This window comes from Nocardioides eburneus, assembly GCF_040838215.1.
In the GTDB taxonomy this organism is placed as follows: Bacteria; Actinomycetota; Actinomycetes; order Propionibacteriales; family Nocardioidaceae; genus Nocardioides; species Nocardioides eburneus.
Window position 1 is genome coordinate 1 of sequence record NZ_JBFPJR010000018.1, and the last position, 55776, is coordinate 55776.

Here is a 55776-nt window from a genome sequence, read left to right on the forward strand (position 1 = left end):
ACCCGTGGGCCGATGCCGTCGCGGTGCCGGACGTGCTCTTCCAGGGCGGCCCCGTGAGCCCCGAGGCCGCGCTGGCGGTGGCCCAGCTCGCCGACCCCGCGGACGTGCCGGTCGGCTTCCGTCCCGTGGTCGGCAGCGACCGGTTGGGGCTGCTCGATCTCGACACGCCGCCGGAGCTCGTCGAGGGCAGCCTGCGCGGCCTCCGGATCTTCGCCGGGTACGCCGGCTGGGGCGCCGGCCAGCTGGCCGGCGAGATCGGCGCGGGGGACTGGTACGTCGTCGAGGGCGAGAGCGCGGACGTGTTCCGTGGGCACGTGACCGACCTGTGGCGCGACGTCCTGCGCCGTCAGCCCGGCAATCTGGCGTGGCACTCCACACGTCCGGCCGACCCCGACCTGAACTAGGGCCGCGGGCGCGTAGGCTTGGTCCATGGCCTTCCTGGGATTCGGCACCAAGACCGCGGTCGAGGAGGACGTGCGCGAAGAAGAGCGCACCGTCCCGACCGACGAGGGCGACCACGACCGCTTCTCCCACTACGTGGAGAAGGACAAGCTGACCGAGGCGATGGTCATGGGGACTCCGGTCGTGGCGCTGTGCGGGAAGGTCTGGGTGCCGAGCCGCGACGGCACGAAGTTCCCCGTCTGCCCCGACTGCAAGGAGATCTGGGAGTCGCTTCGCGACGACTCCGGTGACGGGGACGACGCGTGACGGGGCGGCAGGAGGCCGCCACCACGCCCGCTCCGACGGAGGCTCTGACCCCCGCGTGGCCGAACCGCGCCGCGTGGGGGACGGCGACGAAGCTGCGTGCCTGGCAGCAGGCGGCGATGACGCAGTACTTCGCCGACCTCCCGCGTGACTTCCTCGCGGTCGCGACGCCCGGAGCCGGCAAGACGACGTTCGCGCTCTCGGTGGCCGCCGAGCTGCTGGGGCGGCGGATGGTCGACCGGGTGACGATCGTCGCCCCGACCGAACACCTCAAGCTGCAGTGGGCCGAGGCTGCCGCACGCGCCGGCATCCCGATCGACCCCACCTACTCCGCGGGCCAGGGCAAGACCTCGGGTGAGTTCCTCGGCGTCGCGGTGACCTACGCCGGCGTGGCGGTCAACCCGCTCGCCATGCGGATCCGAACCGAGCGGTTCAAGACGCTCGTGATCCTCGACGAGGTCCACCACGCGGGCGACGCGCTCTCGTGGGGCGACGGCATCCGGGAGGCGTTCGAGCCCGCGGCCCGTCGGCTCGCCCTGACCGGGACGCCGTTCCGCTCCGATGCCAACCCGATCCCGTTCGTCACCTACGCGCCCGGTGGGGACGGCATCCCGCGCTCGGTCGCGGACTACACCTACGGCTACGCCGAGGCGCTGCGCGACCACGTCGTCCGTCCGGTGCTCTTCATGGCCTACTCCGGCCAGATGACGTGGCGGACGCGCGCCGGGGACGAGATCGCCGCCCACCTGGGCGAGCCGCTCACCAAGGACCTCACCTCCCAGGCGCTGCGGACCGCCCTCGACCCCCAGGGGTCCTGGATCCCGTCGGTCCTGCAAGCCGCCGACAAGCGGCTCTCCGAGGTGCGCCGCCATGTCCCCGACGCCGGCGCGCTGGTGATCGCCACCGACCAGGACTCCGCACGCTCCTACGCCAAGACGCTGCGGTCCATCACGGGGGAGCCGGCCACCGTCGTCCTCTCCGACGAGAAGGCGGCGTCGAAGAAGATCCAGAAGTTCGCCGAGAGCGACAGCCGCTGGATGGTCGCGGTCCGGATGGTGTCCGAGGGTGTCGACGTGCCCAGGCTCGCGGTCGGCGTCTATGCCACCACGACCTCCACTCCGCTCTTCTTCGCCCAGGCGGTCGGCCGGTTCGTGCGCGCCAGGACGCGCGGTGAGACCGCGTCGGTGTTCCTGCCGTCGGTGCCGATGCTGCTCGGCTTCGCCTCCGAGCTCGAGGTCGCCCGCGACCACGTTCTCGGCAAGAAGGTGCAGGACGAGGACGACATCTTCGCTGCCGAGGATGCGCTGATGGCGCAGGCCAACCAGTCCGAGAGCGCCTCCGACCAGGAGGCGCTCGGCCCCTGGGAGGCGCTGGGCTCCGAGGCGCGCTTCGACCGCGTGCTGTTCGACGGCGGCGAGTTCGGGCACGCGGGGGAGGTCCACGTCGGCTCCGAGGAGGAGATGGACTTCCTCGGCATCCCGGGCCTGCTCGACCCCGACCAGATGCGCGACCTGCTCCAGCAGCGCCAGGCCGAGCGCGCCCAGAAGCAGCGGCAGCAGAAGGCCTCAGGCCCGGCGGCCGAGACGGTCGCCGAGGTGTCCACACACGAGCAGCTGGCGATCCTGCGGCGCGAGCTCAACGGTCTGGTGGCTGCGTGGCACCACCGCACCGGTCAGGCGCACGGCGTGACCCACAACCGGCTGCGCAAGGAGTGCGGTGGTCCGGCCGCCGCGGTCGCGACCGCCGACCAGCTGCGTGCCCGCATCGACGCCATCCGGGACTGGGCGGCGCGCCGGTCGGGGTGAACCGGGCGTCGGCCGCACCCGCGGGCGTTCGCCGGTCAGGCGGTGGCGGTCGGGCCGGCAGCGGGCGCTGCGCCCGGCTCCGTCTCGACGATCTCGCGCAGGATCGCCACGGCGGTGGCGAGGTCCTCGGGCGTGTGCTTGCTCGTCGCGAGCCGCTCGCTCACCGCGGTGGAGATCCGGTCGCGATGGGCGTCGAGCTCGGTCCGGCCCGCCTCGGTGAGCGTGATGACGCAGCCGCGAGCGTCGGTCGGGTTGGGCTCCTTGGTGACGAAACCCGACTCGACCAGCTGGGCGACCTGCGCCGACATCGTCGGCTGCGAGCAGTTGTCGGCCTGGGCCAGCTCGGTCACGCCCAACGGGCCGACCTGGTCGAGGATCGAGAGGACGCGCACCCCGGCGGGAAGGTCGATCGAGCGTCGCATGGTCCGCACCAGACGGGCGGCATACATCACCACGTCGCTCGTCATGGCGAGCGACGTCGCCGACAGGAGGAGATGCTGCATGGTCGTCCTCTGCAGGTCAGGGGTGCGGATGGGTGAGCAGTGACATTATCGGGTCGCGGCGACCGCGGCGTCACCACGTTCGTCCGGACCGTGGATCAGGGCCTCGGCGAGGAGGCCGCCGTCGTCACGCCGCCTGCGTGTGCGGCTCGGGCAGCGCCCGGCCCAGGCCACGGATCGAGGAGCTCAGCAGCAGGAGCAGCGAGACAGCGATGTACACGATCCCGGAGACGAGCAGCACGTTGCCGAGCCCGTACGCCGCGGCGAGCGGCCCCAGGCAGAGCTGGCCGATCGGAATGGCGGCGTAGGAGCCGAGCTGGTCGTACGACGAGGCGCGGGAGAGCAGGCTGCCCGGGATGTTCTCCTGCATCGCGAGCGTCCACCCCATGCTGAAGACCTGGATGCCGACGCCGGAGAGCAACGCGGCGAGCAGGAGCACCGCCAACTCGGTCGTCGTCCCGAGGACCACCATCGGAAGCCCGAAGAGCGCCATCCCGAGCATGCCGAGGAACAGGGGCCGGTGGAGACGCCAGCGCATGAGGGCGAGCGTGGCGAGCAGCACCCCGATGCCCTGGGCGGAGAGGGCGAGCCCCCACCCGTGGGCGCCCAGATCGGACCGCTCCGCGCGCACCGGGCCGAGGGTGTTGAACCCCCCTTCATAGAGCGCGTTGAGGAGGCACGTCGCCGCGACGCCCAGCCACAGCCAGGTGGTCTTGCGGAAGTATCCCCAGCCGGTCGCGAGGTCGCCGATGATCGAGCGGGTCGTGGGGACGGGCGAGGACGGGACGCGCACCCGGAGCATCAGCGCGGCCGCCACCAGCCAGGTCGCCGCGTCGATCAGCAGCGCCCAGCCGGGGCCGGCACCCACGACGAAGACAGCAGCGAGGCTCGGCCCCAGGATGGCGAGCACCGCCCGCGTCAGCGAGGTGAGGGCGTCGGCCTCCTGAAGCTGTGACGGGGGGACGAGCTGTGGCACGAGCCCGCTCAGCGCCGGGATGCCGGCCGCCGAGGCCGTGCCGTTGATGGCCGAGAGCAGCACGAGCTGCCAGAGCTCGGCGTGGCCGGTCAGCACGAGCACCGCGGCGACGGCCTGGCTGGCGCCGGAGGCGAGGTTGCTCGCCGCGATCACCGGCGCGCGACCCCAGCGGTCGGCGACCACGCCACCGAGCAGCATGAAGACGATGAGCGGGATCGTGCGCGCGGCCAACACCAGGCCGAGCGCGATCGGGGAGCGGCTCACCGCGATGACGGCGAACGCCAGCGCCACCGGCGCCATCATGCTGCCGATGAGGTTGATGGAACGCGAGGCGAAGTACCACCGGAAGAGTGGTGCGCGGAGTGGGGCCATCGCCGAGATCGAAGCCACCCGCCGAGGGTAGACCCATCCCGCGCTCATGTGGACAGTTGCTCGGCGAAGAGCCCCTTCGGAGGCCCTCTGTTCTGGACCACCCCGTGGCCCACGGCAATTCTTCCGGCGGTCAGCCGATCGCGACGCCCGCCGCGCGCAGCTCGTCGAGCGCGCGCTCGGTGGTGTCGGGAGCGACGCCGGCGCTCAGCGCGGTGAGCACGGTGGTCGCGAAGCCCTCGCGCGCCGCGTCGAGGGCCGTCGCTCGCACGCAGTGGTCGGTGGCGAGACCGCAGACGTCGACCTCGGTGACCTCGTGAGCGCGGAGCCAGCCGGCCAGCGTCGTCCCGTCCTGGGCGGCTCCCTCGAAGCCGGAGTACGCCGCCTGGTGCTCGCCCTTGCGGAAGATCTCGTCGAACGGCTCGGGGTCGAGGTTGGGATGGAACGCCTCCCCGTCGGTCCCCACTCGGCAGTGCACCGGCCAGGACTCGGCGAAGTCGGGCTCCTTGGCCCAGTGCTCACCCGGGTCGACGTGATGGTCCTTGGTCGCCACGACATGGTCGTACGCCGCCGCGCCGGGGTCCCGGTGGGCCCAGTGCTGCAGCAGCACCCCGATGTCGTGCGCCACCCGCGCCCCGCCCGGCACCGGCAGCGATCCGCCCTCGCAGAAGTCGTTCTGGACGTCGACCACGATCAGCGCACGTGTCATGGGAGCGAGCCTAGACTTCGCGGCCCCTCTTTCGCGTCGCTCTGGTCCCGCGCCGCAGCGGTCAGACGAAGATCGTCGGGATCGCGGGGTCGCCCTTCGCCATGGACTGGATGGTGAAGGGCAGCTCGGCGCGGGCCTTCGCGTGGCGGCGGCGGGCGTCGGCGAGGGGCTCGCGTCCGACGATCTCGCCGTCGCGCACCAGCGGGACCAGGAGTGGGCGGTCGTCCCCGTCGTCCGTGGGCGCGGCGCCGACCCCGATGACCTCGGCCTCCGCGACGCCGCGGGCGTTGCGCCGGCGAAGGGCGAACTTGCGGCCGCCGACGGACGCCTTGTCGGCGCTCTTCTTCGCGACCGGGACCAGCGTGCCGTCCTCGCCCTCGCGGGCGACCAGCTTGTAGACGAACCCGCAGGTGGGGTGGCCGCTCCCGGTCACGAGCTGGGTGCCGACGCCGTAGCCGTCGACGGGGGAGGCGGCGAGGGCGGCGATCGCATACTCGTCGAGGTCGCTCGTCACGATGATGTGGGTGTCGGTGGCGCCCAGCGCGTCGAGCTGCTCGCGTACGTCGACGGCCAGGACTCCCAGGTCGCCGGAGTCGATCCGCACCGCACCCAGCTCCGGGCCGGCGATCTCGACGCCGAGCCGCACCGCCTCGGCGATGTCGTAGGTGTCGACCAGCAGCGTGGTGTCCTTGCCGAGCGAGGAGACCTGGGCGCGGAACGCCTGCTCCTCGGTGTCGTGCAGCAGGGTGAAGCTGTGGGCGCTCGTGCCGGCGCTGGGCACGCCGTAGCGCGCCCGCGCGGCGAGGTTGGAGGTGGAGCCGAAGCCGGCGACGTACGCCGCCCGTGCGGCCGCGACGGCCGCCTCCTCGTGGGTGCGTCGCGAGCCCATCTCGATGCAGGGACGCTCACCCGCGGCGAGTGTCATCCGCGAGGCGGCGGAGGCGATCGCCGAGTCGTGGTTGTAGACCGAGAGCAGCACCGTCTCGAGGAGCACCGCCTCCGCGAACGTCGACTCGACGATCACCAGCGGCGACTGCGGGAAGTAGGCGTCGCCCTCGGCGTAGCCCCACACGTCACCCGAGAACCGGTAGTCCGCGAGCCAGCCGAGCGTCGCGTCGTCGACCACGCCCTCCAGGGCAGACAGCGTCTCCTGATCGAAGCGGAACGCCTCGATCGCGTCGAGCGCGCGGCCGACACCGGCGACGACGCCGTACCGCCGGCCCCCGGGGAGCCGGCGCGGGAAGAGCTCGAAGACCGAACGACGGCCCGCGGTGCCGGCCGCGAGCGCCGCCTGGAGCATGGTGAGCTCGTAGTGGTCGGTGAGGAGTGCGGTGCTCGTCGAGGACCCTGCCTGCGATTCAGTCACGGGCGCCATCGTGACACGATGGTCCCCATGAGCTCACCCCACGAGACCGCTCGCTGCGCTCGCGCTCACGCGGGGGCCCCGAGATGAGCGCGCCCAGCCCCGTGGAGCTCGACGAGCCCGAGATCGACGACCTCGCGCTGCCCAGCACGCCGTGGGTGACCATCGTGTGGAACGACCCGGTCAACCTGATGTCGTATGTCACCTACGTGTTCCAGAAGTACTTCGGCTACTCCAAGAAGAAGTCGGAGAAGCTGATGCTCGAGGTCCACAACGACGGCAAGTCGGCGGTGAGCGCGGGCACGCGCGAGGAGATGGAGCGCGACGTCCAGGCGATGCACGAGTACGGCTTGTGGGCGACCCTGGAGAAGCAGGAATGATGGGCGGGTTCAGCTACCACCGGCGTGGCAAGCAGGTCATCGCGACCTTCACCGGCTTCGAGGCCGACCTGCTGCGCTCGCTCGCCGGGCAGCTCGTGGAGCTGCTGCGCAACGAGGCCGCCGCGCCGAGCGAGTCCCAGGACCCGCTCGAGGCGATGTTCGACTTCTCCGGGCCCACGACCGAGCCCGACGACCCGGTCCTGGCGCGGCTCTTCCCGACCGCCTACCGCGAGGACGAGGAGGCGGCCGCGGAGTTCCGTCGCTTCACCGAGGGCGCGCTCCGCGACGGCAAGGCGAACGCGGCCGCGACGATCATCGACACCCTCGAGGAGGCGGGTCTACCGCCCGAGCTGACCGAGGACGGGCTCGTCATCGACGTCGAGCTCGACCACGACGAGGCCGAGACGTGGCTGCGCTCCTTCACCGACATCCGGCTCGCGCTGGCGACCCGGCTCGGCATCGAGGAGGGCGACGAGGACTACTGGGACTCGCTGCCCGAGGAGGAGCAGGTCGCCCAGGTCTACGGGATCTACCAGTGGATGGGTGTACTGCAGGAGACGCTGGTCGACGCCCTGTGGGGCGAGTAGTGCCGGTCCCCGAGTTCATCCTCGAGCTTCGCAAGCACGTCGGCCACGCCGAGCTGTGGCTGCCCGGCGTGACCGCCGTCGTACGCCGGGACGACGAGCTGCTCCTGGTCCGCCGGTCCGACAACGGGCAGTGGTCGCCGGTGACCGGCATCGTCGACCCCGGCGAGGACCCGGGCGTCACCGCCCGACGGGAGGCGCTGGAGGAGACCGGCGTGAGGGTCACGGTCGACCGGCTGGTCTCGATCTCCGCGGGGGAGCGGGTCACCCACGCCAACGGCGACCTCGCCGTCTACCTCGACCTCACCTTCGCCTGCACCTACGTCTCGGGCGAGGCGCACGTCGCCGACGACGAGTCCACCGAGGTCGGCTGGTTCCCGCTCGACGGGCTGCCGCCGATGAAGGACGCGCTGCACGAGCGGATCGCCGCCGCGCTCTCCGGCGAGGTCGCTACCCGATTCCGCGCGTGAGGTCCGCCACTGTCCGGTAGCCGGGCAGGGCGGGGTCGCGGACACCGACCACCTAGGCTGTGAGCGTGCTGACCATCGACCAGGCGACGTACGACGCGATCGTCGCCCACGCGAAGCGCGACCACCCCGACGAGGCGTGCGGGATCGTCGCGGGGCCCGAGGGCTCCGACCGTCCCGAGCGGTTCGTCGAGATGATCAACGCGGCGGGGAGCCCGACGTTCTACGAGTTCGACTCGACCGACCTGCTCCAGCTCTACAAGGAGATGGACGCGAACGACGAGGAGCCGGTGGTCGTCTACCACTCCCACACCGCGACCGAGGCCTACCCGAGCCGCACCGACATCGGGCTGGCCAGCGAGCCGAACGCCCACTACGTGCTGGTGAGCACACGCGAGCACGGGAATAACGACGGCCCGGTCGAGTTTCGTTCCTACCGGATCGTCGACGGCGAGGTGACCGAGGAAGAGGTCAACGTCGTCGCGTCCCTGGACTGACGTCCACCTGCTTTTCAACCCTGTTCGACAAGGAGAAGACATGGCCATCGAGGTCAAGATCCCGACCATCCTGCGCACCTACACGGGTGGCGAGAAGGCCGTCAGCGCCGACGGGACCAGCCTGAGCGCGCTCATCGACGACCTCGAGGCCAACCACCCCGGCATCAAGGACCGCCTCATCGACAACGGCGACCTGCGCCGCTTCGTCAACGTCTATGTCAACGACGAGGACGTCCGCTTCATCGGCGGCCTCGAGGCGCAGCTCAAGGACGGCGACCAGGTCGTCGTGCTGCCGGCCGTCGCCGGCGGCTCCTTCTGAGTCCGGCACCGGGAGGACGGCGTACGTCATGGCTCGCTTCGACAACCTGATCGCCTCGGTCGGCAGCACGCCGCTGGTGGGGCTGCCGCGGCTGTCGCCGAGCCAGGACGTCCGCCTCTGGGCGAAGCTCGAGGACCGCAACCCCACCGGCTCGATCAAGGACCGTCCGGCCCTGAAGATGATCGAGGAGGCGGAGAAGGACGGCACGCTCCGTCCCGGCTGCACCATCCTCGAGCCCACGTCGGGCAATACCGGCATCTCACTCGCGATGGCGGCCAAGCTCAAGGGCTACCGCATCGTCTGCGTGATGCCGGAGAACACCTCCGAGGAGCGCCGCCAGCTGCTGCGCATGTGGGGCGCCGAGATCGTCTCCAGCCCGGCGGCCGGCGGCTCCAACGAGGCGGTGCGGGTCGCCAAGCGGCTCGCCGCGGAGCACCCCGACTGGGTGATGCTCTACCAGTACGGCAACGCCGCCAACGCGCTCGCCCACGAGGAGGGCACCGGCCCGGAGCTCCTCGCCGACCTGCCGTCCATCACCCACTTCGTCGCCGGCCTCGGCACCACGGGGACGCTCATGGGCGTCTCGCGGTTCTTCCGGCGCGCGAAGTCGGAGGTCCGCATCATCGCCGCCGAGCCCCGCTACGGCGAGCTGGTCTACGGCCTGCGCAACCTCGACGAGGGCTTCGTCCCCGAGCTGTACGACGCCGACCTGATCGACGCGCGGTTCTCGGTCGGTCCGCGCGACGCCGTCCGGCGCGTGCGCGAGCTGCTCGAGCTCGAGGGCATCTTCGCCGGCATCTCCACCGGTGCGATCCTGCACGCCGCTCTGGGCCAAGCCGCCAAGTGCGTGCACGAGGGACAGAGCGCCGACATCGCGTTCGTCGTCGCCGACGGCGGCTGGAAGTACCTCTCCACCGGCGCCTACGAGGGCACCATCGACGAGGCCGAGGAGTCTCTCGAAGGCCAGCTCTGGGCGTGACCGGCGCCGCCCGGCGGAGCGTCCGCGGCGTTGTCGGTCCTCGACGCCCCGCTTCGCTTGACGGGCGCCTTCGGCCCTCCGCCTTGCGGCCGCACGCGCCGGACGACGCCGGTCCTCGACGCCCCGCTTCGCTTGACGGGCGCCTTCGGCCCTCCGCCTTGCGGCCGCACGCGCCGGACGACGCCTGACCTCAAGCGGTGCCCGGCGAGTCAGCGGACGCGGAGGTTCTGCTTGCGGTCGAGGATGCTCCCGGGAACGGGCCTCAGCCCGAGCAGGTCGAGGGCGAGGTCGGCGACGTCGCCGTTGCGGACCGGCTGGCGCGCAGGGGCGTACGTCGGCCGGCGGGTGCCGGGCCGCTGGTAGGCGGGGTTGAGCGCGTAGAGGTCGCGCCCCTTCGCCACGCCCTTGCCCCAGACGACGAAGGGCACCCGGTAGTCGGCGTACACGCGCGGTGTGTGGCTGTGACTGCCCTTGAGGAAGCCGTGGTCGGCGGTGAGGATCACGACCGTCCTCCGCTTGAGCGCCGGGTGGCGGTCGAGCGCGGTGAGCACCAGCCCGAGCTGCGCGTCGGTGCGGCGTACGGCGGTGAGGTAGCGCGCACTCATGCCGCCGTACGCGTGCCCGGCCTGGTCCGGCAGGGAGACGTGCAGGAACGTGAACGGACGCTGCTTGGTCACCAGGTCGCGGACGGCCGACCTCACCAGCGCCGTCTGCGCGGTGTCGACGTGGAACCGGGTGATCGCGACCGGCCACGACCGGTCGTAGAGCCGGAACTTCGGCTTGGTCGAGAAGAGCGCAGTCGTGCCGCCGGCGCGGTGGACGACGGTGAAGACCGAGCTGACGAAGTGGCCGGCGGCCTTCGCGACCGTCATCCGGGGCCGGTCGTCGTCCCAGGTGACGCCGTGGCCGCCCTGGGAGGCGGTGATGCGCCGCCCGGTCATCATGCCGGTGTGGTTGGGCAGGGTGACGTTCTGCTCGTACTCCGTGCGGGCGTTGAGCGTCGACGCGCCGTGGCGGATCAGCCGGTAGAAGTGGGGGAGGCGCTTGGCGCCCAGCTTCGTGAGCGCCGCCGGGTTGAGCCCGTCGACCGAGATCGCCAGGACCCTCACCGAGGGGTCGGGACGAGCCGCGGGCACCCGGGCGGAGACCACCCGGGCCCGGTCGGGCTCGGGCCCCGGTCCGGCCTGCGACGAGCCGCAGCCGCCGACGGCGAGGGTCGCGGCGAGCGTGGCGCTCACGGGCAGGGCCAGCAGGGAGCGACGGTCCATACCGCCGAGCCTACGTGACGGGGCTCTCGCCGTGTCGGAGCGTGACGTGGGTCAAGGGTCCGTGCGTCGGCGCGGGCGAACGCCTAGCCTTGCGTCTCGTGCGCGCCCCCGTCCCCACCGATCCCGCGGCCCCGATCGGCATCTTCGACTCCGGCTTCGGGGGCCTGACGGTGGCGCGGTCGGTCATCGACCAGCTGCCCCACGAGTCGATCCTCTACGTCGGGGACACCGCCCGGGCGCCGTACGGTCCCAAGCCGATCGCCGAGGTGCGCGAGTACGCCCTCGAGTGCCTCGACCACCTCGTCGACCAGGGCGTCAAGGCGCTCGTCATCGCCTGCAACTCCGCCTCCGCGGCGATGCTGCGCGATGCGCGGGAACGCTACGACGTCCCCGTGGTCGAGGTGATCCTCCCGGCGACGCGGCGTGCGGTCGCCGCCTCGCGGACCGGCCGGATCGGCGTCATCTGCACCCAGGCCACCGCCGAGTCGATGGCGTACGACGACGCCTTCGCCGCCGCTCCGCACGTCGACCTCCACACGCAGGCCTGTCCGAAGCTGGTCCCGTTCGTCGAGGCCGGGATCGTGGCCGGTCCGGAGCTGATCGACGCGGTCCACGAATATCTCGACCCGCTGACCAGCGCCGGCATCGACACCCTCATCCTGGGCTGCACGCACTATCCGCTGCTGACGGGCGTGATCTCCTACGTCATGGGTGACAACGTGACGCTCGTGAGCAGCGCGGAGGAGTCCGCCAAGGACGTCTACCGGGTCCTCGCCGGCACCGGCCTGATGCGGGAGAGCGGCGAGCCGTCGTACACCTTCCTGACCACCGGCAACCCGGACGAGTTCGAGACGATCGGGCGCCGCTTCCTCGGGCCGGAGCTCGCGGGAGCGAAGCAGTTCGTCGGGGGTCTGGTGTGAGCGCGATGAGGCTGACGATCGTCGGGTGCTCGGGCTCCTACCCGGGGCCCGAGAGCCCGGCGTCCTGCTACCTGGTGGAGGCTGACGGCGTCGACGAGTCCGGGGAGCAGCGCACCTGGCGGATCGTCCTCGACCTCGGCAACGGTGCGCTCGGCGCGTTGCACCGCTACGCCGACCCGCTCGCGGTGGATGCCGTGCTGCTCAGCCACCTCCACGCCGACCACTGCATCGACATGGCGAGCTACTACGTGCTCCGCAAGTGGCATCCGAGCGGTCCGCAGCCGCGGATCCCGGTGTGGGGGCCGAAGGGCACCGCGCGCCGGCTCGCGAAGGCCTACGACCTGCCGAAGAAGCCGGGGATGCAGGAGGAGTTCGCCTTCTGCCGCTATCAGGACCGCTTCACCGTCGGCCCGTTCACGATCACGCCCGTCCCGGTGGATCACCCGGTGCCGGCGTACGGGCTGCGCATCCAGGTCGGCGACGCCGTCCTGGCCTACACCGGCGACACCGGCCCGACCGACGCGCTGCTCGACCTCGCCCGCGACGCCGACCTGCTGCTCGCCGAGGCCTCCTTCCGAGACGGTGACGACAACCCGCCCAGCCTGCACCTCACCGGCCGTGAGGCGGGGGAGACCGCCGCGAGGTCCCGCGCGAAGCGCCTCGTCGTCACCCATGTCCCGCCGTGGCACGACGCCGACGCCATCCTCGCCGAGGCGAAGGGCGCCTACGACGGCCCGGCGGAGCTTGCCCGGCCCGGAGCCGTCTACCCGCTCTGACCCACCCGGGGTGGCCCCTGGGGAAGCCATGACAAACGTCGTGCGGCTTTCAGGGTCAACCCGGATGCGGGGAGCCGCCCGGCAAGGCAGGCTGGGGGCCATGATCAAAGTCGAGGGATTGACCCGTGTCTACGGGTCCTACACGGCGGTCGACGACGTGTCGTTCGAGTGTCAACCGGGCAAGGTGACCGGCTTCTTGGGCCCGAACGGTGCCGGCAAGACGACGACCATGCGCGTCATGGTCGGGCTGACGCCGCCCACCAAGGGCACGGCGACGATCGACGGCCGTCTCTACAGCCACCTGCCCAACCCCGGTCGCCACGTCGGCGTGCTCCTCGACGCGTCGGCGCAGCACGGCGGTCGCACCGGGCGCGAGGTGCTCATGCTCGGGGCGATGACGATGGGGCTCCCCGCCACGCGGGTCGACGAAATGCTCGAGATGGTCTCGCTGACGCCGGCGGAGTCGCGACGGAGGACGAAGAACTACTCACTCGGCATGAAGCAGCGCCTCGGCATCGCCCATGCGCTGCTGGGTGACCCCCAGGTGCTCATCCTCGACGAGCCGGCGAACGGGCTCGACCCGGCCGGGATCCGCTGGATGCGCGGCCTACTCAAGTCCTACGCCGACCGTGGTGGGACCGTGCTGCTCTCGAGCCATCTGTTGCACGAGGTCGAGCTGATCGCCGACGAGATGATCCTGATCGGTAACGGCAGGATCGTCGCGCAGGGTGACCGCCGGTCGCTCCTGGCGAACGCCGGTCCGGAGCAGTCGCTGGTCACCGCGCTCGACAATGACGCGCTGACCAAGGCGCTCGCCGCGAAGGGCCTCCACCCCCAGGTCGCGGGCGAGGGCCTGCGCGTCGACTGCCCGACCGTCGAGGTCGGACGCACCGCCGTGGAGAACGGCATCGTCCTCACCGACCTGCGCTCCGGCGACGGCGGCCTCGAGGAACTCTTCCTGCAGCTCACCGCCGACACCCAGCGCGAAGGAGTGGTCGCATGACCGCCGTGACCCAGCCCCAGGCGCCGACCCGTCCGGCGGCCGGCGGCGGAATCCCGTTCGCGCGGTTGCTCAAGGTGGAGTTCCGCAAGTCGTGGGACACCCGGGCCAGCTTCTGGCTGCTGTTCTCCATCGGCGCGATCGTCCTGATCGCCGAGCTGATCGCGGCGATCGTGACCGGCGTCCAGGACGTCGACGACGTCCAGTTCGGAACGTTCGCCACCGTCGCCGGCTTCGTCAGTCAGCTGTTGCTGCCGGTGCTCGGCATCATGCTGGTCACTTCGGAGTGGAGCCAGCGCACCGCCATGGTGACGTTCGCACTCGAGCCGCGGCGCTCGCGTGTCGTCCAGGCCAAGATGCTCGTCGGCCTGATCTGGACGGCCGTCACGGTCGTCTTCGCGCTGGCGGCCGGCGCCGTGTTCAATCTGCTCTACGCAGCGATCTCGGGACACATCGACTGGTCGGGCGGCGCCGGCATCACCGGATTCGTCATCACCCAGTCGATCGCGATGCTGCTCGGCTTCGCGCTGGCCGCGCTGCTGCTCAACACGCCTGCCGCGATCGTCATCTACTTCGCCTACCTGTTCGCCCTGCCGACCATCCTCGCCATCGGCAGCGCGCTGATGGCCTGGTTCAAGTCGTTCGCGGAGTGGATCAACTTCAGCGGCGCCCAGAACCCGCTCTACGACGGCTTCTGGCACATGAGCGGCAGCGAGTGGGGCAAGCTGATCGTCTCGGGCTGCGTCTGGTTCGCCATCCCGCTCGCGATCGGCCTGCGCCGCATCATGCGGGCTGAGGTGAAGTAGCCGCGGGTGACGTCGCGGTCGGCGCCGGTCGTTAGGGTGCATCCCATGACGACCCGCGCCGACGGCCGCGCCAACGACGAGCTGCGCCCGATCACCATCACCCGCAACTGGCTGGACCACGCCGCCGGCTCCGTGCTCATCGAGTTCGGGCGCACCCGCGTGCTGTGCGCCGCCTCGGCGTCCGAGGGCGTGCCGCGGTGGCGGAAGGGCTCAGGGCTGGGCTGGGTGACGGCGGAGTACGCCATGCTGCCCGCCTCGACCAATACCCGTTCCGACCGCGAGTCGGTGAAGGGGCGGATCGGTGGACGGACCCACGAGATCTCGCGTCTCGTCGGCCGCTCCCTGCGCGCCGTGATCGACTATCAGGCGTTGGGGGAGAACACCATCCAGATCGACTGCGACGTGCTGCAGGCCGACGGCGGCACCCGCACCGCCTCGATTACCGGCGCCTACGTCGCGCTCGCCGACGCGGTGGCCAAGCTCGGGGTGCCCAAGGCGCTGACGGGCTCGGTGGCGGCGGTCTCGGTCGGGATCATCGACGGCGTGCCGCGTCTCGACCTGCCCTACGAGGAGGACGTGCGCGCGGAGACCGACATGAACATCGTCATGACCGGCGACGGGAAGTTCGTCGAGGTGCAGGGCACTGCCGAGGGCGCTGCCTTCGACCGGTCGGAGCTCGACGCCCTGCTTGCGCTGGGGGAGAAGGGCTGCGCCGATCTCACCCGGCGGCAGCAGCAGGCCCTGGCGCAGGAGCTGCCCCGGTGAGGATCCACGTCGCGTCCCGCAACGCCAAGAAGCTCGAGGAGATGTTCCGCATCCTCGAGCCGCTGGTGCCGGGCGTCGAGGTGGTCGGGCTCGACCAGGTCGACCACTACGGCGAGCCCGTCGAGGACGCTGCGTCGTTCGAGGGCAACGCACTGATCAAGGCGCGCGCCGGCTTCGCGGCCACGGGGCTGCCGACCGTCGCCGACGACTCGGGCCTGTGCGTCGACGCTCTCAACGGCATGCCCGGTGTCCTCTCGGCGCGCTGGTCCGGCCCGCCCAAGGACGACGGCCGCAACAACCGGCTGCTCCTCGCCCAGCTCGACGACGTCCCCGACGAGCGCCGCGGTGCCCACTTCGCCTGCGCGATCGCCTTCGTCCACGGCGCGGGCCCGAACGGCGAGGTCGTGGTGGAGGGACGGATGGACGGTCGCGTCATCCGCGAGACGAGGGGCAGCGGAGGTTTCGGCTACGACGTGCTCTTCGTCGCCGACGACACACCCGACGGCCGCACGTCGGCGGAGCTCAGCGTCGCCGAGAAGGACGCGATCTCCCACCGCGGCCGTGCGCTGCGCGACATCGCGCCGCGCGTCGCAGCGATCCTGAAGGCCTCGTCGTGAGGCTCTTCCCTCGGGCGCGTCAGGCCGTCGAGGCGGACGCGGCGTCGCCACCGCTCGCCGAGGTCGACATCGCCGCCGTCCGCGCCGAGGCCCGCCGCGCCGCCCAGGCGGAGCCGAAGGAACAGGTCGCCGAGGTCACCGGTCTGGACGCCGACGGCGTGCCGTGTCGTCTCTACACGCCGGCGGACGTGGCGGAGGGTGTGATCGTCCACCTGCACGGCGGTGGGTTCGTCTTCAACGACATCGAGGTCCACGACGCCGCCTGCCGGCGGTTGGCCAACCGCACCCGGCTCCGGGTCCTCTCGGTCGACTACCGCCGTCCGCCGGAGCATCGCTTCCCCGCAGCGCCCGACGACGTCGACACCGTCGTCCGGTGGCTCGCGGGTCACCCACTCCTCGGGTCGCTGCCGGCGTACGTCCACGGCGACAGCGCCGGCGGCAACCTCGCCCTCGTCGCAGCGCTGCGCAACCCGGGCCGTTTCCGCGCGGTCGTGCTGGTCTACCCGTTCCTCGACCCGACCTGCGCGTCGGCGTCGTACGCCGTCGAGGGCGGCTGGAAGGCCGACGCGGAGTGGTACTGGGCGCAGTACGCCGCCGACCCGACCGACCGCACCGACCCCGACTTCGCGCCGCTGCTCGCCGACGACGCGAGGCTCGCTGCCCTGCCGCCCACGCTCGTCGTCAGCGCCGAGGGCGACATCCTCGTCGACGAGGACGAGGAGCTCGCCCACCGACTGGCCGAGCTCGGCGTCGAGGTGGTGGCCTTCCGCGCCGTCGGGCAGGTGCACGGCTTCTGGCGTCATGGCCCGGTCTTTCCTGCGGCGGAGTCGGTGATGGCGATGACCGCCGGCTTCCTGACCCAGCACGGCTGAGCCGCGTGCCCCGTCTGAGAGACTGAGGCCATGCGCGTGCACCTCGGCTGCGACCACGCAGGCCTCGACCTCAAGAGCCACCTGACCGACCGACTGACCGAGCTGGGGTACGACGTGGTCGACCACGGGCCGTTCGTCTTCGATGCGCTCGACGACTACCCGGTGTTCTGCATCCGGGCCGCCGAGGGCGTCGCCCGCGACCGTCAGCAGGGCCTGGACAGCCTCGGGGTGGTGATCGGCGGCTCTGGCAACGGCGAGCAGATGGCGGCCAACAAGGTGTTGGGCATCCGCTGCGCGCTCGTCTACTCCGACGAGACCGCGAAACTGGCCCGCGAGCACAACGACGCCCAGGTCGTCGCGGTCGGCGGCCGGATGCACCCGATCGAGGACATGACCCGCTTCGTCGAGCTGTTCCTGGCCGAGCCGTTCAGCAACGATGAGCGGCACGTGCGTCGCATCGGCCAGCTGAGCCGCTACGAGGAGACCGGCGAGCGGCCGGCGCTGCCGGACTCGGCGCAAGGACTCGGCCCGGCCGAGGACCAGGACTGACCGAGGGATGCCGGAGGGCCACACGCTCCACCGCCTCGCCGTCGACCTGACCGACGCGTTCGCCGGGCGGCAGGTGCGGGTCGGCAGCCCGCAGGGCCGCTTCGCGGAGTCGGCGGCGCTGCTCGACGGCCAGACCATGCTCGGCGCCGAGGCGTGGGGCAAGCAGCTGTTCGTGGAGTTCCCGGGGGAGCGGTTCGTCCACATCCACCTCGGGCTCTACGGCAAGCTCGCGATCAACGGGTACGCCGCGGTGCCACCCGAGCCGGTCGGGCAGGTCCGGCTGCGTGTGGTCGGCCCGACGGCGTACGCCGACCTGCGCGGCGCCACCGCCTGCGACCTGTGGACGCTGTCGCAGCGCGACGCCTGCGTGGCGAAGCTCGGGCCCGACCCGCTGCGCGACGACGCCGACCCGGGGCGGGCGTGGGCCCGGATCAGTCGCAGCCGAGCCCCGATCGGCGGTCTGCTGATGGACCAGAGCGTCGTGGCCGGCATCGGCAACGTCTATCGCGCCGAAGTGCTCTTCCGGCACCGTCTCGACCCGCTGCGGCCGGGCAGCACCCTGCGCCGGAGCCAGTGGCAGGCGATCTGGGACGACCTGGTCATGCTCATGAAGGACGGCGTCGAGAAGAACCGCATCGACACGGTCCGCCCGGAGCACACGCCCGAGGCGATGGGGCGCCCGCCGCGCAAGGACGACCACGGCGGCGAGGTCTACGTCTATCGCCGTGCCGGGCAGCCGTGCCACGTCTGCGGCACCCCGGTCCGGACCGTCGAGCTGCAGGCCCGCAACCTGTTCTGGTGCCCTGGTTGCCAGCGCGCGTATCGCCCGCGGAAGGCACCGTCGACACCGTAGAGTGGGACAACCCCCGGACCTCGAGGATCCACACTGATGTCGGCTCACTCCGCCTTCGTCGCGCGCCTGCGCCGACCGCACCAGCTGCGGCGGCGGCTGCGTGGCGTCGAGACCCGGACGCTCATCGTGCTCGCGGCGATCACGGTGCTGTTCACCGTGCTCGACGGCATGACCCAGAGCTGGATCGCGTGGTTCCCGCTCGCCTCGCTGATGGTGCCCCTCATGCTCGGCAGCCTGCTGCTGGGGCCGCGGACGCTGCCGTGGTTCGTGGTGTTCGTGATGGCCCTGCTGGTGGTCGCGACCAGTCGTCAGGAGACGATCAGCGACGTCGACGCCGCGGCGGTGGGGGTCTACTTCCTGCTCGGCCTGATCGTCCTGCTGGTCTCGTTCAGGCTGAACCGCCTGGGGGTGGCCGGCCTCCGCGGAGAGTCGATGTTCGTCGACCTCCGCGACCGCATCCTCGACCAGGGCGGCATGCCGGAGCTGCCGGCCGGCTGGCAGGCCGAGTCGACGCTCGCCTCCGCCAGCGGCACCCGCTTCGCAGGCGACTTCATCGTCGCGCTGAGTCCGGTCCCGGAGCGGCTCGAGGTGGTCGTCGTCGACGTGTCCGGCAAGGGGGAGCAGGCGGGGACCCGTGCCCTCATGCTGTCGGGCGCCCTCGGCGGTCTGCTCGGCGCGCTCCCGCCGGCGGAGTTCCTGCCGGCCGCCAACGACTACCTCCTGCGACAGGCCTGGGAGGAGGGGTTCGCCACCGCCGTGCACGTCTCGTTCGACCTGGCCTCCGGCGCCTACGAGGTGCGTACGGCGGGCCACCCGCCCGCGCTCCTTCGCCGCGCCGACGGCAGCTGGGCGATGCTGGCCGGCACCGGCCCTGTGCTCGGGCTGATCGAGGGCGTCGAGTTCGACTGCGCTGCCGACGTCCTCGGACCGGGTGACACCGTGCTGCTCTACACCGACGGCATGGTCGAGGAGGCGCGCCGCGACATCGAGCTCGGCACCCGCCGTCTCGCGGCCGAGACCGACATGCTCGTCGAGGCGGGCGAGGAACGCCTCTCCCGTCGGCTCGTGACACGGCTGGGGTCGAAGGACGACGACCGCGCCGTGGTGGTCATACGGCGGCGCTGAGCGCCCGAGACCGGCGGCCGCGTCCCGAAGTGGTGAGCCGGTTGGGGATCGGCCGTGTGACTGTGGCACCATTTCGCAGGTTGCCCGGCGTCGTACGCCGCCGAGGGCAGCGCGCGGATGTAGCTCAATGGTAGAGCCTCAGTCTTCCAAACTGATTACGCGGGTTCGATTCCCGTCATCCGCTCCAAGAGGGTCATCCCGAGGGTTGGGAGGTCCCCCTTGGCGGGGCGTAGCGTAGTGGCTAGCGCGCCTGCTTTGGGAGCAGGAGACCGCAGGTTCGAGTCCTGTCGCCCCGACTGCACCGGCAGACCCATCGTCGGACCCGCACCACCATCCATGAACAACGACAGGAGAAACCCTGTGAAGAGCGCCGTCGAGACCTTGAGCCCCACCCGGGCCAAGCTGACCGTCGAGGTGCCCTTCGAGGAGCTCAAGCCGAGCCTCGACGCGGCGTACAAGCAGATTGCCCAGCAGATCAACGTCCCGGGCTTCCGTCGGGGCAAGGTCCCGCCGCAGGTCATCGACCGGCAGGTGGGCCGTGGTGCGGTCCTCAACGAGGCGATCAACCAGGTCCTGCCGCAGAAGTACATGGAGGCCCTCCAGGAGAACTCTCTCGAGCCGCTCGCGCAGCCCGAGATCGAGGTCACCAAGCTGGACGAGGACGCCGACGAGGTGGCGCTGGAGTTCACCGCCGAGGTGGACGTGAAGCCGGAGATCGAGCTGCCCGACTACGCCGGTCTCGAGGCCCAGGTCGACGACATCGAGATCACCGACGCCGACGTCGAGGAGCAGGTCCAGGCGCTCCGCGAGCGCTTCGGCACGCTCAAGGACGTCGAGCGCCCGGCACAGGACGGCGACTTCGTCGTCATCGACCTCGTGGCGACCAAGGACGGCGAGCCGGTCGAGGGCGCCGAGGTCAGCGGCATGAGCTACCAGGTCGGCAAGGGCGGCATGCTCGAGGGTCTCGACGAGGCCATCGTCGGCCTGTCGGCCGGTGAGGAGAAGGTCTTCACCAGCCAGCTCGTGGGTGGTGACCTGATCGGCCAGGACGTCGACGTCCAGGTGAAGGTCACCCAGGTCCAGGAGCAGGAGCTCCCGGAATACGACGACGACTTCGCCCAGCTCGCGAGCGAGTTCGACACCGTCGGCGAGCTCGAGGCCGACGTCCGCGAGCGTCTTGGTCGCGGCAAGCGCCTCGAGCAGGCCGCCGCGGCCCGTGACGCGGTCCTCGAGGCGCTGCTGGAGAAGGTCGAGGTCCCGCTGCCCGACGGCATCGTCACCGAGGAGCTCGACGCGCGTCGGCAGAACATCGAGCAGCAGCTCGCGTTCGCCGGCATCACGATGGAGAAGTACCTCGAGGACGAGGAGCAGACCGTCGAGGAGTTCGAGGCCGACCTCGAGCGTCGCGTCCGTGACTCCGTCGCCGCCCAGCTGGTCCTCGACCAGATCGCGAAGAAGGAGGAGTTCGGCGTCGACCAGCAGGAGCTCTCCTCTCACCTGATGCGGCGCGCCCAGCAGTCCGGCCAGGACCCGCAGGAGTTCGTCAACCACATGTTCGAGCACAACCACGTGCCCGAGCTGGTCGCCGAGATCCTCCGCGGCAAGGCGCTCGCCCAGATCGTCGAGTCCGCCAAGGTCACCGACGCGTCCGGCAATGAGGTGGAGCTGAAGAACCTCCAGCCCGACGGCACCATCGGCGAGCCGGCCGAGGAGACCGAGGGTGACGAGGCCCCGGTCAACGCGCCGGCCGAGCTGCTCACCGACGCTGTCGAGGACGCTGAGCCCTCCGAGGACTGATCGCGCGGCCTCGCCGCTGAGTCGCCACGACGCCCCGTCCCGATCCCGGGACGGGGCGTCGTCGCCTCTTCGCCGGCGCGACGCCGTACGCTGCCGCCGTGAGTGCCTCGCCCGAGACCGTGCCCGCGGTCGTGCTCAGCGTGGAGGACCGGCCCGTCGTCGAGCCGCCGGCCCCGCCGTCCCGGATCACGGGCGTCGTCCGGATCGCGCGGGTCGCCTGGGGACTCACCCGCATCGCTCGGCGTCCCCTGGCGGCGCCGCTCGCCCTTGCCGCTGGGCCCCTGGCCCGGATCGTCGCCCACGACGGCGGCCCGGTGGCGGTGCTGCGGGCGGGAGGCCGGGACGTCGGTGTCGAGGAGGTCGCGTCCGCCGCCCTCGGCGACCGGCTGCTCGTGCTCGTGCCGCCGCCGGGGTCCGACGAGCGGGTCTGGGAGGAGGGGAGCGAGACGACGGGCGCGACGTACGCCGACCGGCTCGCCGCCCTGCTCGGCTGGGAGGCCGTCCACGTCCGGGTCGCGGCCGGGGCCGGTGAGGTCGAGTCCGCGGTCGCGCTGAGCGCACTGCTGCAGCGGGTCGTCGACGCGTGGCCGGTGCCGCCGGTGCGTCTCACCCTCCTGGCGTACGGCGCCGGCGGGCTGCTCGCCCGACACGCCCTCGGCATCACCACGACCGGCCCGCTGGTCTGGCAGTCGCTGGCCACCGAGCTCGTGGCGCTGGGCACCCCGTCGTACGCCGTGACCTCGGGACCGGTCTCCGGCGGTCTCGGCCGGCGGATCGACGAGCAGCTCGCCGGGATCGCCGTCGTCGACGAGGCGCTTGTCGCGCTGCCACCGCGAGACGACGTCGACTACGTGCTGGTCTCCGACTCCTCCCTCCAGCGGCCGAACCGGGTGGGACGCGTCATCGGCGACCTGCTGTGGTGGCGACACAAAGGCTGGGGTCGCGCACGCAAGGTGCGCGACCTCTTCCCGACCGGGGAGCGACTGACCGTGTCCACCGGGACCGCTCCGCTCGCGAACCACCCGGAGATCCACAGCGCGCTCCTGCGCTGGCTCGCCTGAGCGCGAGCGAGGCCGAGCCCGGTCGTCGCGGCTCAGCCGGGGCCGGGCGCGCCGGTGTCGAAGTTGTCGGCCCAGCTGCCCGTGGTGGAGATCAGCTTGGCGGCGCAGTCCTGCGGCGTGTTGCGGACGTGGGCGGCACACCACGCCAGGGCGGGCCTCGAGGTGCGGCCCGGCTGAGGGACGATCACGGCGTACAGGCCGCCACGCTCGTAGCTGTGGGGCCAGCGGCCGGTGTCGAGGAGCAGCGCCGAGGGGTAGCTCGCGATCAGGCGCTGGTAGTGGGCGAGGGCCTGGGCCCAGCTGGCGTCGGGGCCCGCCCCGGCGGCGAGCGCGGCCAGCTGCGGCACCCAGGAGCCGACCAGGCGGCGGGCCCGGGCCTCATCACGCCGGCTGACCTGCTGGAGCTCGTCCTGCGGCTGGGTGGCGCGCGTCGACGCCTCGCCGGCCGGCCGCGAGACGTCACCCGTCCGCGAGACGTCGCCTGGCCTGGACGCGGTCGGGCGGGCGTCCTCGCCGCGGTGACCGACGACGTACCCGATGCCGGCGGCGACGAGGAGCAGGACGACGACCACGGCGAGCGCCAGGCCGCCGCGACGGCGACCGGGGGCCGCGGAGACGGCCGCGCCGGTCGCCACCGGCGCGGCGGCGGGGGAGTCCGGTGCCGGGTCGGGCGAGTGGAGCTCGTCGGCGAAGAGCGGCCGGTGGACCACGGCGGGGTCGAGGGCCACTCCACAGCCGGTGCAGAAGGCGTCTCCGGGCCACGCCTCGTGGCCACAGGCCGCGCAGCGCTGACCACGCTGCTGGTGGGTCGTCCGCCCGGTGCTCATGCTCACCCCCTCGTCGCGTGCTCCGTCGTCGGTTCGACGCTACGCCAGCGGCAGCCCCGGACGGCGGACCCGGCCGCTGGCGTGTGGCACCGCGAAATCCGCTGTCGGCGAACAGGGCGGGACAGGTCGTGGAACTGTCCGGCCTGACGGCTAAGGTCGGCGACGTGAACCTGAACTCCAGCGCCCCTCACGGCACCGCGTCCGGTCCGGAGCACGCTCCGTCCCTGGGCGGTGGCGCCGGCCTCAACCTGCTCGACGACAACATCTACAACCGGCTGCTGCGGGAGCGCATCGTCTTCCTCGGCTCGGAGGTCCGCGATCAGAACGCCAACGCGATCTGCGCGCAGCTGCTGCTGCTGTCGGCCGAGGACCCGGAGGCGGACATCTTCCTCCACATCAACAGCCCGGGTGGCTCGGTGGACGCGGGGATGGCGATCTACGACACGATGAACTACATCCCCAACGACGTCGCGACCGTGGGCATGGGCCTGGCCGCCTCGATGGGGCAGTTCCTGCTGTGCGCCGGCGCCCAGGGCAAGCGCTATGCGCTGCCCCACGCGCGGATCATGATGCACCAGCCGTCCTCGGGCATGGGCGGCTCGGCCTCCGACATCAAGATCCAGGCCCAGCAGTCGCTCCACATCAAGAAGGTGCTGCTCGAGCTCATCTCGGAGCACACCGGCCAGACGGTCGAGCAGGTCACGGCGGATGCCGACCGCGACCGCTGGTTCACCGCCGACGAGGCCCTGGAGTACGGCCTGGTCGACAAGGTCATCAAGAGCGCCCGTGAGGCCGCCGACGCCGGTCGTCCGGCTCACCAGAAGGACTGAGAGGTTTACCGGGAATGAACTACTACATCCCGCAGTGGGAGGAGCGGACGTCGTACGGCGTCCGTCGGATCGACCCTTACGCGAAGCTCTTCGAGGACCGGATCATCTACCTCGGCACCCCGATCAGCGACGACGTCGCCAACGCGGTCATCGCGCAGCTGCTCTGCCTGCAGTCGATGAACCCGGACCAGGACATCAGCATCTACATCAACAGTCCGGGCGGCTCCTTCACGGCGCTGACGGCGATCTACGACACGATCCAGTTCATCAAGCCGGACGTGCAGACCGTCTGCATCGGGCAGGCCGCCTCGGCCGCTGCGGTGCTCCTCACCGCCGGTGCGGCCGGGAAGCGGATGGCGCTGCCCAACAGTCGGATCCTGATCCACCAGCCCTACACCGAGGGCACGTTCGGCCAGACCTCCGACATCGAGATCCAGGCCAACGAGATCCTTCGCATGCGCGAGTTGCTGGAGAAGATGATCGCCGACCACAGCGGGAAGAGCATGGAGGAGGTCAGCCGCGACATCGAGCGCGACAAGATCCTCACCGCTGAGCAGGCCGTCGAGTACGGCCTGATCGACTCCGTCCTCGCCTCGCTCAAGACCCCCGCGCTGGTCTGAGCCGTTCGACCGGCCCGTGCCGTTCCCACCACCGGGGGCCGGCACGGGGTACGGTCGGGGGGCTGCTGGCCCCGGACCCTGCCCCGACGGGGCGCAGCACGATCGACATCTAGTTGGAGGATGACCGCCCATGGCACGCATCGGTGACGGTGGCGACCTGCTGAAGTGTTCCTTCTGCGGGAAGAGTCAGAAGCAGGTCAAGAAGCTCATCGCCGGGCCGGGCGTCTACATCTGTGACGAGTGCATCGATCTCTGCAACGAGATCATCGAGGAGGAGCTGAGCGAGGGCACCGAGGTCAGCCTCGACGAGCTGCCCAAGCCGAAGGAGATCTTCGAGTTCCTCAACTCCTACGTCGTCGGCCAGGAGCAGGCGAAGAAGTCGCTCGCGGTCGCGGTCTACAACCACTACAAGCGGGTCCAGGCCGGTCTCCAGCCGCTCAGCGGCAAGCACAGCAAGGAGGAGAGCGTCGAGGTCGCCAAGTCCAACATCCTGGTCATCGGGCCGACCGGGTGCGGCAAGACCTACCTCGCACAGACCCTCGCCCGCATGCTCAACGTCCCGTTCGCGATCGCCGATGCGACGGCGCTGACCGAGGCCGGCTACGTCGGCGAGGACGTCGAGAACATCCTCCTCAAGCTGATCCAGGCGGCCGACTACGACGTCAAGAAGGCCGAGACGGGGATCATCTACATCGACGAGATCGACAAGGTCGCCCGCAAGGCGGAGAACCCGTCGATCACCCGCGACGTCTCCGGCGAGGGCGTCCAGCAGGCGCTGCTGAAGATCATCGAGGGGACGACCGCGTCGGTCCCGCCGCAGGGCGGCCGCAAGCACCCCCACCAGGAGTTCATCCAGATCGACACGACGAACATCCTGTTCATCGTGGGTGGCGCATTCGCAGGCTTGGAGCACATCATCGAGCAGCGCGTCGGCAAGAAGACGCTCGGCTTCACCGCCGAGGTCCACGGCGCGGCCGAGAAGGAGGCCGAGGACCTCCTGAAGCTGGTCCGGCCCGAGGACCTCACCAAGTTCGGCCTGATCCCCGAGTTCATCGGTCGCCTGCCGCTGATCGCCAGCGTCAGCAAGCTCGACCAGGCGGCGCTGGTGCAGATCCTCACCGAGCCCCGCAACGCGCTCATCAAGCAGTACCAGAAGCTCTTCGAGCTCGACAGCGTCGAGCTCGAGTTCACCGACGACGCGGTCGAGGCCATCGCCGACAAGGCGCTCGAGCGCGGGACGGGCGCGCGAGGCCTGCGCGCCATCATCGAGGAGGTCCTCCTCCATGTGATGTACGACGTGCCGTCCCGCGGCGACGTCGCCAAGGTGGTCGTCTCCCGCGAGGTCGTCGAAGGCACGGACGCGCCGACCCTCGTGCCGCGCGAGTCCGAGGCCAAGAAGAAGAAGTCGGCCTGAGAGGTCCCGCCCCGGGTGTGGCCGCGCCGGGGCGCATAGTCACTTCGGGCCATTTTCCTCTAGCGGCCTCGCCGGGGTCGGTCCCCGTCAGCGAGACTGGGGTCATTCCGATCAACCTGATCCCGGGCAGGGGGCGAAGCGAGTGAGGCCTGTGCAGAAGGCGCCGTTGGCGGCGTACGTCGCCGTCGTGGCCCTCGGCCTCTTCGTCATCGTCCAGATCGCCGGCCAGCAGGGACTCCCGTTCCGCGGCGTGCTCGGCTCGATCGCCTCCGTCGTCCCGGGCAGCCACCTCGACGGCGTCGTGCGGGCCGGCGCCCCGGCGGTTCCGTCGGCCGCGCCGAGCCGCGCGGTGCCGGCCTCCTCGTCGCCGTCCGGCGCAACGGCTGCCTCACCCTCCCGGCCCGGTCGTGCCGCTGCCGGCCCGGCGGCGGGAGCACGCGGTGGCCAGGTCGCTCACCACGCGACCGCGGGTCCCACGCACGGCCAGCCCGGTGCTGCGACGCACGGCGGTGGCTCGACCGGGACCACGAGCCCCTCGACATCGCACTCCTCGACATCGCACTCCTCGTCGGGCGCCACCTCGTCGCCGACCTCGGGCGTCTCATTGCCGTCGTACTCCGGCTGGGGAACGACGTCGGGCAACGCACAGGGCAGCGCACAGGGCAACGCGAACGGCCACGAGGATGCGGGCGTCCTCGGCCCCCAGGGAAGCACTCAGGGCCGCGAGAGCCGGACGACGCACTCCGCGGTGGCGCAGGCCGTGTCGACGTATGCGCCCGTGACCTACTCCGCGGTGACGTACGCCGCGACGACCTACTCCGCCGTCACCACCTATGCGGCGACGACCTTGTCCGCGACGGTCACGACGATGTCCACCACGACACCCACAGGCACGGTCGCTCCGCGGTCCGCGTCCGTGGCGACGCGTCAGTCAGCGCCGTGGCAGGCCCCGCACTGGTACGGTCCGGCGGCGCCGGGCGCGAAGGCCTCCCACGGGGTCGCGGTGCGACGTACGTCCCCGGCCGTCCACCGCACGGCGCGGCACACCACCTCGGCGAAGCAGAGCCACCACACCCGGGCGCACGCCCCGCGGCGTCCGTCCCACACCACGCGTCACGCCGCCTTGGCGACGAAGCATGTGACGTACGCCGGCTGGGGCTCGGTCCGCCACGGCTCCGGCGGCACGTACGCCGCCGCACACCGTCCGTCGTCGTCCGCCACGCACGTCGGTCAGACGAAGGCGAAGCACCAATCGTCACGCGGCTCGCGCCAGCACGGCTCCGGTCAGCACGGCTCCGGCCATCACGGCTCGCGCGGGCACGGCCACCGTCGCTGAGGGCACTCCGCGGACAGCCCGACACGACGCAGCGCGAGACGACGAGAGGCTCCGACCGATCGGTCGGAGCCTCTCGTCATGACCGGCCGGGCCGGCTCGGCATCACTCCTCGACGGCCGCAAGCTCCGCGTCGACGCGAAGTTCGGTCGCGTCGGCGTCGACGGTGAAGACTAGGTCGCCGACGATGTTGCCGGTGCGCCGCAGGTCCTCGGCGGCCGACTCGGCGTCACGGACGAGCTTCTCCGGGCCGATGAGCTCAGCGCGCGCGAGCGGAGCGCGCATCTTCACCTTGGCGTTGGACTTCGCGCCCCGGATCCCTGAGAGCGCCGCGGCGACGGCGTCGAGCGCCGTCGGGTCCGCAGCGGCGGCCGAGCCGAGGTCGAGCTCGCACGGCCACGCGGCGTGGTGGATCGAGCCCTCCTGCCACCACGACCAGACCTCCTCGGTGACGTAGGGAAGGAACGGCGCGAGGAGCCGGAGCTGGGTGTGGAGCGCGATGGCCAGGGTGGCCTTCGCCGAGGCGCTCGAGGAGTCGACCGTGCCGTCCTCGGCGGGCGGCATGTAGGCGCGCTCCTTGACCAGCTCGAGGTAGTCGTCGCAGAACTCCCAGAAGAACTTCTCCGTCGTCTCCAGCGCGGTCGTGTAGTCGTAAGCCTCGAACGCCTCGGTGGCCTTGGTGATGACGTCCTTGAGACGGGCCAGGAGGGCGCAGTCGACCGGCTGGGCGACCTCGAAGGCGTTGAGCTGAGTGGCGCCGACGTTGCCGAGGACGAACTTCGACGCGTTGAGGACCTTCATCGCCAGGCGACGGCCGACCTTCATCTGGGTCTCGTCGAACGGCGAGTCCAGCCCGGGCCGGGCCATGGCGGCGCGCCAGCGGACCGCGTCGGCGCCGAACTTGTCGAGGATCTCGGTCGGGACGACGACGTTGCCCTTCGACTTCGACATCTTCTTGCGGTCCGGGTCGAGGATGAAGCCGGAGATCATGGCGTGGTGCCACGGCACGGTGCCGTTCTCGAGCTTCGCCCGGACCACCCGGGAGAAGAGCCAGGTGCGGATGATGTCGTGGGCGTTGGTGCACAGGTCCATCGGGAAGACCCGGGCGAAGAGGTCGTCGTCCGTGCTCCAGCCGCCGGCGATGTGGGGCGTGAGCGACGAGGTCGCCCACGTGTCCATCACGTCGGGGTCGCCGATGAAGCCGCCCGGCTTGCCGCGCTGGTCCTCGGTGAAGCCCTCCGGGGCGTCGGTCGACGGGTCGATCGGCAGCTGGGCCTCGGTCGGGAGCAGCGGCTCGGCGTAGTCGGGCTCGCCCTGCGCGTCGAGGCGGTACCAGACCGGGAACGGGATCCCGAAGAACCGCTGGCGCGAGATCAGCCAGTCACCGTTGAGCCCACCGACCCAGTTGTCGTAGCGGTGCTTCATGTGGCCGGGGACCCAGGTGATGCTGTCGCCCGCGGCGATGAGCTCGTCGCGGAGGCCGGCATCGCGGCCACCGTTGGTGACGTACCACTGCCGGGTGGCGACGATCTCGAGCGGCTTGTCGCCCTTCTCGTAGAAGTTGGCCATCCGCTGGGTGGGCTTCGGCTCGCCATCAAGATCGCCGTGGGAGCGCAGCATGGCGACCATGGCCTCACGGGCCGAGTGGGCGGTCTTCCCCTTCAGATCCTCGTACGCCGCGGCCGCTGCCTCGCCCGAGAGCCACTCCGGCGTCTCGCGGCTGAACCGCCCGTCGCGGCCGATGAGCGTGCGGACAGGCAGCTGGAGCTCGCGCCACCAGGTGACGTCGGTGAGGTCGCCGAAGGTGCAGCACATCGCGATCCCGGCACCCTTGTCCATCTCGGCGGCCGGGTGGGCCAGGACGGGGATCTCGACCCCGAAGACCGGGCTCGTGACCGTGGTGCCGAACAGCGGCTGGTAGCGCTCGTCGTCGGGATGGGCGATGAGGGCGACCGCGCTGGCGATCAGCTCCGGGCGGGTGGTCTCGACGTAGACCTTCTGGCCGTCGGGCCGGTGGTAGGCGACCCGGTGGTAGGCGCCGGGATACTCCCGCGCCTCGAGCTCGGCCTGCGCGACCGCGGTCTGGAAGGTGACGTCCCAGAGCGTGGGCGCCTCCTGCAGGTAGGCCTCGCCGCGGGCGAGGTTGCGCAGGAAGGCGCGCTGGCCGACGGCCTGGGCCTTGGGCCCGATGGTCGTGTAGTGCTGCTTCCAGTCGACGGAGAGGCCCAGGCGACGCCAGAGCTGCTCGAAGACCTGCTCGTCCTGCTCGACGAGCTGCTCGCACAGGGCGACGAAGTTCGGCCGGCTGATCGGGATCTGCTTCTTGGGGTCGGGCTTGGCCGGGGGAGTGAAGTCCGGGTCGTAGGGCAGGCTGGGGTCGCAGCGGACGCCGAAGTAGTTCTGGACGCGGCGCTCCGTCGGGAGCCCGTTGTCGTCCCAGCCCATGGGGTAGAAGACGGACTTGCCGCGCATCCGCCAGAAGCGGGCGATCAGGTCGGTGTGGGTGTAGGAGAAGACGTGGCCGACGTGGAGGCTCCCCGAGACGGTCGGGGGCGGGGTGTCGATCGCGTAGACGTTCTCGCGCGGCTGGGTACGGTCGAAGGCGTAGGTGTCGTCCGCCTTCCACCGCTCCGCCCAGGTCGACTCGAGCCCCTCGAGCGCCGGCTTCTCCGGTACGACGACGGAGCGCTGCGGGGCTGGCGTCGTCTCCGGGGCGGGGGTGGGCTGGGTCTCGGTCATAGGAGAAATCCTAGGGGCGAGCGTTCACGCGCGCGAAACCGGTTGATCCCGCGGACTCCACGTGGCGTGTGCTGGCAGGCGGCAGCGATGGGGAGCGGGGAGGGCCGCCCGCCTAGACTCGACCCTGCGATGACCGAGACTCCTGCGCCGAACCCCACCCCTCGCCTGGCCGCGACGATCGACGAGGTGGAGGACGCCCTCCTCTCCCGCTGGCCCGAGACCAGGCTCGAGCCCTCGCTCGACCGGATCCGGGCCTTCACCGAGCTGTTGGGTGACCCGCAGCGGGCCTACCGCGTCGTCCACCTGACGGGGACGAACGGCAAGACCTCCACGTCGCGGATGATCGACACGCTGCTGCGTGCGCTCGAGCTCCGCACCGGCCGCTTCACCAGCCCCCATGTGGAGAAGATCAACGAGCGCATCTCGGTCGACGGCGAGCCGCTGACCGACGAGGAGTTCGTCGCTGCGTTCAACGACGTCGCGCCCTACACCCACCTCGTCGACGAGGACCAGCCGTTCCCGCTCTCGTTCTTCGAGACCGTCGTCGGCATGGCCTACGCGAAGTTCGCCGAGGCGCCCGTGGACGTGGCTGTCATCGAGGTCGGCATGGGTGGCGCCTGGGACGCCACCAACGTCGCGGACGGCGACGTCGCGGTCGTCACGCCGATCGGCGTGGACCACGCGAAGTACCTCGGCGCGACGCCCGCCGCCATCGCCCGGGAGAAGGCCGGCATCATCAAGCCGGGCGCCGTCGCGGTCGTCGCGGAGCAGCTGCCCGAGGTCGACGTGGTGCTCGTCGAGCGCGCGGCCGAGGTCGGCGCCAGGATCGTCCGCGAGGGCGATGACTTCGCCGTGGTCAGCCGTACGCCGGCCGTCGGCGGGCAGGTCGTCACCCTGCGCGGCCTGCGGGCGACGTACGACGAGGTCTTCCTCCCGCTCTACGGCGCTCACCAGGCGCAGAACGCCGCCGTCGCGCTGGTCGCCGTGGAGTCGCTCCTCGGCGACCGGCCGCTCGACGACGAGCTCGTCCGCGACGCGTTCGCGCAGGTCACCTCGCCCGGCCGGCTCGAGATCATTCGCAGCTCGCCCACGATCCTCCTCGACGCCGCCCACAACCCGCACGGCGCGGAGGCGACGGCGGCGGCCCTGGAGGACTCCTTCGCGTTCTCCTCGGTGGTCGGCGTCATCGGGGTGATGGAGGACAAGGACGTCGACGGCGTTCTGGCGGCCTTCGAGCCCCACCTCGAGCACCTCATCGTCACGCAGAACTCCACCGACCGGGCGATGTCCGCCGCCGACCTCGGCCGGCTCGCGGTCGAGATCTACGGTGAGGACCGCGTCACCGTCGTGCCGCGTCTCGCCGACGCCGTCGACGCGGCCGCCGCGCTCGCCGAGTCCGGCGACCTGGGCGGCTCGATCAGCGGGGGAGCGGTGCTGGTCACCGGCTCGGTCGTCACGGTCGGCGAGGCCCGCAGGCTGCTGCGCCGGAAGGAGCGCTGAGGTGGCGTCGGAGCGGGAGAGGTCGCCGCGGCGGGGCATGTGCGCCGCGGTCCTCGGGCTCGAGGCGATCGTCCTCGGGTTGACGACACCGGTGATGATCTCGATCGCGGACGTCGCGACCTCGACCGCCCTGTGGATCGGTCTCGGCCTGTGCGTGGTCTGCTTCGCGCTGTCGGGGATGCTGCGCAAGCCGTGGGCCTACTACCTCGGCTGGCTGGTCCAGCTCGCGGCGATCGTGCTGGGGTTCGTCATCCCGCTCATGTTCGTCCTCGGCGGCATCTTCGCGCTGCTCTGGGGGATGGCCGACGGCCTCGGCCGCAAGATCGAGCGGGAGCGCGCGGCTGCGTTCGCGGCGTACGACCGGCTCTCCCAGCAGCCCTGACCGCGAGGTGACACTCAGCGTGCGCCCCGGCGCACGGTGGATGTCACAAGGCGCTGGTGAGAGCGGCCAGCGCGCGGTCGAGCTCGTCGTCGGTCACGCCGCCGAAGCCGACGACGAGCCCGGTGAGCCCGCTGCTGCGGGCGTAGGAGCTGAGCAGGTTGATCTCGAAGCCGGCGGCCCGGGCGGCGTCGCGGGCCCGGACGGCGTCGGCCTCGGGGAGCAGCCACGTGGAGTACATCCCGGCCAGTGGCCCCGCGAGCGTGGCGTACGGCGCCAGTGCGGCGGCCACGCGTGGCGCACGCTCCGCGTAGACCCGCCGGGCGACGCGCACGACCTTGTCGACCCACCCGTCGCGCAGCAGCGTCAGCAGCGCCCGCTGGGAGGGCCAGGCCGCACCGCTGTGGGTGACGGTCCGGCGGGCGACGACCGCGTCGTGCAGCCGTGGCGGAGCGACCAGCCAGCCGAGCCGCAGCGTCGGGACGACCGACTTGGCGGCCGTCCCGACGTAGGCGACGGTGTCGCGGTCGAGCGTCGCCAGTGCCGGCACCGGGGCGACGTCGTAGCGGAACTCGGAGTCGTAGTCGTCCTCGACCACCACCGTGTCGGACCTCCGGGCGGCCGTGAGCAGCGCGAGACGGTCGGCGGCCGGCATGACCCGACCCAGCGGGTGCTGGTGGGCGGGCGTGACATAGACCGCGACGACGCCGGCGACGTGGGCGTCCAGGTCCTCCACCGGCATCACGGCGGGCAGGTCCACGACCTCGCGTCCGACGGTGAGGACCGTCTCGACCGCAGCGCGGTAGCCCGGGTCCTCGATCGCGACGGGCCCCGGCGGCAGCTCGGGCAGGAGCTGGCGCAGGGCGTCGGTCGTGCCGGCGGTCACCACGATCTCCTCGGGGTCGACGTCGAGGCCCCGCGTGCGGGCCAGTCGGTCCGCCAGGGCGATCCGGAGCTCGAGGAGCCCGCGCGGGTCGTCGTACCCCCGCGGCGGTGTCGCCGCCGAGACCTCGCGCCAGGCGCGGCGCCAGCCGGCGTCCTGCCGCGGGTCGACCCACGGCGTGCCGGTGTCGAGCCGGATCCGGCCGGGCGTCGTCGACCGACGGCGGGGCCGGGTGGCGGGAGCGGCGGCGGCGGACGGGGCTGCGACGAAGGTCCCGGCGCCGCGTCGGGCGACCAGCCACCCCTCGGCGAGCAGCTGGTCGTAGGCCTGCTCCGTCACGGCGCGCGAGACGCCGAGGTCGGCGGCCAGGGCACGGCTGGAGGGGAGCCGGTCGCCACGCGCGAGTGTGCCCGCCAGCACGAGCGCGCGCACCTGGGCGGCGAGCTGAGCCGGCAGCGGGTCCGCGTTCGTCCGATCGAGATGCACAGGCAGCATGAGTGTCCTGTCGGAATGAGCGAGAATTGGCCCGTGTCGACAGGCCACTTGTCGTCCACGATAGTCCCATGGACACGGACCTCGCCCCGCTCTCGCCCACGTCCCGCACCACGGTGAACCGTGGCCGCAACCGCGTCGTCGCCGACCGGACGCGCCTGCACGCGTTCCTCGAGGACGCGATGCTCGCGCACCTCGGCGTCATCGTCGGCGAGGGCGAGGCGAACCACCCGGTCGTGCTGCCGACGGCGTACGGCGTCGACCTCGACGGCCCCGACGCGGGCGGGTCGCTCTACCTGCACGGCTCCGTGGCCGCCGGCTGGCTGGGCCGCGCGCTCGACCGTGACGTGTGCGTGACGATCACCGAGCTCGACGGGCTGGTGGCCGCGCGCAGCGCCTTCCACCACTCGATGAACTACCGCAGCGCCGTCGTGATCGGGCGCCCCCGACGGGTCGACGACCATGACGAGCGGCTCCACGCGCTCGCGGCCGTCGTCGACCACATGATCCCTGGCCGCTGGGCGACGCTGCGGCCGAGCACGCGCAAGGAGCTCGCCGCGACCGCGGTCCTGGCGGTTCCGCTCGCCGAGGCCTCGATGAAGGAGCGGGCCGGCGGGCCGGTGGACGACCCCGACGACATCGCCGCCGGGGCCTGGGCCGGCCACATCCCGCTGCGCCGGGTCGCCGGCGCCCCGGTCGCGGACGCCGACGCCCGCGGCGGGGTCCCGGCGGACGTCCGTGACAGGGTGGCGGCACTCGCGGCCACCGGCGTCTGAGCCGCGGGCGTCGGCCGTCGGGCCCGGCGTGATCGGGAACTCACCGGGCCGTTAATGTTCCGCCCATGACGCAGCGCACCTTCGTGATCATCAAGCCCGACGCCGTACGCCGGGGTCTCGTGGGGGAGGTCCTCTCCCGCTACGAGGCGAAGGGGCTCACGCTCGTTGCGCTGGAGCAGCGCACGATCGACGGTGCGATGGCCGACCAGCACTACGCCGAGCACGTCGAGCGCGACTTCTACCCTCCGCTGCGCACGTTCATCACCAGTGGCCCGCTCGTGGCGCTGGTCCTCGAGGGAGACGAATCGATCGAGGTCGTCCGGGCGCTCAACGGCGCGACCGACGGCCGCAAGGCCGCACCCGGCACGATCCGCGGCGACCTCTCGCTCTCCAACCGCGAGAACCTCGTCCACGGCTCGGACTCGCCCGAGTCGGCCGCGCGCGAGATCGCGCTCTGGTTCCCCGAGCTCTGAGGTCCGGCGGGCTGTGCCCGCCACAGATGCGAAGGCCCCGGACATCCGTCCGGGGCCTTCGTACGTCGTGGGCGCGGTCAGCCGCTCAGCTCAGCCAGCTCGAGATCGGGTGGATCGCGAAGTAGACGATGAAGAGCGCCGCCACGACCCACATCAGCGGGTGGACGGTGCGCGCCTTGCCGCGGACGATCTTGATCAGCGTGTAGGCGAGGAAGCCGGCGCCGATGCCGACCGAGATCGAGTAGGTGAACGGCATCAGCGCGATGGTGAGGAACGCCGGGATCGCGACCTCGAGATCGGCCCAGTCGATGTCCTTGACCTGCTGCATCATCAGGAAGCCGACGAGCACGAGCGCCGGGACGGCCGCCTCCGAGGGGATGATGTCCACGATCGGGGCGAGGAACGTCGCGAGCAGGAACAGCACGCCCGTGACGACCGCCGAGAGGCCGGTGCGGGCGCCCTCGCCGACGCCGGACGCCGACTCGACGTAGGTCGTGTTGGAGGAGACGCCGCCGACGCCACCGGCGGCTGCGGCCAGCGAGTCGATGACGAGGATGCTGCGGCTGTTGACCGGGGTGCCGTCCTTCTGGAGGAGGCCGGCCTCGGCGCCGATCGCGGTCATCGTGCCCATCGTGTCGAAGAAGTCCGCGAGCATCAGGGTGAAGATCAGCAGGATCGTCGTGACCACGCCGACGTTCTGGAACGAGCCGAGCAGGTTGAAGTGGCCGAGGGTGCCGAACGACGGCCAGTCGACGACCTTGTCCGGCCACGCGGGGACGTTGAGGGACCAGCCGGTCGGGTTCTTCGCGCCGCTGGCGCCAAGGTGACCGATCGCCTCGACGACGATCGCGAGCAGCGTGGTCGCGATGATCGCGATGAGGATCGCGCCGCGGACCTTGCGGACCCAGAGGGTGATGACCAGGGCGAGGCCGACGAGGAAGACCAGGACCGGCCAGCCCGCGAGCTGGCCGGCGGGGCCGAGCTGGACGGGGGTGGTGGTGTTGGAGGCGTCCGGCACTCGGCGTACGAAGCCGGCGTCGACGAAGCCGATCACGGCGATGAAGAGTCCGATGCCGACGGAGATGGCCACCTTCAGCTCGCGCGGGACGGCGTGGAAGACCGCCTCCCGGAACCCGGTCAGCACCAGCACGAGGATCACCACGCCCTCGATGACGATCAGGCCCATCGCGTCCGCCCAGGTCATCTGCCCGGCGATCGAGACCGCGACGAACGCGTTGAGGCCCAAGCCGGCCGCCAGCGCGAGCGGGAAGTTCGCGACCACGCCCATGAGGATGGTCATCACGCCCGCCACCAGCGCGGTGCCCGCCGCGATCGCGGCGAGGTTGTGCGGGCTCGCGCCGCCGAGTGTCTTGCCGTCCGCGTCGGTCGCGAAGCCGAGGATCAGCGGGTTGAGGACCACGATGTAGGCCATCGTGAAGAACGTGACGACGCCGCCTCGGACCTCACGTCCGATGGTCGAGCCGCGCTCGCTGATCTTGAAGAAGCCGTCGATGCCGCCGCGGGGTGCCCGCGCTGTCGAGGTGGTGGTCACGGATCGCCATTTTCGCAGATGAGGGTGGTGCTCCGTGAAATCTCACGGCGGGCGCAACCCGAGCCGGTCGGTGGGATCGACCGCAGGCTCGTCCCCGGCTGCATATCGGGGCCCCGTGTCGGTTGTCCACAGGCAGGAAGGACGCCCGTTTCCGGCCGTCATGCCGGGGCAGCCTTCGGGCATGATGAACATGCCTTCCGACGCTTCCGCTCCCACCCGCCGCGACGCCCACCGGGGCCGTCACCTCGCCCGCGCCGCGGGTCTCTCCGCCGCGTCCGCCGCCTGGTGGCGGGCCGTGCACGCGCGCCGCCCGGACGTCGAGCTTGTCCTGCTCCCGCCCGAGGATCCGCCGCGGCCGACCTGCGGGGAGGATGAGGCTGCGGCCGCGCTCGAGCCCGCCGCGACCGTGCTCGCGGCGTCGATGTCCGCGCTGGCGGTCGTCCGTGAGCGGGCCGCCTGGACGCCGGTCGCGTCCGGCGTCGTACGCCGCACCCGGGTGACGGTCGGCCGGGTCGGCGAACCGGAGCGCTGGCTCAGCGAGCTCGCCGCGCGCCTGCGGTACGACGACTGGCGGGTCGACCACCGCCGAGGGGCTCACGTCCTGGTGACCGCACGGCGCGGCGGCGTCGAGCTGCGCGCGACCGGCGCTGCGACGGGTGTCGTGACGGTGACGTTGGCGGGTCCTCGGGTGGCGGTCGACCCGGTGCGCCGCCGTGAGTTGCTGCGGGGAGGCGACCGGTCATGACCCTCCGCCTCGATCCCGCGGAGGTCGCCTCGGCCGCCGACGGCTGGGACGACCAGCACCTCTGCCTCCTCGGAGGCTCGCGACGCCTGCGCGACACCTCCTGTGCCGGCTTCACCGCGCCGACCCGTGGGCCGGCCGAGCGGTTCCGGGCGGCGTGGGCCGCCCTCGCCCGCGAGCTCGCGGTGGACGCCGAGGCCCGCGCCGACAGCATGCGCGCCGCCGCCGTCCGCATCATCGAGGCCGACGACATGTCGGTGGCGGTCGCCCAGCTGCTCGAAGCCGAGCTGGAGGAGACCCGATGACGCTCCTGCACCGGCCCACCCCGATGCCGGCGTGGACGGCGGACCCAGCGGCCGTCACCGACTACGGCACCGAGATCCTGGCCCTCTCGGCCGTGCTCGACGACTGCGGCAGCTTCGCGAGCGGCGGCGCGCGTTGCCCGAGCTGGACGGGCGACGGGGGGACGGCGTACGCCACCGGCGTCGCCGGGCTCGGTCGTCGGGCCGACGCCCTCTCGCTGGCCAGCCGCGACGTCGGCAACAAGGTCGTCGCCCATGCTGAGGAGCTGGCCGACCTCCATGGTCGGCACGTCGACCTCAGCCGGCGTGAGCGCGAGCTCGACCGGCTCGTCGCGCAGGTGGCCGTGGCGGGGGAGGCGGGTGTCGTCTGGGGGCTCTTCGGCATCGTCGGACCCGCAGCGCTCGACCAGATGCTGGCGGCCTACGAGGCCGACCGGCGGACGTGGATCTCCGACCTCGCCGCCGCGGAGCAGGCCATCGTCCGCGCCCTATCCCGGACGCTCACCGCCTCCGACGTGCAGAGGACCTACGCCGACCTGCCCGATCCGGCCGACGCGGTCGCCCACACGGTCCCTGGCGCCGGCGCCTCGCCGGCGCGGATGCGCGCCTGGTGGGCCGGGCTCACCCTCGCCGAGCAGCAGGCGCTGATCGCCGCCCACCCGGAGCTGGTCGGCAACCGCGACGGCCTTCCCGCGTGGGCGCGCAACGCGGCCAACGCCGTCGCCCTCGACCGGGACCTCGCGACCGTGGGGGCGGTCCCGCCGGAGCTACGGACTCCCGAGGAGCAGGCGCGCTACGACCACGCGGTCGCGGCGGACGAGGCCCGTCAGGCGATCGAGGACCAGGCCGTCGACGTCCGCACGGGGGACCGGGTGTCCCCGCAGATCTACCTCTACGACCCGGCCGCGTTCGGCGGCGACGGGGCGATCGCGATGTCCGTCGGCGACCTCGACACCGCCGACAACGTCGCCGTGACGGTGCCGGGCTTCGGCACCGACATGGACAGCGCGCCCTTCCAGGCCACCCGGGCGATCGCGCTCCACCAGGCGATGCAGTTCGAGAGCCCGACCGGCCAGGCCGCGATGTTCTGGATCGGGTACGACGCCCCCGACAACCTGCCGTGGGACGGCGGCCTGGACGCGGCCGGCGTCGTGACGGAGCGGATGGCCGCCGCCGGCGGGGACCGACTCGCCGACACGCTCGACGGGCTCGACGCGATGCGTGACCACCCCGCCCACCTGACCGTCGTCGGGCACAGCTATGGCTCGACCACCGTCGGGCATGCGCTCCACGACCACCACACGGGGGTCGACGACGCGGTCTTCGTCGGCAGTCCGGGGGTGGGTGGCGACACCCGCACGGCGGCCGATCTCGACGTGCCGGCCGGCCACGTCTGGGCCGGCGCAGACTCCCGCGACCCGATCACCCGGCTGGGGGACACGGGCGCCGTCGGCCTCGGCACGGTCGGTGGCGGCGGACTCGGCCGCAACCCGGTCGAGGACGGCTTCGGCGCGATCCGCTTCCAGGCGGAGAGCATCACGCACGGCGGCCTCTTCGACGACCACGGGAAGTACTTCGACCCCGACACCGAGTCGCTGGCCAACATCAGCCACGTCGCGACCGGCGACTACGGCCGCGTCACCACCGCGCCGGGCGTGCACGACCCGGGCCCCGATGTCGGCGATGCCTGGGACGCCGCCGAGCACGCCGCCGGCGCGGGCGGCCACCTCCTGCACGGTCTCACCCATCCCTGGGACCAACTCGGCGACCTCGCGGCGGCCGGTCAGGACCTGGCCCAGGGAGGAGCGGACCTCGGTGGGCCGCTCGAGGACCCGGAGGCGGGCAGGGCGGCGACCTCGCCCCGGACGCACGGCGCCTAGGCGCCGGAGCTGACGCCGTGTCCGGTCGTTATCAGAGTCCGCGCCGACAGTCACATCTGTCCCACAAGACACGGCGTGCCTCACCAGAAACACGGCGTACGCCTCTTAGCCTCATCGACGGGTGCGTCCCTTCCTTCCCCGAGTCCCGCGCCCAGTGAGGCAGTCGACCCATGGCGAACAGTTTCATCGGCCGTGACATGGCCGTGGATCTCGGCACCGCCAACACTCTCGTCTACGTCCGCGGCCGGGGTGTCCTCGTCGACGAGCCCAGCGTCGTCGCGCTCCACCAGAAGACCGGCGAGGTCCTCGCCGTCGGCCACGAGGCCAAGCGCATGCTGGGGCGTACGCCCGACGACATCGTGGCGATCCGGCCACTGCGGGACGGCGTCATCGCCGACTTCGAGGCCACCGAGCAGATGCTCCGCTATTTCATCCACCAGGTGCACCGGCGCCGCTACTTCGCCAAGCCGCGGATGGTCATCTGCGTGCCGAGCGGCATCACGGCGGTCGAGACCCGGGCGGTGAAGGAGGCGGGCTACCAGGCGGGCGCCCGCAACGTCTACATCGTCGAGGAGCCGATGGCCGCCGCGATCGGCGCCGGCCTGCCCGTTCACCTGGCGACGGGCAACATGGTGGTGGACGTCGGGGGAGGGACGACGGAGGTCGCGGTCATCAGCCTCGGCGGCATCGTGACGAGCCTGTCGGTGCAGACCGCCGGGGACGACCTCGACAACGCGATCGTCACCTGGATGAAGAAGGAGCACGCGCTGCTCCTCGGCGAGCGCACGGCCGAGGAGGTCAAGATGACCCTCGGCTCGGCCTTCCCACTGCCGACCGAGCCCGAGGCGGAGATCCGTGGGCGCGACATGGTCAGCGGACTGCCGCGCACGGTGAGCGTGACGAGCGCGGACATCCGCCACGCGATCGAGGAGCCGCTGCACGACATCATCGACGCCGTCCGCGCGACCCTCGACCAGACGCCGCCGGAGCTGGCCGGCGACATCATGGACCGCGGCATCGTCCTCTCCGGCGGTGGAGCGCTGCTGCGCGGGCTCGACGAGCGGCTCCGCCACGAGACCGGCATGCCGGTCCACGTCGCCGAGTCGCCCTTGACCTCGGTCGCGCTGGGCGCCGGCCGGTGCGTCGAGGAGTTCGACGCGCTGCAGAAGGTCCTGGTCTCCGAGACGAGGCGGTGGTGATGGCGCTCCTGACCCCGCCCCCGCTGCGATCGCTCGGCAAGTCGCTCGGCTCCCTCGCGCCCCGCCGTGACCACCCGCTCGGCGCGGAGGGCCTGAACCGGCGCGGCAGCCTCGAGCCCAAGGACCCGCGCTCCCCGAAGCGCGCCACCCTGGTCGCGCTGCTGCTCGCCGGCGCGACGCTGATGACCCTCGACCAGACCCCGGTCCTCGAGCCGGTGCGCTCGGTCGCCGGCGACGTCTTCGGCCCGGCCGAGTCGGCGGCCAGCACGGTCGCCCACCCGCTCACCGACATCCCGGGCTGGTTCGACAGCCGTGACAAGCTGCGCGGCGACATCACGGACCTCAAGGCGGAGAACGCCGACCTGCGACGCCAGCTGCGCACCACCGACTTCGGCCGCAACCGCCTCGAGGAGTACGACGGCCTGACCCGCTCCGCGGAGACCCTCGGCTACAGCCTGGTGCCCGCCCGCGTGGTGGCGTACGGCGAGGCGCAGTCGTTCTCCCACACGGTGACGATCGACGCCGGGACCGACAGCGGCGTGACCGCCGACATGACGGTGATCGCCGCCGACGGCCTGGTCGGTCGGGTCCTGCGGGCGACGCGCACGACCGCGACCGTCCTGCTCATCGTCGACGCCTCGTCGGTCGTGGGTGGCCGGGTCGGGGACTCGATGCAGGTCGGTTTCGCCCACGGCTCGGGCGAGGTCTCGAAGTCGGGTGGCCTCGACCTCGAGCTCGTCGACCAGTCGGTCGCGCCGGTCAAGGGCGAGACGGTCGTGACCTGGGGGGACGGACAGGCCGCGCCGTACGTCGCCGGTGTGCCGATCGGCCGCGTGACCGGCGTCTTCGCCAGCGTTCGCGACTCGTCACGGACGGTCCGGGTCCAGCCCTACGTCGACTTCGGCGCGCTGGATGTCGTCGGTGTGGTGGTCCCGGCCGGGACCAAGGGCGACCGCGCCGTCATCGGCAGCGACGGGAAGCTGGGGTGAGGGAGATGAACGGGATCCGCGGGGCCGTGGTCGGCCTCCTTGTCGTCGTCGCGCTCCTGCTGCAGGTCAGCGTGTTCCGCTTCTTCGCCTGGGACGGCGTCGTGCCCGACCTGGTGCTCCTCGTCGTCGTGGCCGGGGCACTGGTGCGCGGCGGGCAGTTCGGCATGGTGCTCGGGTTCTGCGCCGGCGTCCTCCTCGACGTCGTCCCGCCGGCCGACCACACCGCCGGACGGTGGGCGGTCGCCCTCCTGCTGGTGGGGTACGTCGCCGGCCTGGTGCGCCCCGAGAACGGCAGTGCCCACGGTCGACCGCCGGCGCTGACGGTGGTGGCGACCGTCGCGGGCTGCTCGTTCGTCGGGACGAGCGTGTTCGCGCTGACCGGGCTGCTGCTCCACGAGGGCGACGCAGGCACGGGCTCGATGCTGGAGGTGGTCGGGATCAGCCTCGTCTGGGACGTGCTCCTGACGCCGCTGGTGCTGCCCTGGACGATGGCGCTGCTGCGCCGCGTCGAGCCGGAGCGAGCCCGCGCGTGAGGACCCGATGAGCACCCCCGCGTCCACCGCGCGCACAAGCCGGCTGCGCCTGATCGTCATCCAGGCGCTGGTCTTCTCACTGTTCGCCACGCTGGCGGCGCGGCTCTACTACGTCCAGGTCGCCCACGGTCCGAGCTACCGCGCGCAGGCGGCCTCGCAATCGGTCCGCGAGGTCGTGCAGCAGCCGGTGCGTGGGCTCATCGTCGACGACCAGGGCGTCCCGCTGGTCACGAACCGCACCTCCTGGGTGGTCAGCATCGACCACACCGTGCTCGACAAGCTGGACGCCGCGGACCGCCGGACGCTCCTCAAGCGCGTCTCCGGGGTGGTCCACGTCAAGGTCAGGAAGATCGAGAAGACGCTCGCCGACTGGAACGGCTCGCAATACCAGCCTGTCCCGATCGCCGCCGACGTCAAGCAGAAGGTCGCGCTCGCGATCCTCGAGCAGCCCGAGGACTACCCGGGTGTGCTGGCGCAGAAGGAGACGGTGCGCGCCTACCCGCACCCCTACGGCATCGACGCCGCCGACGTGCTGGGCTACCTCTCGCCGATCACCTCCGATGAGTACTCCGCGGCCAAGAAGGCCGGCGACGAGTCGCTCAACAACACCTCCGTCGTCGGGCGGGCCGGTGTCGAGAAGGAGTACGACGAGTGGCTGCGCGGCATGCCGGGCTACACCTCGGTCACGGTCGACTCCCAGGGACGCCAGATCGGTGAGGGCGAGTCCGTCGCGGCCCAGCCGGGCGACACGCTCGTCACCAGCATCGACGCCAAGCTCCAGGGCGTCGTCGAACGCCAGCTGCACCAGACGATCGAGACCGCGCGCAAGACCTACGACCCGGTCACCCACAAGAACTACGTCGCCGACTCCGGCGCCGTCGTCGTCATGGAGGCGAAGACCGGCCGCGTCGTCGCGATGGCCAGCCAGCCGACGTACGACCCCTCGGAGTGGGTCGGTGGGATCACCCAGAAGCAGCTCGACCGGCTCTACTCCAAGAAGGCGGGCTACCCGCTGGTCAGCCGGGTGACCCAGGGCCAGTTCGCGCCGGGCTCGACCTGGAAGCCGTTCATGACAGCCGGCGCGCTGAGCGACGACCTGAGCGCGGACTCCCGTTTCGACTGCGGCTCGGGGCTGCAGATCGGCAACCGCTGGTTCAAGAACTACGAGTCGGAGTCCTACGGCTCGATCTCCTTCGCCGAGGCGCTCAACGTCTCCTGTGACACGTTCTTCTACCAGGTCGGCCTGCACTTCTGGAACAAGTACGGCAGCGACCCGGCCGACGCGAAGGCGAAGGACCCGCTCGCCGCCGCGGCGCACACCTTCGGCTTCGGCGAGCCGACCGGGATCGACATCCCCGGCGAGGCGGGCGGCCGCGTCGGCGACCGCGCCTGGCGGGCCGACTACTACACCGCGATGAAGAGCTACTACTGCCGGATGGATGAGAAGGGCACCGCGCCGACGTCCTTCCTCAAGCTCTTCGCCCACGAGTTCTGCCTCGAGGGCAACTACTTCCGCCAGGGCGACGCCGCGAACTTCACCATCGGCCAGGGCGACACCATGGTGACGCCGATCCAGCTGGCGCGGGCGTACGCCGCCATGTCCAACGGCGGCACCGTCTATGCGCCGACCGTCGGGAAGGCGATCGTCAGCTCGGACGGCACCGTCCTCAAGCGGATCACGCCCAAGGTCGTCGGCCACGCGAAGGTCAGCAAGAAGGCGATCGACTACGTCAACACCGCGCTGCTCGGCACGCTCAAGCCCGACGGCGCCTGGAACGGCACCCTGGCGTGGAAGTTCGGCGGCTTCCCGCTCGACCAGATCCACCTGCGCGGCAAGACCGGGTCGGCCGAGGTCGAGGGCAAGCAGTCGACGAGCTGGGTCGCGACCTATGACAAGAACTACGTCGTCGTCATGATGGTGACGCAGGCCGGCACGGGCTCCGGCACCTCGGGCCCGGCGGTCCGCAAGATCTGGGAGGCGCTGTACGGCATCGACGGGATGACGGTCGACCCCGCGAAGGCGGCCATCCCCGGCACCACGCCGCCGAAGGCGCTCCCGGTCTTCGGGAAGGACGGCTCGATCCTGCCGCCGGACTCCTCGACCACCAACGGCCAGCGGGCCCGGAAGGAGCACTGATGAGGTCGCTGCTCACCCGCCGGGCGGCGCGGCTGGACTGGGTCCTGATGGGGGCGGTGATCGCGCTGCTGGTGCTCGGCTCGCTGCTCGTCTGGTCCGCCACTGCCCACCGCGACAGCCTCACCGGGGGAGACCCCACGGCGTACCTGCGTCGTCACCTCGCCAACGTCGTCATCGGTCTGGGCCTGCTCGCGCTGGTGCTGGCGACGGACCACCGCTGGGTGCGGATCGTCGCGCCCGTCGTCTACCTGCTCTCGTTGGTGGGCCTCGTGCTCGTCCTCGTCGCCGGCGCGACGATCAACGGCTCCCGGTCCTGGCTCGACCTCGGCGGGATGTCGATCCAGCCCTCGGAGTTCGCCAAGCTCGCCGTCGTCATCGGGATGGCCCTCGTGCTCGCCGAACGCACCGAGGGGCGCTGGCGGTCCCGGGTCGGGACCGGTGACGTGGTCGCGATGCTCCTCGTCGCCGGCGTGCCGGCGGCGCTCATCATCCTGCAGCCCGACCTCGGCACCATGCTCGTGCTCACGGCGACGGTCTTCGGGGTGCTCGCCGCGGCCGGCACCCCTCGGCGGTGGCTCGCCGCGCTCGGTGCGGGCGGCGTCGCGGCGGCGGTGGCCGTCGTCGCCGGCGGGTTCTTGAAGGAGTACCAGATCCACCGGTTCCTGGCCTTCACCGATCCCGGGCTCGACCCGCGCGGCGCCGGCTACAACGTCCAGCAGGCGCGCATCGCGATCGGCGACGGCGGGCTCTTCGGGCAGGGGCTCTTCCACGGCTCGCAGACCCGCGCCGGCTTCGTGCCCGAGCAGCACACCGACTTCATCTTCACGGTCGCGGGGGAGGAGCTCGGCCTGGTCGGCTCCGCCGTCCTGATCGCTCTCCTCGGCGTCGTCCTGTGGCGGGCGCTCCGCATCGCCGCGCGCACCGACGACCTCTTCGGCCGTGTCGCCGCCGCCGGGATCGCCTGCTGGTTCGGCTTCCAGGCCTTCCAGAACATCGGCATGTGCCTCGGCATCATGCCGGTCACCGGCGTGCCGCTCCCGTTCGTGTCGTACGGCGGCAGCTCGATGTTCGCCTCGCTGCTCGCCGTCGGGCTGCTGCAGAACATCCACGCCCGGGCGACCGCGCCCACCGCCGTACGACGGGCCGCGGCGCGGGAGCTCGCGTTGCGCTGACCGGCCGCCATGACAACTGTCATAGGTCGTTAGCCAGCCTCACGAACCTGAACTAGATTCGACGCCGATGAGCACGAGCGCGCCTGCGGGGGGCCACGCCGCACCCGGTGAATACACCCACAAGCAGATCCTGACGATCCTGACGGGCCTCCTGCTGGGGATGTTCCTCGGCGCGCTCGACCAGACGATCGTCTCGACCGCGATCCGCACGATCGCCGACGACCTGCACGGTCTGGACGCCCAGGCGTGGGTGACGACGGCATACCTCATCACCTCGACGATCATGACGCCGATCTACGGCAAGCTCGGCGACCTGTGGGGCCGCAAGAAACTGTTCATGTTCGCGATCAGCATCTTCATCGTGGGCTCCATGCTGTGCACGCTGGCGCACTCGATGTACGAGCTCGCGGCCTACCGTGCCTTCCAGGGCCTCGGGGCCGGTGGTCTCTTCACGCTGGTGCTGGCGATCGTCGGCGACATCGTCTCGCCGCGGGAGCGGGCGAAGTACACCGGCTACTTCATGGCGACCTTCGGCTCCTCCAGCGTGCTCGGGCCGGTCATCGGCGGGTTCTTCGCCGGCACCGGCTCGATCCTCGGCATCGCCGGCTGGCGCTGGGTCTTCCTGGTCAACGTCCCGATCGGGATCCTCGCGCTCATCGTCGTCTTCCGCACCCTCCACGTGCACCACGTCAAGCGGCAGGCGCGGATCGACTGGATGGGCGCGGTCGCGCTCGTCATCTGCCTGGTCCCGCTGCTCACCGTGGCGGAGCAGGGCCGCAGCTGGGGCTGGGGCTCCACGCGCTCGGTGGTGCTCTTCGTGATCGGTGCGCTGGGGCTCGTCCTCTTCGTCGCCGCCGAGACCTTCATGAAGGACGCGGCGCTCATCCCGCTGCGGATCTTCCGGATCAGGCCGGCGGCCGTCACCCTGGTGGCGAGCGTCATCGTCGGGATGGGTCTCTTCGGCGGGATGATGGTGCTGCCGCTCTACATGCAGATCGTCCACGGCGCCTCGCCGACCGAGTCCGGCTTCATGATGCTGCCCATGGTCGCCGGGCTGATGACCGCCTCGCTGAGCTCCGGCAAGATCATCAGCCGCACCGGCAAGACCCGGATCTTCCCGATCTTCGGCTCCGCCCTGATGGCGGTCGGCATGGTGCTGTTGGCCCAGATCACGGCCGACACCCACCTGTGGATCGTCATGATCTTCATGTTCATCACCGGGTACGGCGTCGGGAACTGCATGCAGCCGCTGATCCTCACGGTGCAGTCGTCGGTGCCCCCGACCTCGATCGGCGTCGCCACCTCGAGCGCGACCTTCTTCCGGCAGATCGGCGGCACGATCGGCGTCGCGGTCTTCCTCTCGGTGCTGTTCAGCACCGCGCCCGGCAACATCGCTGGGGCGTTCGACGAGGCGAAGCAGACTCCGGCCTTCCAGCAGGCCGCCCAGCAGGCCCTGCAGGAGCCGGCGAGCTCACCCGACCACCGGCTGGCGTCCGGCGACCAGAGCGTGATCGCGGGCGTCACCCAGGACTCCTCGGTCATCAACCGGCTGGCCCCGGCACTGGCCCACCCGCTCAAGGTCGGTTATGCGGAGTCGATGACCCCGATCTTCTGGACCGCCGGCGGGCTCGGAGTCCTGGCCTTCCTGGTGCTCCTGACGATGCCGGAGGTCGAGCTGCGCCAGACCTCGGCCGCCGCCGCGCGAGCCGCCACGTCGGGTGAGAACGCGCCGGAGAACGTGCGGCCGTAGCGCCGGGGCGCTCAGCGGCGAAGGAACCGCGGGCGCGGCGGGATCAGCCTGCCCACCTTCTCCAGGACGGGCATGACCATGGGCTCGAGGCGGCGGATGACGGGATCGTCCTCGGCATCGGTCAGGGCGGGGGCCGCGGCCTCGAGCGACCACGGCCGTCCTTCTTCCGCGGCGTCCAGGGCGTCGTTCGCCGCCACGGCCCAGAGTTCGTAGACCGGGTCGATCGAGAGGGGAACGTCGCCGAAGCCGGTGAACTGAGCCGTCCACGACGAGTGCACTCGGATGTCGCGCGGGAACGACGCGACCTCGGTCAGCCGGCCGGCGTACTGCTCCCGTTTGCTCCGCAGCACGAGCCAGCGGCGATCGGTCGCGACGAGGACCACCGTCGCCTGCTCCGACAGGAACGGCCAGAAGTGATCGATCGCCATCCGCACCGCTCGCGGACGCCCCCAGGACCCGCCCACCCAGACCTGGAACTGCTCGCCGGTCTCCAGGAAGGGCTCGACCCGGGGCCGCATCTCCTCGACGCTGCGCAGGACGTCCGCGCCGTTCATCGCTGGAGCCCCCGCAACAGCGCGTTGCCGAGATCGGCGTCGATGGCGGCGGAGGTGGTCTCGGGGTCGACGTCGAGGTCGAGGGCCTCCCGCGGCGGCTCGACTCGGGCCACCTCGGCGGTCGCCCAGTGCTGGCGCGCCGTGTGAAGAGCGGCCTCGCGGAACGCCGTACCGTCCTCGCCGGCGCGACCGGAGAAGACGTCTGCCCAGTCCAGGTCGCCGGCGGCGACCCGACGGGCGAGTCGGCGGAGCGACTCGGGAGCACCCGGACTCTCGGCGGCGCGCTCCATCAGGTCGCGCTCCTCGGGGCGCAGCCCGCGATGGCGAGTGCGGTCGAGGAAGTCCGCGTTGTCGGCGCGCACTCGGCGGGCCGCGGCGATCGCGTCCTCGAGCGGGCCGAGCAACGCACGGACCTCGGGGCCGAGGTCAGCTGATCCCTGGGTCATTCGGGCCTCCGTACTTCTTCGTGGGCTCGGTGGCGGCGTCGCCGAGGTGCAGGAGGGCCGTCGCCAGATCGCCATAGTCCCCGATCTGGTCCTTGATCTCCTGGATCTTCTGGTCGATCGTGCCCGGGATGTGGTGGATCAGGTAGTCGAGCTTCGCCAGCTTCTTCAGGCCCTTGACGGCGACGTTCAGCCCGGTGATGGTCTGGTGGATCGCCTTGGCGATCTTGTAGGCGCGGTAGAACGCGACGAGCGCCTCCTCGCACTTCTTCGCCGCCACGGCCTCACCTGCTCCGCACCACCAGGCCGCCGCGAGGAACCCGGCACCGACCTCGACGTCGTGGATGACGCTCTGCAGCAGGTCGACGGCCTGCTTGTAGAGCTTCTCCCACTCGTCGGCCGCCTCCTTCATGGCCAGCTTGATCGCGGCGGGAGCGGCGGCCTCTCCCTTGAAGCCGTTCCCGAGGCGGGTGCCGTACTCCTTGAAGCTCATGGCGGCGTTGCCGTCCCACACGGCGTCGACGACCGCGCGGTTGGCCAGCAGGTCCTCGCCGTGCTGGTCGAGGGCGTCATGGATGTCGCCCCAGGTGTTCGCGCACGCGGTCAGCGCCGTCCAGTTGCCGATCACGTCGTCGATCGGCTCGGTGATGTGGTGGCCGGTGAACTTGTGGAAGACCCAGTCGATCGCCTTCACATCGACGTCCATGTCGTCGCGGATCTCCTGCGACGGGTCGGGGGAGGCGCCGTAGCACTGCCCCATGGGATAGGTGGCCTGGAACGGGCCGCCGCCGTTGCCGATCGGAGTGTCGTGCTGGTGCCCGACCCGCGGTGCACCGGCGTCGGCAGCGGCGGCCGCCGCCTCGTCCTGCTTGGCGTAGTGGTCTGCGACCGACACGAGCGAGACGCCGGTGCCGTGGACCACCTTCTGGAGCTTCTCGTAGTGGTTCCCGAAGTCCTCGGCCAGCTCGTCGACGACCGGCTTGACCAGGGTGAGCAGCCCGTTGAACGAGTCGTTGGCGCGACACTCGACCTTGGTCCGCGAGACCGTCACGCTGATGATGTCGTCGGCGAAGGACTGGTAGTGGTGTCCATAGCGGCGCAGGCCGTGGAGCTTGACATCGAAGTCGGCCATGGGGTCCTTCCTCGAGGATCGGGCGGGGTGGCGTCACGAGGGGACATGCCCGGTGGAGGCGGATCGAAACATCGGACCCGCGGTCGGGGCCGGATCCGCGCCCGGCGCTTCGTCACCGGCGCTTCGCGAACTCGGCGCGGGCCGCCCCGCCGACGTACCCTTTCACGCATGTCCGCAGCAGCCCCTGAGTCGGTCTTCCCCCGTCTCGAGCCCCGCCTGGCGCTGGTCTCCAAGCCCGTCCAGTACGTCGGCGGCGAGCTCAACGCCACGATCAAGGACTGGGACACCGCCGAGGTGTCCGGGGGCGAGACGGTGCGCTGGGCGCTGATGTATCCCGACGCCTACGAGATCGGCCTGCCCAACCAGGGCGTCCAGATCCTCTACGAGGTGCTCAACGAGCGCGACTGGATCGTCGCGGAGCGCACCTACGCCGTGTGGCCCGACCTCGAGAAGATCATGCGCGCGGGTGACGAGCAGGGGCCGATCCCGCAGTTCACGGTCGACGCCCACCGCCCGGTGCGCGCCTTCGACCTGTTCGGCATCAGCTTCTCCACCGAGCTCGGCTACACCAACATGCTCAACGCGCTCGACCTCGCCGGCATCCCGCTGCACGCGGTGGACCGCACCGACGAGGACCCGGTCGTGATCGCGGGCGGGCACGCCGCCTTCAACCCCGAGCCGATCGCCGACTTCCTCGACGCCGCCGTGCTCGGCGACGGCGAGGAGGTCGTCCTGAAGATCTCCGAGGTCGTCCGCGAGTGGAAGGCCGAGGGGCGACCTGCCGGCGACATGGCGAGCCCGCGGGACGAGCTGCTGCGCCGGCTTGCTGTGAGCGGCGCGGTCTACGTCCCCAAGTTCTACGCCGTGACGTACGCCGACGACGGCGCCATCGAGGCGGTCGTCCCGACGGTCGACGGCATCCCGTGGCGGGTGCGCAAGCACACGCTCATGGACCTCGACGCGTGGCCCTACCCCCGCAAGCCCCTGGTCCCGCTCGCTGAGACCGTGCACGAGCGCTACTCCGTCGAGATCTTCCGCGGCTGCACCCGTGGCTGCCGCTTCTGCCAGGCCGGCATGATCACCCGCCCCGTGCGGGAGCGCTCGATCACGACGATCGGCGACATGGTCGAGAACGGCATCCGCAAGTCGGGATTCGAGGAGGTCGGCCTGCTCTCGCTGAGCTCCGCCGACCACACCGAGATCGGCGACCTCGCCACCGGCCTCGCCGACCGCTACGACGGCTCCAACGTCTCGCTCTCCTTGCCGTCGACGCGGGTCGACGCCTTCAACATCACGCTCGCCAACGAGTTCTCCCGCAACGGGCGGCGCTCGGGGCTCACGTTCGCCCCGGAGGGCGGCAGCGAGCGGATGCGCAAGGTCATCAACAAGATGGTGACCGAGGAGGACCTGATCCGGACCGTCGCGACGGCGTACTCCCACGGCTGGCGGCAGGTGAAGCTCTACTTCATGTGCGGCCTCCCGACCGAGACCGACGAGGACGTGCTCGCCATCGCCGACCTGGCCAAGCGGGTCATCGCGAAGGGGCGCGAGGTCTCGGGGCGCAACGACATCCGCTGCACGGTCTCGATCGGCGGGTTCGTGCCCAAGGCCCACACGCCGTTCCAATGGGCGGCCCAGCTCGACCACGAGACGACCGACGCCCGCCTCGCGAAGCTGCGCGAGGTGGTTCGCGCCGACAAGCGGTTCGGTCGCGCCATCGGGTTCCGCTATCACGACGGCCAGCCCGGCATCGTCGAAGGGCTGCTCTCGCGCGGTGACCGGCGCGTCGGCCGGATCATCGAGGAGGTCTGGCGCGACGGCGGCCGCTTCGACGGCTGGAGCGAGCACTTCTCCTACGAGCGCTGGGTCGCGGCCGCCTCGCGCGGACTCGACGGCACCGGCGTGGACCTCGACTGGTTCACCACCCGTGAGCGCCCGTACGACGAGGTCCTGCCCTGGGACCACCTCGACTCCGGCCTGGACAAGGACTGGCTGTGGGCCGACTGGGAGGATGCCCTCGCCGCCGCGAACGGGGAGGACATCGAGGTCGAGGACTGCCGCTGGACCCCCTGCTACGACTGTGGCGTGTGCCCCGAGATGGGCACCGAGATCCAGATCGGCCCCACGGGGCAGAAGCTGCTCCCGCTGAGCGTCGTCTGATCTGCCGTCCGCGGTTCCGACTGCACCCCGCTGACGCATGTCCACGCGAGTGGTCACTCCTGCCACCTCGGAGGCGCTCGGCGCCGCCACGAGTGACCACTCGCGACCGTCGCTGCGTGACGGCCTCGGCCCCGCCCTATCAAGGCAATAAAGTCTACGAACTTAATGGGTTATGCTTCCCTGCATGACCCTCGAGTTCTTGTGGTACATCCCGAACACCGTTGAGCCCGGCCACCGCGGCGACACCAACGGCGCCGGCTGGGGGAGCCTGGACTACTCCACCGATCTCGCGCAGCGTTGCGAGGTCGCGGGCTGGAGCGGGGCGCTGCTCGGCACCGGCTGGGGGAGGCCGGACACGTTCACCCTGGCCACCTCCCTCGCGGCGCGCACCCAGTCCTTCAAGCCGCTGTGCGCCGTACGCCCCGGCTACTGGTCGCCGGCGCAGTTCGCGACCGCGGCGGCGACCCTCGACAGCCTCAGCCGCGGACGCCTCCTGGTCAACATCGTCAGCGGGCAGGACAACCCGGCGGCGTACGGCGACGCCGAGGTCGACCAGGCGACCCGCTACGCGCGCACGAGGGAGTTCATGCGGCTCGTCCGCCGGCTGTGGACCGAGGAGCGCGTCACGTTCAAGGGGGAGCACTACTGGGTCGAGGACGCCACCGTGGTGCCGCGGCCCTACGCGCTCTCGACCGCCGGCGGGGACCGCCTCCACCCGACGCTCTACTTCGGCGGCGCATCGCCGGCGGCCGAGGTCACCTCGGCCCACGAGGCCGACGTCCAGCTCTTCTGGGGCGAGCCGCTCGACGGCATCGCCGAGCGCATCGACCGGCTCAAGACGCTCGAGGCGCAGGCGGACCACCGGGTGAAGCCGCTCGAGTTCGGCCTGCGCATCACGACGCTCGTGCGGGACACGACCGAGGAGGCCTGGCGCGACGCGGAGGCGAAGGTCGAGCGGTTCGCCGACAACGCCGACATGTGGAAGGGCAACCGTCACAAGGGCAAGGCCGTCGGCCAGCAGCGGCTCCTCGACCTCCAGCAGCGTGGCGATGTCCTCGACAGCTGCCTCTACACCGTGCCGGGCAAGGTCGGCGGAGGCGGTGCGGGAACGACCTGGCTGGTGGGCTCGGCCGACGACGTGGCGCGGGCGTTGGCGGCGTACCACCACCTCGGCGTCAGCCACTTCATCCTCTCCGACACGCCCTACCGCGAGGAGATCGCCCGGGTCGGGACGTCGGTGATCCCCCGCCTGCGCGAGCTGGTCGGCGACGCCGTCACGGTGTAGGCGCTAGCTGCCGCATCCCTCCTTGGACCACAGCGCATACCCGACGAGCAGTGCGCGGTGGTCGGAGACCGCGGACGGGCGCACCTGCGCCTGGAGCGGCGTGAGCCAGGAGTTGTGGAGGAGGTAGTCGATGCGCAGGTGGTGGCGGCCTCCGTGGGTGGCTCCCGAACCGCTGCCGACCTCGGCCCAGCTGTCCCGCAGGAAACCACGCGCGACCCGCAGGACCTCCGTGGTCGGCGTGGCGTTGAAGTCGCCGCCGAGGATCACCGGATGGTCGGCGTCGGCGATCAGGTCACGGATCCGGGCGATCTGGACCCGGCGCGCCGCCGGAGAGGTGTTCTCCAGGTGGGTGTCATAGATGTCGACCTGCTGGCCGGCGACCGAGATCCGGGCGAGGAGCAGGCCGCGCTGCTGGGTGCCGGCGGGGCGGGGGAGCGGCGTGTTGCGGGTCGCGGTGATCGGGTAGCGGGAGAGCACGGCCGTGCCGTACTCCCCGACGGCGCCGTGCCGGACGTTCAGCCCGAACGTGGACGCCATGCCCAGGCGCTTCCCGAGGACCGCCGGGACGTCGAGATCGTCACTGCGCCGCCGGTGGCGGTCGATCTCCTGCAGGAGTACGACGTCGGGGCGGGCGGCCTTGATCTCGGCCACGATCCGGTCGAGGTCGAGGACGCGGGGGGAGGCGACCCGGACGCCGCCATGGATGTTGAACGTCATCACCGAGAGCGAGATCGGTGCGAGACAGCCGGGCAGCGTCGGCAGGGACGAGGGGTTGAGGGTCGGCCGGCCGGAGCCGCCGGGACGGCTCGGCGACGGCGAACCGGATTCGCCGGAGGGCGCGGGCGAGACGTGCGGGGTGGGACCGGGACCGGTCGGTGCGGTGGTCGGTGGCGTCGTGCGTGGGCCGTGCCCGACGGCGCCGAAGAGCACGATGGCGCCGATGAGGACGAGGACGCCGCCGAGCACGAGGGCAGGGGCCAGGTCGCGCCAGCGTACGCCGCGCAGCCGGTCCCTCCAGCCGCGCCGGTCACCCGGGCTCACGGGGCGGTCGCCGCCGAGGCCGGCAGCCGGTCGTCGACGTGGCCCGGACGGCCGACGTAGAGCACCAGCAGCAGTTGCGGGATCCCCAGCAGGGCCAGGGCGACCAGCGGCCACGTCCAGCCGCCGGTGGCAGCATGGAGGAGCCCGAATCCGAGCGGCCCGACCACCGCCAGGGTGTAGCCGCCGGCCTGCGTGACCGCGGAGAGGGCGGCCGTCACGTCGGGGAGCCGGGTCCGGAGGCCGATGAGCACCAGCGCGAGCGGGAAGGAGACCGTGCCCACGCCCAGAAGCAGCGCGCCCGGGATCGCGAGCGCGTGCGGAGCGACGAGCAGGCCGACGTAACCCAGCGGGAAGCAGCAGCTGACCCCAGCCATGATCGGCCGCGGGTCGCGGGCCCAGGCGGCGACCGCCGGGACGAAGAGGGAGAGCGGCACCGAGACGGCGGCGACCAGGCCGACGAGGAGCCCGGCCTGTCCGGCGGAGAAGCCGTGGTCACGCCAGAGCGTCGCGAACCAGCCGAAGACGGCGTACGACTGCAGCGCCTGGAGCCCGAAGAAGCCCGCCATCGCGAGGCCGAGCCGGGTGCGGGCGACGTCGATGAACCGGACCCGCTTGACCGGGGGCGGTGCCGCATGGTCATGGCGCACCAGCCCGAGCCACGGGAGCGCGGCGACGAGGGCGAGCACGCCCCACACGGCGAGACCGGTGCGCCAGCCGCCACGCGCGTGTGCGATCGGCACGGTGAGGACCAGGGCGAGGGTCATGCCGATCGCCTGCACCGTGGAGTAGAGGGCCGTGACCGGACCGAGGCCCCGCGGGAAGTGGCGTTTGACCAGCGAGGGCAGCAACACGTTCGCGACCGCCATCCCCGCCAACGCGAGCGCAGAGAGGCCGAGGAAGACCGCGTCGTCGGAGGCGAGCGCGCGAGAGAAGAGCCCGATGGCGATGGCGAAGAGTGCCAGCAGCGTCGCGCGGTGGATCCCGAAGAGGCGGGAGATGACCGGAGCGAGCGCGCCGAAGACCGCGAACGCCAACACGGGGAGCGTGGTGAGCACCGCCGCCGTGCCCGTGGACATGGTGAGACCGCGCCGAAGCTCCGGCAGCACCGGTCCCACGCTCACCGCTGCCGGTCGCAGGTTGAGCGCGAGCAGCAGGATCCCGGCGAGGAGGAAGGCGGCGGAGGTGGTACGGCGGTTCACTTCGCGCATCCTTGCATCCCGGTGGGCCCCGGCCGCGACGCGCCTCGCGGTTCCGGTCCACAACGTGACAGATGTCAGGCGCCGAGCTGCCGCGCTCGGTTGCGAATCGTGGTCACGTCGCACGGACAACTACCCTGCAGCCGTGCGTCAGCAGCCCGAACAGCAAGCCCCGCCGGTCCAGCGCCTGCGGATCCGCTACGCCAAGCGCGGACGGCTCCGGTTCACCAGCCACCGCGACTTCAGCCGGGTCTTCGAGCGGGCGGTCTCGCGGGCCCGCGTCCCCGTCGCGTTCTCGTCGGGCTTCAACCCGCACCCGCGTATCTCCTACGCCGGGGCGGCACCGACCGGCGCCGCGAGCGAGGCGGAGTACCTCGAGGTGGCGCTCCGTGAGACCGTCGACCCCGCCGAGGTGCTGGCCGCGCTCGACGAGGTGATGCCCGACGGGCTCGACCTGCTCGAGGTCGTCGACACCGAGGCCGCGCCGCCGGGGGCGCTCGCCGACCTGCTCCGGGCCAGCAGCTGGATCATCGACCTGCCCACTCCCGCCGCCGACGCCGCGACGGCGGTGGCCGCGTTCCTCGGCGCGTCCGAGGTGCTGGTCGAGCGCATGACGAAGAAGGGGCTGCGTGAGTTCGACTGCCGCGCGGCCGTCGTCGCGCTCTCGGCTGCCCCGCGTGAGGGTGGGTCGCGACTGGAGCTCGTCCTGCGGCACGGCACGCCCGCCGTACGCCCGGACGACGTCGTCGCGGGGTTGCAGAACGTCGCCGGGCTGAAGGTCGGCCCCGAACACGGCGGCCTGCCGCTCCTCACTCGGCTGGCCCAGGGACCGTTCGACGAGGCCTCCGGAACGATCGGTGATCCGCTCCACGCGATGCCTTGAGACTCCGCGTGGCGCGCGGATACCGGGGATCCCTGGGGGCGTGTGCGATACTCGCCACGTTCGGTCACCGTGCGGGCACCGTGTCCACATCGCGGCCGGATCGACGACGTTCTCGCCGTCCTGGTCTCCCCGGAGGCGTGGGTCGGCACAGTGGAGGACCAGGACGTCGCCAGACCGCGACGCGGCCAGGCAGGTCGGTGACAGCGATCCGCCCCGGAGATCCCGGAAGGCCAGCGACCGCGGCAGGCGACCGAGGGTGTTCCAGTGACGCACCGCGGAGAGGGTCGCCGCCCTGACAAGCTTTGCGCCGTGGATGCGGCCGCCCGAGCGGCACTTCCCGGCCAGTGACCGTCCGACCGCCTGAGTGCGGCGGACCGAGGAGTACGGCATGGCCGACGAGACCCCCGTCGACAGCACCACAGAGGGGAGCGCGGCGCCCGGCGCCGCGGAGGCTCCCGCCAAGCGGACGACCCGCAAGACCGCCGCCAAGAAGACGAC

General features: G+C 71.5%; 56 protein-coding genes and 2 tRNA genes (1 of these 58 only partly in view). 44 read left to right on the plus strand and 14 right to left on the minus strand.

Annotated features, from left to right (window positions below; genetic code table 11):
* The 3 genes from AB3X52_RS11430 to AB3X52_RS11440 form a co-directional block, all read left to right on the plus strand.
* The coding region (locus AB3X52_RS11430) for a YqgE/AlgH family protein (protein ID WP_367994201.1) at nucleotides 1–404 on the plus strand (404 nt) is incomplete at its 5' end.
* Nucleotides 405–429: 25 nt separating this feature from the next.
* Nucleotides 430–708 (plus strand): DUF3039 domain-containing protein, encoded by a 279-nt coding sequence (locus AB3X52_RS11435; RefSeq protein ID WP_367994203.1) that lies wholly within the window; start codon nucleotides 430–432, stop codon nucleotides 706–708.
* Nucleotides 705–2510 carry a DEAD/DEAH box helicase gene (locus AB3X52_RS11440; protein WP_437440549.1) on the plus strand — a complete coding sequence of 602 codons (1806 nt, stop codon included), beginning with the start codon at nucleotides 705–707 and terminating at the stop codon, nucleotides 2508–2510. The genes AB3X52_RS11435 and AB3X52_RS11440 overlap by 4 nt, the downstream gene beginning before the upstream one ends.
* A 35-nt stretch (nucleotides 2511–2545) precedes the next feature.
* On the opposite strand, the gene AB3X52_RS11445 is transcribed toward AB3X52_RS11440, so the two are convergent.
* From AB3X52_RS11445 to AB3X52_RS11460, 4 genes are all read right to left on the minus strand, one after another.
* Nucleotides 2546–3013: a MarR family winged helix-turn-helix transcriptional regulator gene (locus tag AB3X52_RS11445; RefSeq protein ID WP_367994204.1), complete on the minus strand. Its 468-nt coding sequence runs from the start codon at nucleotides 3011–3013 to the stop codon at nucleotides 2546–2548.
* 124 nt (nucleotides 3014–3137) lie between these two features.
* Nucleotides 3138–4376: an MFS transporter gene (locus AB3X52_RS11450; RefSeq protein ID WP_367994205.1), complete on the minus strand. Its 1239-nt coding sequence runs from the start codon at nucleotides 4374–4376 to the stop codon at nucleotides 3138–3140.
* A gap of 112 nt (nucleotides 4377–4488) precedes the next feature.
* Nucleotides 4489–5064, minus strand: coding sequence for a nicotinamidase (locus AB3X52_RS11455; protein WP_367994206.1), 576 nt, complete (start codon nucleotides 5062–5064; stop codon nucleotides 4489–4491).
* A gap of 61 nt (nucleotides 5065–5125) precedes the next feature.
* Nucleotides 5126–6430, minus strand: a complete 1305-nt coding sequence (locus AB3X52_RS11460) for a nicotinate phosphoribosyltransferase (protein WP_367994207.1) — start codon at nucleotides 6428–6430, stop codon at nucleotides 5126–5128.
* 83 nt (nucleotides 6431–6513) lie between these two features.
* Between AB3X52_RS11460 and clpS the strand changes: the two genes are divergently transcribed.
* The 6 genes from clpS (at nucleotide 6514) to AB3X52_RS11490 (ending at nucleotide 9653) form a co-directional block, all read left to right on the plus strand.
* Nucleotides 6514–6807 (plus strand): ATP-dependent Clp protease adapter ClpS, encoded by a 294-nt coding sequence (gene clpS / locus AB3X52_RS11465; protein ID WP_367994208.1) that lies wholly within the window; start codon nucleotides 6514–6516, stop codon nucleotides 6805–6807.
* On the plus strand, nucleotides 6807–7394 hold the full coding sequence (locus tag AB3X52_RS11470) for a DUF2017 domain-containing protein (protein ID WP_367994209.1): 588 nt from the start codon (nucleotides 6807–6809) through the stop codon (nucleotides 7392–7394). The genes clpS and AB3X52_RS11470 overlap by 1 nt, the downstream gene beginning before the upstream one ends.
* Nucleotides 7394–7861: an NUDIX hydrolase gene (locus AB3X52_RS11475; protein WP_367994210.1), complete on the plus strand. Its 468-nt coding sequence runs from the start codon at nucleotides 7394–7396 to the stop codon at nucleotides 7859–7861. Before AB3X52_RS11470 ends, AB3X52_RS11475 begins: the two co-directional genes overlap by 1 nt.
* A gap of 65 nt (nucleotides 7862–7926) precedes the next feature.
* Nucleotides 7927–8355, plus strand: a complete 429-nt coding sequence (locus AB3X52_RS11480) for a M67 family metallopeptidase (RefSeq protein ID WP_367994211.1) — start codon at nucleotides 7927–7929, stop codon at nucleotides 8353–8355.
* Between the two features lie 40 nt (nucleotides 8356–8395).
* Nucleotides 8396–8674 carry a MoaD family protein gene (locus tag AB3X52_RS11485; RefSeq protein ID WP_367994212.1) on the plus strand — a complete coding sequence of 93 codons (279 nt, stop codon included), beginning with the start codon at nucleotides 8396–8398 and terminating at the stop codon, nucleotides 8672–8674.
* Between the two features lie 28 nt (nucleotides 8675–8702).
* The gene (locus tag AB3X52_RS11490) at nucleotides 8703–9653 is read left to right on the plus strand and encodes a PLP-dependent cysteine synthase family protein (protein WP_367994213.1); all 951 of its coding nucleotides are present in this window, start codon (nucleotides 8703–8705) and stop codon (nucleotides 9651–9653) included.
* Nucleotides 9654–9862: 209 nt separating this feature from the next.
* Here AB3X52_RS11490 and AB3X52_RS11495 read toward each other — a convergent pair whose 3' ends face one another.
* Nucleotides 9863–10921 (minus strand): alkaline phosphatase family protein, encoded by a 1059-nt coding sequence (locus tag AB3X52_RS11495; RefSeq protein ID WP_367994214.1) that lies wholly within the window; start codon nucleotides 10919–10921, stop codon nucleotides 9863–9865.
* Between the two features lie 98 nt (nucleotides 10922–11019).
* Here AB3X52_RS11495 and murI point away from each other — a divergent pair, with 98 nt between their 5' ends.
* The 14 genes from murI (at nucleotide 11020) to AB3X52_RS11565 (ending at nucleotide 22062) form a co-directional block, all read left to right on the plus strand.
* A complete protein-coding gene (gene murI, locus AB3X52_RS11500; RefSeq protein WP_367994215.1) occupies nucleotides 11020–11841 on the plus strand; it encodes a glutamate racemase in 822 nt (273 codons plus the stop codon).
* 5 nt (nucleotides 11842–11846) lie between these two features.
* The gene (locus AB3X52_RS11505) at nucleotides 11847–12617 is read left to right on the plus strand and encodes an MBL fold metallo-hydrolase (RefSeq protein ID WP_367994216.1); all 771 of its coding nucleotides are present in this window, start codon (nucleotides 11847–11849) and stop codon (nucleotides 12615–12617) included.
* A 100-nt stretch (nucleotides 12618–12717) separates the two neighbouring features.
* On the plus strand, nucleotides 12718–13620 hold the full coding sequence (locus AB3X52_RS11510) for an ABC transporter ATP-binding protein (RefSeq protein WP_367994217.1): 903 nt from the start codon (nucleotides 12718–12720) through the stop codon (nucleotides 13618–13620).
* Nucleotides 13617–14423, plus strand: a complete 807-nt coding sequence (locus tag AB3X52_RS11515) for an ABC transporter permease (protein WP_367994218.1) — start codon at nucleotides 13617–13619, stop codon at nucleotides 14421–14423. The genes AB3X52_RS11510 and AB3X52_RS11515 overlap by 4 nt, the downstream gene beginning before the upstream one ends.
* 45 nt (nucleotides 14424–14468) lie before the next feature.
* A complete protein-coding gene (gene rph, locus AB3X52_RS11520) occupies nucleotides 14469–15188 on the plus strand; it encodes a ribonuclease PH (RefSeq protein ID WP_367994219.1) in 720 nt (239 codons plus the stop codon).
* A complete protein-coding gene (locus AB3X52_RS11525; RefSeq protein ID WP_367994220.1) occupies nucleotides 15185–15805 on the plus strand; it encodes a non-canonical purine NTP pyrophosphatase in 621 nt (206 codons plus the stop codon). The genes rph and AB3X52_RS11525 overlap by 4 nt, the downstream gene beginning before the upstream one ends.
* On the plus strand, nucleotides 15802–16677 hold the full coding sequence (locus AB3X52_RS11530) for an alpha/beta hydrolase (protein ID WP_367994221.1): 876 nt from the start codon (nucleotides 15802–15804) through the stop codon (nucleotides 16675–16677). Before AB3X52_RS11525 ends, AB3X52_RS11530 begins: the two co-directional genes overlap by 4 nt.
* A 30-nt stretch (nucleotides 16678–16707) precedes the next feature.
* The gene (locus tag AB3X52_RS11535) at nucleotides 16708–17226 is read left to right on the plus strand and encodes a ribose-5-phosphate isomerase (protein WP_367994222.1); all 519 of its coding nucleotides are present in this window, start codon (nucleotides 16708–16710) and stop codon (nucleotides 17224–17226) included.
* 7 nt (nucleotides 17227–17233) lie between these two features.
* Nucleotides 17234–18079, plus strand: coding sequence for an Fpg/Nei family DNA glycosylase (locus AB3X52_RS11540; protein ID WP_367994223.1), 846 nt, complete (start codon nucleotides 17234–17236; stop codon nucleotides 18077–18079).
* A 36-nt stretch (nucleotides 18080–18115) separates the two neighbouring features.
* Nucleotides 18116–19204, plus strand: a complete 1089-nt coding sequence (locus AB3X52_RS11545) for a PP2C family protein-serine/threonine phosphatase (protein ID WP_367994224.1) — start codon at nucleotides 18116–18118, stop codon at nucleotides 19202–19204.
* 113 nt (nucleotides 19205–19317) lie between these two features.
* Nucleotides 19318–19391: transfer RNA gene (locus tag AB3X52_RS11550), tRNA-Gly, on the plus strand.
* A gap of 36 nt (nucleotides 19392–19427) precedes the next feature.
* A tRNA-Pro gene (locus AB3X52_RS11555) sits at nucleotides 19428–19500 on the plus strand.
* 64 nt (nucleotides 19501–19564) lie between these two features.
* Nucleotides 19565–21001: a trigger factor gene (gene tig / locus AB3X52_RS11560; RefSeq protein ID WP_367994225.1), complete on the plus strand. Its 1437-nt coding sequence runs from the start codon at nucleotides 19565–19567 to the stop codon at nucleotides 20999–21001.
* A 98-nt stretch (nucleotides 21002–21099) separates the two neighbouring features.
* Complete coding sequence (locus AB3X52_RS11565; RefSeq protein WP_367994226.1) at nucleotides 21100–22062, plus strand: lipase family protein; 963 nt, start codon at nucleotides 21100–21102, stop codon at nucleotides 22060–22062.
* Between the two features lie 32 nt (nucleotides 22063–22094).
* On the opposite strand, the gene AB3X52_RS11570 is transcribed toward AB3X52_RS11565, so the two are convergent.
* Nucleotides 22095–22889 (minus strand): hypothetical protein, encoded by a 795-nt coding sequence (locus tag AB3X52_RS11570; protein WP_367994227.1) that lies wholly within the window; start codon nucleotides 22887–22889, stop codon nucleotides 22095–22097.
* A 164-nt stretch (nucleotides 22890–23053) separates the two neighbouring features.
* On the opposite strand from AB3X52_RS11570, the gene AB3X52_RS11575 reads away from it, so the two are divergent.
* The 4 genes from AB3X52_RS11575 to AB3X52_RS11590 all read left to right on the plus strand — a co-directional run bounded on the left by AB3X52_RS11575 (nucleotide 23054) and on the right by AB3X52_RS11590 (nucleotide 27089).
* A complete protein-coding gene (locus tag AB3X52_RS11575) occupies nucleotides 23054–23719 on the plus strand; it encodes an ATP-dependent Clp protease proteolytic subunit (RefSeq protein WP_437440550.1) in 666 nt (221 codons plus the stop codon).
* Between the two features lie 14 nt (nucleotides 23720–23733).
* Nucleotides 23734–24339, plus strand: coding sequence for an ATP-dependent Clp protease proteolytic subunit (locus AB3X52_RS11580; RefSeq protein WP_367994228.1), 606 nt, complete (start codon nucleotides 23734–23736; stop codon nucleotides 24337–24339).
* A 130-nt stretch (nucleotides 24340–24469) separates the two neighbouring features.
* On the plus strand, nucleotides 24470–25753 hold the full coding sequence (clpX, locus tag AB3X52_RS11585) for an ATP-dependent Clp protease ATP-binding subunit ClpX (protein WP_367994229.1): 1284 nt from the start codon (nucleotides 24470–24472) through the stop codon (nucleotides 25751–25753).
* A gap of 142 nt (nucleotides 25754–25895) precedes the next feature.
* Nucleotides 25896–27089, plus strand: a complete 1194-nt coding sequence (locus AB3X52_RS11590; protein WP_367994230.1) for a hypothetical protein — start codon at nucleotides 25896–25898, stop codon at nucleotides 27087–27089.
* Between the two features lie 102 nt (nucleotides 27090–27191).
* Here AB3X52_RS11590 and valS read toward each other — a convergent pair whose 3' ends face one another.
* Entirely contained in the window at nucleotides 27192–29825 is a 2634-nt protein-coding gene (gene valS, locus AB3X52_RS11595) for a valine--tRNA ligase (RefSeq protein WP_367994231.1), read from the minus strand.
* A 129-nt stretch (nucleotides 29826–29954) separates the two neighbouring features.
* Here valS and AB3X52_RS11600 point away from each other — a divergent pair, with 129 nt between their 5' ends.
* Together AB3X52_RS11600 and AB3X52_RS11605 are read left to right on the plus strand one after the other, a co-directional pair.
* A complete protein-coding gene (locus AB3X52_RS11600) occupies nucleotides 29955–31325 on the plus strand; it encodes a bifunctional folylpolyglutamate synthase/dihydrofolate synthase (RefSeq protein WP_367994232.1) in 1371 nt (456 codons plus the stop codon).
* Nucleotide 31326: 1 nt separating this feature from the next.
* Nucleotides 31327–31707: a DUF4233 domain-containing protein gene (locus AB3X52_RS11605; protein ID WP_367994233.1), complete on the plus strand. Its 381-nt coding sequence runs from the start codon at nucleotides 31327–31329 to the stop codon at nucleotides 31705–31707.
* A 43-nt stretch (nucleotides 31708–31750) separates the two neighbouring features.
* Here AB3X52_RS11605 and pdxR read toward each other — a convergent pair whose 3' ends face one another.
* Nucleotides 31751–33082, minus strand: a complete 1332-nt coding sequence (gene pdxR / locus AB3X52_RS11610) for a MocR-like pyridoxine biosynthesis transcription factor PdxR (protein ID WP_367994234.1) — start codon at nucleotides 33080–33082, stop codon at nucleotides 31751–31753.
* Nucleotides 33083–33150: 68 nt separating this feature from the next.
* On the opposite strand from pdxR, the gene AB3X52_RS11615 reads away from it, so the two are divergent.
* Nucleotides 33151–33855, plus strand: a complete 705-nt coding sequence (locus tag AB3X52_RS11615) for a pyridoxamine 5'-phosphate oxidase family protein (RefSeq protein WP_367994235.1) — start codon at nucleotides 33151–33153, stop codon at nucleotides 33853–33855.
* A gap of 65 nt (nucleotides 33856–33920) precedes the next feature.
* Nucleotides 33921–34328: a nucleoside-diphosphate kinase gene (gene ndk / locus AB3X52_RS11620; protein ID WP_367994236.1), complete on the plus strand. Its 408-nt coding sequence runs from the start codon at nucleotides 33921–33923 to the stop codon at nucleotides 34326–34328.
* Between the two features lie 85 nt (nucleotides 34329–34413).
* Here ndk and AB3X52_RS11625 read toward each other — a convergent pair whose 3' ends face one another.
* On the minus strand, nucleotides 34414–35880 hold the full coding sequence (locus AB3X52_RS11625) for an NCS2 family permease (RefSeq protein ID WP_367994237.1): 1467 nt from the start codon (nucleotides 35878–35880) through the stop codon (nucleotides 34414–34416).
* A 181-nt stretch (nucleotides 35881–36061) separates the two neighbouring features.
* Between AB3X52_RS11625 and AB3X52_RS11630 the strand changes: the two genes are divergently transcribed.
* The 9 genes from AB3X52_RS11630 (at nucleotide 36062) to AB3X52_RS11670 (ending at nucleotide 46584) form a co-directional block, all read left to right on the plus strand.
* A complete protein-coding gene (locus AB3X52_RS11630; RefSeq protein ID WP_367994238.1) occupies nucleotides 36062–36625 on the plus strand; it encodes a hypothetical protein in 564 nt (187 codons plus the stop codon).
* Complete coding sequence (locus tag AB3X52_RS11635; protein ID WP_367994239.1) at nucleotides 36622–36927, plus strand: hypothetical protein; 306 nt, start codon at nucleotides 36622–36624, stop codon at nucleotides 36925–36927. Before AB3X52_RS11630 ends, AB3X52_RS11635 begins: the two co-directional genes overlap by 4 nt.
* On the plus strand, nucleotides 36924–38804 hold the full coding sequence (locus AB3X52_RS11640) for an alpha/beta hydrolase (protein WP_367994240.1): 1881 nt from the start codon (nucleotides 36924–36926) through the stop codon (nucleotides 38802–38804). Before AB3X52_RS11635 ends, AB3X52_RS11640 begins: the two co-directional genes overlap by 4 nt.
* Before the next feature lie 170 nt (nucleotides 38805–38974).
* Nucleotides 38975–40003 (plus strand): rod shape-determining protein, encoded by a 1029-nt coding sequence (locus AB3X52_RS11645; RefSeq protein WP_367994241.1) that lies wholly within the window; start codon nucleotides 38975–38977, stop codon nucleotides 40001–40003.
* A complete protein-coding gene (mreC, locus tag AB3X52_RS11650; RefSeq protein ID WP_367994242.1) occupies nucleotides 40003–40992 on the plus strand; it encodes a rod shape-determining protein MreC in 990 nt (329 codons plus the stop codon). The genes AB3X52_RS11645 and mreC overlap by 1 nt, the downstream gene beginning before the upstream one ends.
* Nucleotides 40993–40997: 5 nt before the next feature.
* Nucleotides 40998–41525, plus strand: a complete 528-nt coding sequence (mreD, locus tag AB3X52_RS11655) for a rod shape-determining protein MreD (RefSeq protein WP_367994243.1) — start codon at nucleotides 40998–41000, stop codon at nucleotides 41523–41525.
* Nucleotides 41526–41532: 7 nt separating this feature from the next.
* Nucleotides 41533–43662, plus strand: a complete 2130-nt coding sequence (mrdA, locus tag AB3X52_RS11660; protein ID WP_367994244.1) for a penicillin-binding protein 2 — start codon at nucleotides 41533–41535, stop codon at nucleotides 43660–43662.
* Nucleotides 43662–44834: a rod shape-determining protein RodA gene (rodA, locus tag AB3X52_RS11665; protein ID WP_367994245.1), complete on the plus strand. Its 1173-nt coding sequence runs from the start codon at nucleotides 43662–43664 to the stop codon at nucleotides 44832–44834. The genes mrdA and rodA overlap by 1 nt, the downstream gene beginning before the upstream one ends.
* 67 nt (nucleotides 44835–44901) lie before the next feature.
* Entirely contained in the window at nucleotides 44902–46584 is a 1683-nt protein-coding gene (locus AB3X52_RS11670; protein WP_367994246.1) for an MDR family MFS transporter, read from the plus strand.
* 11 nt (nucleotides 46585–46595) lie between these two features.
* On the opposite strand, the gene AB3X52_RS11675 is transcribed toward AB3X52_RS11670, so the two are convergent.
* Genes AB3X52_RS11675 through AB3X52_RS11685 form a run of 3 tightly spaced genes read right to left on the minus strand, consistent with a single transcriptional unit; the run spans nucleotide 46596 to nucleotide 48713 of the window.
* Nucleotides 46596–47138 carry a hypothetical protein gene (locus AB3X52_RS11675; RefSeq protein ID WP_367994247.1) on the minus strand — a complete coding sequence of 181 codons (543 nt, stop codon included), beginning with the start codon at nucleotides 47136–47138 and terminating at the stop codon, nucleotides 46596–46598.
* Nucleotides 47135–47584, minus strand: coding sequence for a hypothetical protein (locus AB3X52_RS11680; protein ID WP_367994248.1), 450 nt, complete (start codon nucleotides 47582–47584; stop codon nucleotides 47135–47137). The genes AB3X52_RS11675 and AB3X52_RS11680 overlap by 4 nt, the downstream gene beginning before the upstream one ends.
* Nucleotides 47565–48713, minus strand: coding sequence for a hypothetical protein (locus AB3X52_RS11685; protein WP_367994249.1), 1149 nt, complete (start codon nucleotides 48711–48713; stop codon nucleotides 47565–47567). Before AB3X52_RS11685 ends, AB3X52_RS11680 begins: the two co-directional genes overlap by 20 nt.
* Nucleotides 48714–48881: 168 nt before the next feature.
* On the opposite strand from AB3X52_RS11685, the gene AB3X52_RS11690 reads away from it, so the two are divergent.
* Complete coding sequence (locus AB3X52_RS11690) at nucleotides 48882–50873, plus strand: TIGR03960 family B12-binding radical SAM protein (protein WP_367994250.1); 1992 nt, start codon at nucleotides 48882–48884, stop codon at nucleotides 50871–50873.
* A 184-nt stretch (nucleotides 50874–51057) separates the two neighbouring features.
* On the plus strand, nucleotides 51058–52158 hold the full coding sequence (locus AB3X52_RS11695; protein WP_367994251.1) for an LLM class flavin-dependent oxidoreductase: 1101 nt from the start codon (nucleotides 51058–51060) through the stop codon (nucleotides 52156–52158).
* Nucleotides 52159–52161: 3 nt separating this feature from the next.
* Here AB3X52_RS11695 and AB3X52_RS11700 read toward each other — a convergent pair whose 3' ends face one another.
* Together AB3X52_RS11700 and AB3X52_RS11705 are read right to left on the minus strand one after the other, a co-directional pair.
* Nucleotides 52162–53199 (minus strand): endonuclease/exonuclease/phosphatase family protein, encoded by a 1038-nt coding sequence (locus AB3X52_RS11700; RefSeq protein ID WP_367994252.1) that lies wholly within the window; start codon nucleotides 53197–53199, stop codon nucleotides 52162–52164.
* Nucleotides 53196–54398 carry an MFS transporter gene (locus tag AB3X52_RS11705; RefSeq protein WP_367994253.1) on the minus strand — a complete coding sequence of 401 codons (1203 nt, stop codon included), beginning with the start codon at nucleotides 54396–54398 and terminating at the stop codon, nucleotides 53196–53198. Before AB3X52_RS11705 ends, AB3X52_RS11700 begins: the two co-directional genes overlap by 4 nt.
* Before the next feature lie 142 nt (nucleotides 54399–54540).
* On the opposite strand from AB3X52_RS11705, the gene AB3X52_RS11710 reads away from it, so the two are divergent.
* Nucleotides 54541–55278, plus strand: a complete 738-nt coding sequence (locus AB3X52_RS11710; protein WP_367994254.1) for a TIGR03936 family radical SAM-associated protein — start codon at nucleotides 54541–54543, stop codon at nucleotides 55276–55278.
* Between the two features lie 388 nt (nucleotides 55279–55666).
* Nucleotides 55667–55776, plus strand: partial view of an Rne/Rng family ribonuclease gene (locus AB3X52_RS11715; protein ID WP_367994255.1) — the beginning only. It continues 3226 nt past the right edge of the window; 110 of the gene's 3336 nt are visible here — the first part of the coding sequence; it begins with the start codon at nucleotides 55667–55669; the stop codon falls past the right edge of the window.

Excerpts from the sequence above, each read along its gene's own strand:
- AB3X52_RS11635 (WP_367994239.1), top strand. The coding sequence starts at position 36,622 with ATGACCCTCCGCCTCGATCCCGCGGAGGTCGCCTCGGCCGCCGACGGC.
- AB3X52_RS11540 (WP_367994223.1), top strand. The coding sequence starts at position 17,234 with ATGCCGGAGGGCCACACGCTCCACCGCCTCGCCGTCGACCTGACCGAC.
- AB3X52_RS11645 (WP_367994241.1), top strand. The coding sequence starts at position 38,975 with ATGGCGAACAGTTTCATCGGCCGTGACATGGCCGTGGATCTCGGCACC.
- AB3X52_RS11670 (WP_367994246.1), top strand. The coding sequence starts at position 44,902 with ATGAGCACGAGCGCGCCTGCGGGGGGCCACGCCGCACCCGGTGAATAC.
- AB3X52_RS11685 (WP_367994249.1), bottom strand. The coding sequence starts at position 48,713 with ATGGCCGACTTCGATGTCAAGCTCCACGGCCTGCGCCGCTATGGACAC.
- AB3X52_RS11470 (WP_367994209.1), top strand. The coding sequence starts at position 6,807 with ATGGGCGGGTTCAGCTACCACCGGCGTGGCAAGCAGGTCATCGCGACC.
- valS (WP_367994231.1), bottom strand. The coding sequence starts at position 29,825 with ATGACCGAGACCCAGCCCACCCCCGCCCCGGAGACGACGCCAGCCCCG.
- mreC (WP_367994242.1), top strand. The coding sequence starts at position 40,003 with ATGGCGCTCCTGACCCCGCCCCCGCTGCGATCGCTCGGCAAGTCGCTC.
- AB3X52_RS11690 (WP_367994250.1), top strand. The coding sequence starts at position 48,882 with ATGTCCGCAGCAGCCCCTGAGTCGGTCTTCCCCCGTCTCGAGCCCCGC.
- mrdA (WP_367994244.1), top strand. The coding sequence starts at position 41,533 with ATGAGCACCCCCGCGTCCACCGCGCGCACAAGCCGGCTGCGCCTGATC.
- pdxR (WP_367994234.1), bottom strand. The coding sequence starts at position 33,082 with ATGCTGCCTGTGCATCTCGATCGGACGAACGCGGACCCGCTGCCGGCT.
- AB3X52_RS11535 (WP_367994222.1), top strand. The coding sequence starts at position 16,708 with ATGCGCGTGCACCTCGGCTGCGACCACGCAGGCCTCGACCTCAAGAGC.
- mreD (WP_367994243.1), top strand. The coding sequence starts at position 40,998 with ATGAACGGGATCCGCGGGGCCGTGGTCGGCCTCCTTGTCGTCGTCGCG.
- AB3X52_RS11695 (WP_367994251.1), top strand. The coding sequence starts at position 51,058 with ATGACCCTCGAGTTCTTGTGGTACATCCCGAACACCGTTGAGCCCGGC.
- AB3X52_RS11600 (WP_367994232.1), top strand. The coding sequence starts at position 29,955 with ATGACCGAGACTCCTGCGCCGAACCCCACCCCTCGCCTGGCCGCGACG.
- AB3X52_RS11640 (WP_367994240.1), top strand. The coding sequence starts at position 36,924 with ATGACGCTCCTGCACCGGCCCACCCCGATGCCGGCGTGGACGGCGGAC.
- AB3X52_RS11680 (WP_367994248.1), bottom strand. The coding sequence starts at position 47,584 with ATGACCCAGGGATCAGCTGACCTCGGCCCCGAGGTCCGTGCGTTGCTC.
- AB3X52_RS11490 (WP_367994213.1), top strand. The coding sequence starts at position 8,703 with ATGGCTCGCTTCGACAACCTGATCGCCTCGGTCGGCAGCACGCCGCTG.
- AB3X52_RS11510 (WP_367994217.1), top strand. The coding sequence starts at position 12,718 with ATGATCAAAGTCGAGGGATTGACCCGTGTCTACGGGTCCTACACGGCG.
- ndk (WP_367994236.1), top strand. The coding sequence starts at position 33,921 with ATGACGCAGCGCACCTTCGTGATCATCAAGCCCGACGCCGTACGCCGG.
- AB3X52_RS11545 (WP_367994224.1), top strand. The coding sequence starts at position 18,116 with ATGTCGGCTCACTCCGCCTTCGTCGCGCGCCTGCGCCGACCGCACCAG.
- AB3X52_RS11580 (WP_367994228.1), top strand. The coding sequence starts at position 23,734 with ATGAACTACTACATCCCGCAGTGGGAGGAGCGGACGTCGTACGGCGTC.
- AB3X52_RS11505 (WP_367994216.1), top strand. The coding sequence starts at position 11,847 with ATGAGGCTGACGATCGTCGGGTGCTCGGGCTCCTACCCGGGGCCCGAG.
- AB3X52_RS11515 (WP_367994218.1), top strand. The coding sequence starts at position 13,617 with ATGACCGCCGTGACCCAGCCCCAGGCGCCGACCCGTCCGGCGGCCGGC.
- clpS (WP_367994208.1), top strand. The coding sequence starts at position 6,514 with ATGAGCGCGCCCAGCCCCGTGGAGCTCGACGAGCCCGAGATCGACGAC.
- AB3X52_RS11445 (WP_367994204.1), bottom strand. The coding sequence starts at position 3,013 with ATGCAGCATCTCCTCCTGTCGGCGACGTCGCTCGCCATGACGAGCGAC.
- AB3X52_RS11570 (WP_367994227.1), bottom strand. The coding sequence starts at position 22,889 with ATGAGCACCGGGCGGACGACCCACCAGCAGCGTGGTCAGCGCTGCGCG.
- rodA (WP_367994245.1), top strand. The coding sequence starts at position 43,662 with ATGAGGTCGCTGCTCACCCGCCGGGCGGCGCGGCTGGACTGGGTCCTG.
- AB3X52_RS11630 (WP_367994238.1), top strand. The coding sequence starts at position 36,062 with ATGATGAACATGCCTTCCGACGCTTCCGCTCCCACCCGCCGCGACGCC.
- AB3X52_RS11615 (WP_367994235.1), top strand. The coding sequence starts at position 33,151 with ATGGACACGGACCTCGCCCCGCTCTCGCCCACGTCCCGCACCACGGTG.
- rph (WP_367994219.1), top strand. The coding sequence starts at position 14,469 with ATGACGACCCGCGCCGACGGCCGCGCCAACGACGAGCTGCGCCCGATC.
- AB3X52_RS11455 (WP_367994206.1), bottom strand. The coding sequence starts at position 5,064 with ATGACACGTGCGCTGATCGTGGTCGACGTCCAGAACGACTTCTGCGAG.
- clpX (WP_367994229.1), top strand. The coding sequence starts at position 24,470 with ATGGCACGCATCGGTGACGGTGGCGACCTGCTGAAGTGTTCCTTCTGC.
- AB3X52_RS11495 (WP_367994214.1), bottom strand. The coding sequence starts at position 10,921 with ATGGACCGTCGCTCCCTGCTGGCCCTGCCCGTGAGCGCCACGCTCGCC.
- AB3X52_RS11485 (WP_367994212.1), top strand. The coding sequence starts at position 8,396 with ATGGCCATCGAGGTCAAGATCCCGACCATCCTGCGCACCTACACGGGT.
- AB3X52_RS11435 (WP_367994203.1), top strand. The coding sequence starts at position 430 with ATGGCCTTCCTGGGATTCGGCACCAAGACCGCGGTCGAGGAGGACGTG.
- AB3X52_RS11675 (WP_367994247.1), bottom strand. The coding sequence starts at position 47,138 with ATGAACGGCGCGGACGTCCTGCGCAGCGTCGAGGAGATGCGGCCCCGG.